Raw genomic sequence first — 56907 nt, forward strand, 5'->3', positions numbered from 1 at the left:
GGATCTAATTCAAAGCTTAAATGAAAGAGCCGTGTACTTGTGGCACGGCTTTTTCATTTAAGAAATATTGTCCATCGCTTGTTATTGCAGTAAAAATGCTTATACTCGTGCGTAACGATGCTGAAGCACCGCCTTAGCTGTTTCTTATCGTTCATTTCTGTTCCTCATAGCAGACGGTTTGTTTCCTATATCCAAACAATTTGTTTCCCTAAACTAAACGTTTTGTTTTCCTTATCCGAACTATTCGTTTTTCTTGTGGAAAACACTTTGTTTTGAATGAATCAAACAAAGTGTTTTGTAGCATAGAACATTTTGTTCGCTGCTGTGAACTAATGAGTTAGGTGTGGTTTAATGCTTTAGATTGATTACTCCTTAATCTTACTTGTAAGGATGGTTGACGGAGTTAATACTTAGTTATAATATCAGTTGACTCTTTCAAGAGTGTGACAGATAAAGGAGCCATCACGCATCTATCACGGGTATCCATCACGGGATATATATCTATGTATCAAATTGATAGAGCACATTCCGTGACAGCATGACGGATAAATTATGTTTTTAAACTTTATGATGGAGCCCCCTGAGCTATAACAATCAATGGTACAACTGCAAGTTTCAGCTGTAAGTGTGATGTGCCTATCTCCTTATGGGATGCAAAGGGAAACTGTGCGAAGGGGAAATCGGAAGAGGCAAGACGCTTGAACAGGGAGCTGGAGAATATCAAGGTTCGGATAGGAAAACACTATCAGTATATTTGCGACCACGATACATTTGTCACGGCAAAGAAAGTATATGACCGTTATACCGGTCTTGGAGAGGAGATTCATTCCCTGGTGGAACTTAACCGTTACATTGACGCCCTGCGTGTGAAATTCTATCAGATTTACCAAGACTTGGAACTGGAGGGAAAGATTATCTCCGCACGTGCCATAGTGAACCGCTATCAGGGAAAGGACGAAACTTTCAAGACATTGTATAATGTATTCAAGGAACATAACGACAATTGCCGGAAACTAATCGGGACGGATTATGCCGATATTACCGTAAGACGTTACGATAACTGCCTTAAATACCTCATGGAACTGGTTAAACGGGATTACAAGGTAGATGATATGCTACTGCGTGAGGTAAGCGGAGAACTGGTGCGTAAATTCGATTTATACCTAAAGACGGAGAAACATTGCGCACAGAACACCGTTATCCGGTACATGAAATGTTTTAAGAAAGTGATAAACCTTGCCATTGCCAACGAGTGGCTGACAAAGAACCCGTTTGCCGGAATCAAGTTTCACGAGGTGGAGGTAAACAAACAGTTCCTAAGCCAAGCCGAGATAAACCGGATATGGCAGAAAGAGTTCAGGATTGAACGGCTGGAACTGGTACGGGATGTCTTTATCTTCTGCGTATATACCGGGCTGGCATTCATAGACGTGTATAACTTGCGCCCCGAACACGTTTTAGAGGACAACAACGGCAACCTGTGGATAGTGAAACCCCGTGAAAAGACAAACAATATCTGCAACATCCCGCTTTTGAGCATTCCCAAACAGATACTTGAAAAGTATAAGGATAATCCTTACTGCATGGATAAAGGAACTTTGTTGCCCGTTCCCTGCAATCAGAAGATGAACAGCTACCTGAAAGAGATTGCCGACCTGTGCGGTATTAAAAAGAACCTGACCACGCACACAGCCCGGCACAGTTTCGCTTCGGTTATCGCACTGGCTAACAACGTGTCACTGCCGAACGTGGCTAAAATGCTGGGGCATTCATCCACCCGAATGACACAGCACTACGCAAAGGTATTAGACCAAACGATATTAAGGGACATGCAAGCCGTTGAGAAACAATTAAAAAATTTGTAGGTTCTCATCAAAAAAAATATCTTTGCAAAAGATTGATAAGCATTATGATAAATAGAGATGACTTTATAGCAACAGTTCAAGCCGCAACATCAGAACAAGATTATTTGCAAATTACGAGAAAGTATATTTTGCATGGAATTCCTTATGTTTTTGAGAGACGGGAAAATGATTATTTCGATTTTCGGGCTAATATAGCTAAACAATTTGATATTGGCTTTCATGAGGTATTTATTGTAGGTTCTGCAAAATTAGGATTTAGCTACCATAAAAATAGTGTATTTTCCCTAAATTCTGACATAGATGTTGTTATAGTAAATGAACGTTTATTTGAGCTTTTTTATTCTAAAATCTGTAATTATCAATACGATATAGAGAAAGGATTAATAAATCTCAGTTCAAACCAGTACGCACAGTATACAACATTTCTTAAATATATGATAAAAGGCTGGATGCGTCCTGACAAATTACCTGTATCTATTCAAAATGAAACAATAAAAGACGATTGGTTTAATTATTTTCGTTCTATATCAAATGGAAAAAGTTCAGTGGGGAACTATTCTGTATCAGGAGGTTTATTCAAGAACTATTTTTATTTGGAAAAGTATTATACGGAATCATTGTATAAAATAACAAGTTAAAAATATAATTATGTCGAAGCAATTACCGTCAAGTCCCAGTAGTAAAAAAATATCAGACCTTGTAGGTATGATACGAAGAGGTGAACTTATTTTACAACCTGAGTTCCAAAGAAAATTAGTATGGAATCCTTCTCACAAAGAAGCTTTTATTGATACGATTCTATCAGGGTATCCATTTCCTGAAATTTATATTGCACAATCAGGTATAGACGTTGAAACACTACAAAGCCAGCAAGTTGTAGTTGATGGACAACAAAGACTAACAACTATAATGCAATATATAAATGAAAACAACCCTGATTTTGGGAAGAAAGTGCCTAAATATAAAGACTTAGAACAAAAAGCTAAAGAAGACTTCTTAAATTACAATGTTGTTATTAGAGACTTGCAAGATGTAGAACCTAATACTATAAAAGAAGTTTTTAGAAGGATTAATCAAACAAAGTTCAATTTAGAACAAATAGAAATTCAAAATGCTATTTATGATGGTGAATTTATTACTACTGCTAAAGAAATTCTAGATGATTTTCCAATCAATCAACTACCCGTTTTCAATGACATTGAAATATCAAGGATGGGTGATTTAAATTTCATACTTCTAGCAATGGCTACATATGAAGAGGGGGGATATTTTGTTGGGAATAAAAATACAGAAGATTACATTGTAAGGTTTAATGATAATTATGAAAATAAAGAACATATAAAAGGAGTATTCTCGTCTATTATTAATCATATATGTGAATTAGAACTTCCCAATGATTCTATTTGGTTTAGAAAATCTAATTTCCTTACTCTTTTAATGGAATTAATATGGAAAGAAGATATAACACCAAATCTTAAAGAAAAACTTGTTCTATTTGAAAGTAATATAATCCAAAATAAAGGGGATAAAAGCAATGACTTTGGAATTTATTATTCATATATGTATACTGGAACAAATAGCCGAAATGCGCGCGTAGAAAGAGGACGGATTTTTAGAGAACAAGTTTTCTAATAAAATAAAGCCAGCAATTGCATTTTTGTAAAACTGTATTGCTGGCTTTATTTTAAAATATAGGCAAGATTTCATTTCTGATAGAACCTTTCCAACAAATCCATGATGTCACTTTCCCGGTAGATGATTTTTCCCGGAAGCTGCACGTAGCCCAGCAGCCCCGTGTCCCTGTAATCCTGCAACGTCCGTTTGCTGATGCAAAGCCGCCTGCACACTTCATCGCCCGTCAGGTAGTGTTCACCGTTCAATACCGGGCGATAGTTCATTACCACGTACTCCACGTTTTCCAGCACCCTGTCAAGTGAAGAAAACAGCACCAGCGTAGTTTCGGAATCTTTCGTTATCAAATCCATACGCCTACTTTTTAGAATTGTCCCTTACTTGGTCGAGCAGAAAGACTTCCACGTCCGCAGCCTTGTAGTAAATCTTGCCGTTAATCTGCGAATAAGGCAGTCTCCCCGTGTCACGGTAGGTCTGCATCGTCCGGGCTGAAACGTTCAGCAAACGGCAGGTTTCGCAGTTATCCAGCCATTTGTCATGCTTCCTGCACAAAGGCACGCAGAGCGTATCCACACGCCCCACAAAATTTTCAAACCTCTGTTTCCATAGTTCAAAAGTTTTCTTTTCAATCGTCACTATTTCCATAACCGATATATTTATTCTTGTCAATACTCCGTTTTTCTTCACTGGTGCAAATATATAAGACTGAATAGCAGATTGTTTATCTCTGTCCGAAAATGACCTTGCCTGTCCGAAAATGGCTACCGCCAACCCAAGAACGGCATGAAAGAAACGAACCGATAACAAGAACTCCGGTTTTTCTCCACTCCCTAAATAAGTAAGGTAATGAACACAAAGCCGTTTTCTATTTGCCGACATTAATTTGGTGCAGAGCGCAGCAAAACAATTCTAAACGGCTGACGCTTTGATTTTTACCGATTTTTCTTATTTTATTTGTGGTGCTAATTCAAAAAACAAGCACCTATGAATAATCCTTTCGAAGAAATTTTCAAACGGCTGGAGAACATCGAAAAGATGATTGCCCCGGTCACGGGCGCACAACCCGAAGAACGGCAGGACGAAAAAGAGCCTGTGTTAGTCAAAATATCCGTTGCCAGCGGCATAACCGGGTATTCGGTCAATTACCTGTATCATTTAGCCAGCAAGGGGATGATACCGTGTGTCAAGCGTGGGCGTACCCTGCGTTTCGACATGGAGGAACTCAAAAAGTGGATGCAGCAGCAGTATGTCCCGGCTTCTAACAGACTTCCCGATGAAAAAGAAAAGAGGTGATGAAACACGGCATATCGAGGGCTGGCAGTCAAAGAACGAGCGTATCGAAAGCCTGTTGAACGTCCTGTATGATTTCCGGTTCAACACCGTAAAGAGCCGGACGGAATACCGGACTGCGGGTTCTTCGGACTTGTACCAGCCCGTTACAAAATTCGCCCTGAACACTTTCAGGCGCAGGCTGGACGCAACGGCTGACATAGCCACCTCGACCGACAACATACGCATGATACTGGAAAGCGACTTCGCAAGAAAGGCTCACCCCATACAGGAGTATTTCAACGCCCTGCCCCTTTTTCATTCATTTTATGTGTGTAATTCTGTTGTTTTTCGTTCATTTTATGTGTATATTTGCTGTGTATTTCATTCATTAAATGTGAATAAATAGTTTAACCATGGATAGATATGCTATAAATGAACTGGTTAAGTGGAAAGATGCCCGTAGACGCAAGCCACTTATAATAGAAGGAGCAAGGCAGGTTGGAAAGACTTGGCTCGTCAAGGACTTTGCCTGTAAGCACTATGATAATATTGCGTATATAAATTTTGAGGAGCAAATATATTTACGCAACCTATTTGAAACGGACTTTGACGTGACAAGGATAATTTCTGCCATAGGAGCCGCCGCCCATCAGAACTGCATACCTGGCAAGACGTTGATTTTTCTTGATGAAATTCAAGAGGCTCCGAATGGCGTTACTGCATTGAAGTATTTTTATGAAAATGCCTCTGATTATCATATCATTGCTGCCGGCTCTCTCTTGGGGTTGGAACTGCACAGGCAGGCCTCTTTTCCTGTGGGAAAGGTACAGTTCATGACACTTCACCCCATGAGTTTTCTTGAGTTTCTTGATGCAGTCGGGGAACGGGCATTGGCTGGATTTATCGCAAAGCGTGATTGGGAGAACATCAAGCTTTTCGGACCTAAACTGAAAGACCTGCTCAAACATTATTATTATGTCGGGGGTATGCCGGAAGCTGTTCTGGCATTCAGCGAGACACGTGACTGGCTTGAAGTCAGGGATATTCAGAATGAAATACTTGAAAGCTATGACAGGGATTTTTCAAAGCATGCCCCAGAAGAAATTGTCCCGCGTATAAGACAGCTATGGAATTCTTTGCCAGCTCAACTCAGTAAGGAGAACCGTAAGTTTCTGTACGGAGTTGTCAGGGAAGGTGCCCGGGCACGGGAATACGAGATCGCCCTTCAGTGGCTTTTCGACGGTGGCCTGATTCATCGTGTCAATAATGTGTCCGCACCCCGCCTGCCATTAAAGAGCTACGAGGACAAATCTTCTTTTAAGATTTTTGCCGTAGATATAGGTTTGCTGGGAGCCATGTGCAATCTGGACTCGGATACTATAGTCAGAGGTAACAATATTTTCACAGAATTCAAAGGAGCGTTGACGGAGCAATATGTCTTGCAGCAGCTTAAATTGAAACATGAACCATTCTACTGGTCTAAACCGAATGCTCGTCAGGAAATAGACTTTTTAATACAGACTAATGGTGGTATAGTTCCGATTGAAGTAAAGGCGGAAGAAAATCTCAAGGCTAAAAGCCTTAAACAGTTTGTTTTGGACAATCATCCCGATACGGCATATCGGACTTCCATGTCCGATTACAGACAAGAAGAATGGATGACTAATATGCCATTATATTGTGTTCCTGTTATATAGTCGAATATCTTTTAGAAAAGAACATTTAATTACCTTTATGTAATATGGAGAGTCATAATATATTAGAATATGGCGAATTCATAAGTTCTGTACGACAGAACCGGGATTCTAAATTCGGTTTCTTACTTGGAGCTGGAACCTCATTGTCTTCAGGCGTACAATCTGCCTCAGATTGCATCTGGGATTGGAAAAGAGAAATATACTGCCGATATAATGAAAGCCACCGTATAAATTTCCCGGATGCGCGTTCCAAATTTGCGAAAACACAAATCCAAAAATGGTTGGATGCGCAAGGAGGTTATCCTGCATTGGGAGCAGAAGATGAGTATGTCTTTTATGCAGAAAAAGCCCATCCAATCGCTTCAGACAGGGTGCGTTATTTTAATAGTTTAATTCACGACAAAGTACCCTATGTAGGTTATCGGTTATTATGTCTATTAAATAAGTATTCGATAGTAGAATCTGTCTGGACAACTAATTTTGATGGTATGACAGAGAGAGCGGCTCATCAAATGAATATTACCCCTAAAGTCATAACATTGGATAATCAACAAGATATCTATAGAACCATATCTAATACAGAGTTAATGTGTATCTCGTTACATGGAGACTACAAATACTCAACATTAAAAAATACTTCTACTGAACTTGATAACCAGTCTGAAGTTTTCTGTCAGGTTATGACTTATTATTTCACAACAAGGCATTTGGTTGTATTAGGTTATAGTGGTCGGGATAATTCATTGATGTCCGCCTTGAAAAATACATTTACCACTTCCGGGGCCGGCAGATTATATTGGTGTGGAATAGAGGAGTTTCCTTCTCCTAAAGTTTTGTCTTTGATACAAGATATTAGAAATTCTGGTCGCGAAGCTTTTTATATTCAGGTAGAGAGCTTTGATAAAACGATGATATCATTATCGTTAGCGTTGTCTGATGGTAATAGAGAGATGTATGATGTCGTGATGTCTGAAATGGCGAAATACCGGGAGAGCGTTAAACTTGAACCATTTAAAGTGAAAGGACATTGTGCCCGTTATCTGCTCCGTGACAATCTATATCCAATAAAACTACCGGATTCCTTATTGAAAGTAGATCTTAAATCTGGAGCCAATATCGTTGATATCCGAAAAGTTGTCAAAAATAAGCCTATTTTCATCGCCGAGCAAAAAGGAACCCTCTATGCCATAGCTTCATATTCAGACTTGGAATCTGAATTGAAAGAATACTTTACAGGTGACATTGTAAGAACCCCTATTTCATTGAAGGACATAAGTGCCAATGGTGCTTTCAAATCAATATTTTTAAAGGCTATTTTATATGGATTGAGCAAATTGACATGTCTCAATTGTTCTTTCGGGAAAAGGTTAATATGGGGTGACAAAGTCTTTAAGAATGTGAATGGGATGCCGGTTTTGTATGCTTTGTCTATTGGATTAAATTTTATCGAAGGTAAAGAGTATGCAGCCCTGTCTCTGCGTCCTGAACTTTTCTTTACCGATAAGAATATGCCTAAAGAACAACGACAGGAGATTTCTCGCCAGTATTTTTCTAAACTATGGAATAAAAAATATGACGAAACACTTAAGGAGTGGGAAAGTATCATATTTAAGAACAATCATTTGAGGTTCTGCATTCCTAAAGGTAACGAAAGATTTCAATTCCAAATAAGCAATAACAGTTCACTGTCCCTTCTATTGGGAAAAGATCAAGATCTTGCAATTGTCATCCCACAGCAGCTTAGTAGCAGGATACTTTTTAGAGGTGGAATTATACCGGAACCTCTGCTCTGTTTTCCATCTATTAATGCAGAAAGGGATAATTTTGATTGGAATCAAATGCGTGGATTGGTTAGGAACAAGCCTACAGATTATTGGAAAGATGAAAAGTTCTCTATCGGGGTATCATTAAGTGTGATAGCTCCTATAGAAAAGTCAAATAGGTTTGCCGGTTTTATTTCTAATCTATCGAGAAACTTGTCACCAGTAAAAAAAGACCACGATTATCTTGTAGACTATCCCGGATTTAATAGCGCATACCATACCCAATTATTTATTCCTTCTCCGGGAACGGATAAATGGCAGTATTCAAAATTAGATTATACTTCTGCATATGAGATTGCTGCCGACATAACACAAAAGATTAATAGACTGGCTATTAATGGACAGTCAGTCATACTTATTTTTATACCAAAGGAATGGGAAAAATTCAAGACATTGAATCATAAAGGCGAAAAGATAGATCTTCATAATTATATTAAAGCTTATTGTGCTTCACGTGGCATTACGACTCAATTAATTGAAGAAAAGACTCTTACTGATATAATGCTATGTGAGAAAATATGGTGGTTGTCTTTAGCTATATATGTTAAATCTTTACGGACTCCATGGACATTGGCATCTTTAGATGAGAACACTGCTTATGCAGGTATTGGATACAGCATATTATCTAAAGTGGATGATGAGCGACATGTAGTAATGGGATGTAGTCATATTTATAATCGTTTTGGGGAAGGTCTAAAATACAAATTGCAAAAAGTCAATAATCCTATTTTTGACAGAAAGAATAACCCTTACATGTCTTATGAAGAAGCTTATAAATTCGGCACGATGATTCAAAATTTATTCCTTGAATCCATGGACAAACTTCCAGGTAGGGTTGTAATTCATAAAAGAACACACTTTAGAAATGACGAAATTAATGGAATAAAGGATTCATTGAAAGCCGCTGGTATAGAAACTGTGGAATTATTAACCATCGAATTTGAAAGCGAACGGAAAGAGTTACCGTATGATATAAACCGCTATGGAATGGGCATTCATAATTACCCTATCAAACGTGGAGCATATATCGTAATATCTGATAATACTTTTTTGCTGTGGACCCATGGAATTGTGCCATCTATAAGAAGTGAGAGTCTGTCGTACTATCCCGGTGGAATTGGAATACCTGCTCCGCTAAAAATAACCCGATATTCAGGCAGTAGTACAGTGCAAACAATTGCTACTGAAATATTGGGATTTACTAAGATGAATTGGAATTCATTTAATTTATATACTAAATTGCCGGCAACTATCGATACATCCAATACATTGGCACAAGTGAGCCACTTGTTGCGTCATAAATCTGAACAGACATTTGATTATCGGCTGTTCATTTAAAATAATGAAATCAATGAAAAGAACATATTGAAAACGGATAGGAAGAAACGTGCGCCAGCCATGACTGTTTCTTGGAGGTGAGGGAGTTTGCCGTCTGGAAAAAAGAAATGCCGACGGGGCTTTGGTATAAAGCCGCCTTTCCCCCGGCATCTTTCCGTTATATCTTGATGTTATCTTTCTGACTGTTCCCGTCGGATCGGTCGTTTCCGCTGTACCCATTATTTTGCCCGGGCTTCCGACGAGGCGCAAGGTTCACGTGGCAAATACGCTCGGCAACGCCGAGGAAGATTTGTCACGTGACGGCAAGGCCGCCTGACCTTGCACACTCTCGGGGCTCGGGCTATCTTGAATTACAGCGGAACACGGCCGGGACGGGCTGTCATTTTTTAGCCGGGCTGTTATCACCCATCGCATTCCACCGTTCCATCAGTCGATCCATGTCTTCAGAGATTTTATCATCGGTCACTTTTGCATAGCCTTGCGTGGTCCTGATGTTCGTGCGCCCCATCATCTTGCTGATGCTCTCGATCGGCACACCTGCCGAAAGCGTCAAGGTTCCGAACGAATGCCTGCTCGCGTGGTAGCTGAGATTCTCTTTCACACCTGCCAATATCCCTATCTCGTGGATGCAGTACCAAAGCCTGTTCCGGTTGGGAAGAGGGAATACCGGTCTGCCGTCATCGGTTGTATTGTACAGCGACAAAATTTGTTCGGCTACGGGGTGTAACGGTATAAAGGACTCGACATCGGTTTTCTTCCTGTTGATACGGATGAAGCGTCTTCCGCCCGCGGTTGTTCCGATATGCGAGGGGTAAAGCCGTTTTACATCGACATAGGACAGCCCCGTGAAGGCTGAAAAGATGAACGCCCTACGGGTAAGCTCCTGCAACCTCTCCGGCATGGGCTGTTCCATGATCCGTTGAAGTTCCGCTCTGCTGATATGCTTCAGCTTATAGTCGGGCTTCTTTTCGTATGGGACGTCGGCAAGCGGGTTGAAGCGGATAACCTCCCTGTCCACGGCAATATAGACAAGCCTGTTCAGCCATGTAAGACAGTGGTTGATATGTCCCGCCCCGCAATCTTTGGATTTCAGGTAGAGCTTATAGCCCCAGCCGAAGTCTTCGGTAATATCCTCAAAGGCGATGTCCCGCATACCCAGCGACAGCAGGTACTCGTGCAGGTATGACTGTGAGGATTTGGACTGGCGGTAAGAGGAAGTGGAATTTATCACTTCGGAACGGATTCTCAACTTTTCCCGTTCCTCTTCCCCGGCTTTCAGCAATGTGACCGGAACGGTTGCCACGCAGGTAATCTCGTTCTTCAGCATTTCTGCCGTGACCATGCCAGCATCCTTCAACAGCTTGTCATATGAGGTCTCTATTCTGGAGCGGAGTGCTTCAAGGAGGTTATTCGTCCTTGCATCCCTGACCTCTCCGGTCTTGGCTTTCCAGTCTTTGGGATTGCAGTAGCAACCCGTGGCAAACACGCTGTTCTTGCCGTCAATGGTGATACGGCACATAATAGCGGTAGTTCCGTCCGTTTTAACCTTACTACGGTTAATATAGTATAGAATTGAAAATGTACTTCGCATGATTGAATCGTTTTTAAGGGTTAGAGAACAAGTTTCAGATCCTTTGTCGCCTCGATGTATTTGTCCATGTCCTCGAAAAGTTTCTTAGGGGTTACACGGGCGTACACCTGGGTGGTCCTTATATCCGCGTGACCCAGCATCTTGCTGACAGTCTCGATAGGTACGCCGTTTTCGAGGGTCATGAGGGTCGAGAACGAGTGCCGCCCCATGTGGTAGGACAAACGTCCCTTGATATCGGCTTTTATTTTGATGCTCGTCAGGCACCATTTCAGGGTTTGGTACGGAATTACGGGAAACAATGTGGCCCGTGTTTCGTCACGGTATTTCTCGATAAGGGCTACCGCTTCGGGCAGCAGTTTCACCCGGCTCAGTTGGCCGTTCTTCCCCCTACGGTATTTCAGCCATAGCGCACCGTTATCGTCCCTTGAGAGATTATCGGGCGTAATAGCTACGACATCCACGTACGAGGTTCCGGCATAACAGGCGAAAAGGAACATGTCCCTGACAATGGAGTGTTCCGGGCGGCATCCGGTAAGCTCTATATCCCGTATCTTCTCGAAATCCTCCTTGCTTAACGCTCTTGGAGCTGTTTCCTTCTGCTTGGGTAATTTGTAGTGTTCAAAATAATATTTGTCTGAATATCCCTCCTTGAAGGCTATGCGGCAGATCTTCTTCAGGATAGCCAGGTAATGGCGCACTGTCTGGACGCCCAGACCTTTCTCTATCACGACAAACTCCTGAAATTCCCGGATGAACTGCTCGTTGAGCTGGCAGAAAGCCAAGTCGGATACCTTGAACCTGCCGCTGACGAAATCTGCGAGACGGTTGCGGGTGTAAAGGTAGTTGGGCAAGGTGCGGTGAGACACATCGATGCCCACACGTGCCCTGATTTCCTCGATATGCTTGTCGAAGAGTTTGAACAGTGTCATCCGCGTGTCCTTGCTACCTTGAAAGGCTTCCTTGACTGCCGTCGCATCGAAATCGGTCTTTCGTTCCAAAAGGGAGTCGAACGCAGAGTTTACAGCCAACAGCAGCTTGTCGATTTTTGCGTTGACTTCCACTGCCTCCTTGCTCTTGCCGTTCAGACGGCTTTCACGGGGATTCCACAGGCCGGGAGTGCAGGAGAGTTTGCAGCTGAACTGCGCCATCGTTCGGTTAACGGTGATGCGTCCCATTATCGGGGCTTTGCCCGACTTGTCCAGTCCGCTCTTTTTGAGGTAGAGCAACACCTTGAATTTTTCTACTTTCATAACGCTCATAATTTTAATGGCAAATTTACCTGTTTTATAAGCGTTCTTCGATATGCAAAACTGTGACAATCAGTGTAATATATCGCTGTTTTAAATTATTTGATCTGCTCTTCGTTACCTTATCCCTGCCGGTAACAGCCCTGCTAACGATTTGGTAACTGAATATCCTCTACAAGCCTCGCTTTTTTGCTTTTTTCTCAGGTGGAAGAATATAGAAAAATAGCTAATTACCAACAAATTGCGTTGTGATTTCTTTTCGTTGCCATTACTCGTATTACTTATTTCTTTCCATGTCGCCCGGCACAGTTTCGCTTCGGTTATTGCGCTGGCTAACAACGTGTCACTGCCGAACGTGGCTAAAATGCTGGGGCATTCATCCACCCGAATGACGCAGCATTACGCAAAGGTGTTAGACCAAACGATATTAAGGGATATGCAAGCCGTTGAGAAGCGATTAAAAAATAATAAATCATAATTATTGCAAATAAAAAGGCTTTATATGTATAAAAAATGTACTAACAATCAAATTGCCATATTTAATATAACAACTTGATAATAAATCATTTATATTAGTCATATACTTCTCCCTATAATTATTCATAATTATAGGGAGAAGTATATGACGGAAAAATTCATTTTCAAATATAAATTATTATCTTTGCAGCGATATAATAAAGGCTTGAGCATATGACTATCACACTTGAAGGATTCCATGGTACTGATAATGCTCTTGTTGATAGTATATTAAGTAATGGATTAAGACCATCATTAGGTGACAAAGAATGGCTAGGAGATGGGGGATATTTTTTTGTACAAGGGATAAATCTTGAGCCCGAAAAACAAGCAGAACAATGGGCTGTTATTAGTGCTTGGGATAATAGAGCAAAAAAGAACAAATTCCTATCATATGCTGTTCTACGTGGAGTAATAGAAGTTAAAGAAGAAAATTTTTTAGACCTTACGACGGCTGATGGTATAGAAATATTAAATTATATACAAAAAAAATGTACTTCTAAATTAGCTGAAATAGGGCAAAAATTACAATACATTGATGGCTATTTAATAAACTTTGCAAGAGGTGAAAAGCTTTTTGATATAGAAGTTTCAAAAGGAAATTTTTATATCAAAATTAGAAAGGAAGATAGAGTTTTTAAATTATCCCGCAGGACTCCTAATTGCACCATTTGCTCAGTATATAATCCTCAAAAAAATATTGTCAACATAGAAATAACTAAGAATGGGAGGATTTAATTATGAAATTAGATAATAATCTAAAAGAAAGAATAGATAAATATTTTGCCGAAATATCAGCAGAAGAATTATATTATATCCTTACCGATAAATATAATCTTACAAACGGTGATGAAATTCTTATAAATAAAGGAGAATTTCAAAATATAAATGATACTCTCTCTAAAGCTTATAGAGAGTTTATATCTTATGCCGCAGAATATAAGATAGCACAAACATTTGAATCCATAAATGTGAAATTTGTGAAAGGCTCCAACGCTATAAAAGATTCTAAAATAGTTTATAATAAAGAGTGTACAATTCCTTTTGCTGCATAAAGATATGAATATACAATTAAAAGAATGGAAAGTAAAGAATTTATCATTTAAAATAAATGATATTCAAATAGAAAAAAAGACAAAGAAGAACTCATTTAATTTGTCAATGGGACATTTCTTTTCTGAAGAAAACTCAAAAGAATTTGGAATAGGTTTTCGCATTAATATCAAAGATGAAGAATTTAACATTTTGATGGAAATGGTATTTTTATTTGAGTTAGACGAAGATATTGATGAAAAATTTAAATATTCTGATTTCCTAACAATTAATGCCCCTGCTATTGCATTTCCTTATGTGCGTTCTTATATTTCTAATTTAACATTGCAATCAGGATTTTCTCCAATTATACTACCTTCTGTTAACTTTGTAAAACTTGCAAAAAAAAATAAGTAACAAATAAAGGCTACTATTTCAGTAGCCTTTTATTTATATAATAATCTTCCAATAAACTTTCAATCTCGCTTTCCCGATAGATGATTTTTCCCGGAAGCTGCACGTACCCCAGCAGCCCCGTGTCCCTGTAATCCTGCAATGTCCGTTTGCTGATGCAAAGCCGCTCGCACACTTCATCGCCCGTCAGGTAGTGTTCACCGTTCAATACAGGGCGATAGTTCATTACCACATACTCCACGTTTTCCAGCATCCTATCAAGGGAAGAAAACAGTACCAGCGTGGTTTCGGAATCTTTCGTTATCAAATCCATACGCCTACTTTTTAGAATTGTTCCTTACTTGGTTGAGCAGAAATATTTCCACGTCCGAAGCCTTGTAGTAAATCTTATTGTTAATCTGCGAATAAGGCAGTTTCCCCGTATCACGGTAGATCTGCATCGTCCGGGCTGAAACATTCAGTAAACGGCAGGTTTCGCAGTTATCCAGCCACTTGTCACGCTTCCTGCGTAAAGGCACGCAGAGCGCATCCACACGCCCCACAAAATTTTCAAACCTCTGTTTCCATAGTTCAAAAGTTTTCTTTTCAATCGTCACTATTTCCATAACCGATATATTTATTCTTGTCAATACTCCGTTTTTCTTCACTGGTGCAAATATATAAGGCTGAATGACAGGTTGTTTCTTCCTGTCCTCAAATGACCTTGCGTATCCGAAAATGTCCACCGCCACCCCAACAACAACACGAAAGAAACGAACCGATAACCAAAAACCTGTTTTTTCTCCACTCCCTAAATAAGTAAGGTAATGAACACAAAGCCGTTTTCTATTTGCCGACATTAATTTGGTGCAGAGCGCAGCAAAACAATTCTAAACGGCTGACGCTTTGATTTTTACCGATTTTTCTTATTTTATTTGTGGTGCTAATTCAAAAAACAAGCACCTATGAATAATCCTTTCTAAACCAAATCGGCAGTATCGGAAAAGGGCAGTCCGAGAACCCAAAACAAGACCTTGAAGATATAAAGGGGCTTATCGTGACCTCGCACCGATATTTCAAGGAGCGGTTAAAGGTGTTGTTCCCGGCTGATGATACACCAACCGGAGAAATAACGCCCGTTTCATGGTACGGCAAACTGACATACCGGGTAACTCCCTATTTGAAGCCCAAGTTCTTTCTTCTTTCAGCAGGGATAATCATTTGTCTTGTGTCGCTTGCATTGAATGTGCGGTTTATACAAAGAATGCAGCGGTTACAGGACAATGATATAAAATACCGCTATATCCTGATGAAAGGAAAGGCAGACGGCAGCAGCCTTGATTTGCTGGAAACGAAGTTCAGCAGGGAACGGGACAACGCTTTCATACGAAGCCTGACCGATTCGGTGAAAGGCTTTGAATACCGCAGCAGGAAGCAGGCGGAAGCGTTGGAACGGGCAAGGATGTTGAACGAACAAGCCGAGCAGCTAAAGGAGGAAGCCGACAAGCTGGGCAAGCCATAAACCAAAAACAATGCCGGAGCAGAACCGCCCCGGCTTTTTAATTCACTTCTTTTTCTTCGTGCAGTGTTCTTTCTCGAACTGGCGCAGCGTGGTGACGCTGAACCGCTCCTTGATGAACTCCCGGACATCGGAAGCCTTGTAGTACACTTTTCCGCTGATTGTGAAGTACGGCAGCGCACCGATAGCCCGGTAGCGTTGCAGGGTCTTGATACTCACCTTGAAGAGCAGGCACAAGTCCTGATTATCCAGCAGGTTGTCATCTTCGGGCAGTACCCTGTCGGCATTGCGCAGTACCCGTACATCCTTGCAGAGTTCTTCCAGTTTGGCGTACAGCTTCTGCATCCATACGCTGAAATCGTCATTGTCTATATACATGATTGCTTCATTTTTCTGATTATACATTATGGTCTGTCAATCGATTGATGAAGCAAAGTTCAGAAAACAGGTGCAAAGAAATTACGGGGGAACTAATGGAATCCCCTATAAATCATAAGTTACTGATTATCTATATCCTTTCTTGTCATGTTCCTTTTTGATAAGTTCTACCAATCCATTAAGAAACCCGGTCAGTTTGCCCGGCTTTCGTTTTATCACGTCCTCATGTTTTTGGTAACAGTCGCCTATCCTGATATTGAAAAGCCATTCAAAGGCTTTGGATAAGTCCACCAAGTAGGCGGGTTTGCCGTTCTGATATACGATGTCTTTGGAGAGGAACAGACCGCTTACCATTTCCATGATGTTGATAAGGGTTGTCTTATCAGCAAGAAAGAGAGGGGAAAGGGCTTGTTTATCGGTGTGTTGTCGCAACTGTTCCGGGTACTTGATGCGCCATTCGATAAGACGTATTTCGGTGTTTAACAGCCCTATCGCTTCATCAATTAGATGCAGATAGGGCATTTTTTTCTTGCTCAAACCATACACGGTACGATTTGAGACGGTGCAAACCAAAGGAGAAATAACGAAGCAATACGCTATAATCCTGTTCGTTGATACTGAAATCGGCTACATGCGTAGCCAATTCTTCGATAGCTTCTGTAAGTTCAGATGCAGAAACTTTGCGCTGCGAGCATTCCGATAATAATCGGAAAAATCTCTGTCCTAATAACTGTTTTACCATAATTACAATATAAGTTTAATGTTATTTATAGGTCATCCACCATTTATTAAATAATCACTTGTTTGTTTTTATTAATGTAACTTCACCGATTATGGGTGTCAGTAAGTTAAATCTATCATCTTGAATTATTGTTAATTCATTTTGCAACGGTTCATCCCAACGATGCCTTGCCAACGCATATTTTGAATGATGCACGGTGATGATATTCTTTGCTTTCAAATCCTTAGCTACTTGTGCCAACTGTACGGGCATTGTGTGAATGTATTTCCAATCTTCATTGTATTGTCCGTTTTCAAGTATAGCTAAGTCGATGTTGGGATATTGTTTGCCGATTTCCTTGAAATGCCTGTCATATCCACCGTCGCCACCGATATATACTTTCAGTGAGGGAGTATCTATCAGAAAGGAAGCCCAAAGTGTTTGATTGGCTTTCAGGCTTCTGCCGGAGAAGTGCCGAGTAGGTAAACAATGCACCGTAAAGCCATTGCTTGGTGTTACATTTTCCTTCCAGTCCAGTTCCACGAGTTGCTTTTTGTCATACCCCCAGCACTCAAAATGTTCTCCTACACCCAAAGGACAGATAACTTTACCTACACGTTCTTTCAATGCTACAATAGTCCGATACTCCAAATGGTCGTAATGGTCGTGGGATACAATCAGATAGTCAATTTCGGGCATATCTTCCGGCTTATAGATATCAGTACCCTTAAAAGGTTTATATAACCAAGATACGGGTGAAGCAGCGTAAAATACCGGGTCTACCAATATCCGTTTACCTGAGATTTGGAGCAGATAAGAAGAATGCCCGAACCATATCATCAAATCTTTGTCTTTGGGAAGATTCTGTAAATCGGTTTTTATGGTAGCAACAGGAGTGTCGGGATGAATATTCATTTTGTTACCTAAGAGAAAACCGAATAGTGTCTGCCAACGATTTCCTTTTCCGGTCATTAATTCGGTGGGGGACTGATTGCGAAATTCTCCATTCCGATAATTGGGTGACTGTTTGATACGTTCCAATCTTTCACCTTGCGGCAAACGTCCGAAACTCGGTTGATGCAGGAATAATATTGTTCCTATAACCAAAGCGGCAATAATTGAAGTGATAATTATAATCATTTTCTTATGGTTCATTGTAAAAATCAAACACCTTTGGTTAGACTTATATTCTGATTTGTAAACTGTTCGGGGGCTTTTACTATCTTCATGACAAAGTGTGCGATGCTTTTTCGTGATATATCACGTCCTAATTCGGGTTCTCCTTTGTATGTAATCTGATATGAAATTTCATCATCATAAGTAAATCTACCCGGACGTAATATCGTATAGTCCAGTCCTGAATTTTCCACGATGTCCGCCAGCTTACGATGTTGCCGAAACATTGGTTTCATCACTGTAAGCATTATAGAATTCAAGAATCCCGGAGCATCTTTCTTTCTGCAAAGGGTCGCTTTCCATGATGCGCCGTAAATGCCCATTGAACTGATTGCGATAATTTTTTTTACATCCGTCTCTTTCATGGCTTTTATGATATTCTTCACCATTGCATCTAAATTTCCCGACAACCCGAAATAGACAATATCTTGTCCTTTCAGTGCATCCTTCACATTTTTGTAATTCATTACATCACCCTCTATGATACGATGCTTTTCTTTTTGTTCCTTACTTAATTTCAAGCTATTGCGGACAAATAAAGTAAGCCTTACATCGTTTAACGTTTCCAATGCTTTAATGATGTAATTCCCAATACTACCAGTAACTCCAAATAAAATAACATGTTTCATATTTCTGATTTTCAATTTAATGGTAAGCTTCTTCCCTTATTATAGGCATCAAGCATTATGGACGAACCCTTTACATCACCTTTTTGCTCCATTCCGTAAGCGTGGATGATACCCCCGTTTACAGCTTTTTCAAAACAACCGATATAATTGAGATAGCAGGTTTCTATCGTTTCATAATATTTATGTTCAGGCGCACCACCGGACGTAATCAGATAAAAGGTTTTGCCTGTCATCCTTTTTTCAATGGAAAAGCTTCTATCAAGTAGCGTCTTTAATAACCCGGTAAAACTATAAAAATAAACTGGAGAAGCTAATACAATATAATCGGCATCTAACATCTTTTGTAGAATTGAAGTAGCATCATCTTTGCGGATGCAATTACTCCCGTTGCTTTGGCATTTTCTACACCCAATGCAACACTTTATTTCCTTGTCGTGCAAATATACTTTTTCGGTTTGCAAACCGACACTTTCCGCACCGTTCATAAACTCATTACTAAGCAAATCGGTGTTTCCGTTTTTTCTTGCACTTCCCTCTAATATTAAAACTTTCTTCGGCATATTACAGGCTGTTTTTATAGATTGTTATAACGTCATTTTTAGTCAAAGGAACATAGGCATAAAGAAGTCCTTCTGTTTCTACGGCGTGATTTGCCATTTCTTCAAAGTGTTCGCAGCCAATTCCTAATTCGGATAATGTCATAGGTATTCCGATACTCTTGAAAAAGCGTTCTGTGGCAATAATTCCTTGATTTGCCATTTCGTACTTATCATCGGAACAAGCAATATCCCATATATTTTGTGCAAAACGAGCAAAGCGTTCTACTGTCGCATCGCTTAACACATGGCGCATCCAACGTGGAGTAAGTATGGCAAGCCCGACCCCATGTATAATATCGTAATAAGCACTCAGTTCATGTTCCATACCATGAACACCGAACGGACAGAGCTTATTTCCATTACAGAGTGTGGCGTTATCAGCTATTGCGCTGCCCCAAAGCAATTGTGCCCGTGCTTCGTAGTTCTCCGGTTCTGCCATAGCTGTTGGAGTGTATTTGATAATAGTTTTTATGACACTTTCCACCAATAAATCTCCCATGAATGTACTTTGCGGTACAAAATATTGTTCAAACAAGTGTGAGAGAATATCTGCTGCACCTGCCGCTGTTTGTGCAGCCGGAACGGAAAATGTATAGGTAGGGTCTATTATGGCTACTTTCGGCATGATGTTAGGTGAGAAGAAAGAGCGTTTCTCGTTAGTGGCAAGGTTGGAAATGACAGCTCCTGCATCTGTTTCACTTCCTGTTGCCGCTATGGTGGGAATGGCACAAATAGGCAGTGCTTCAGAGACAGGCATGCGATTTATAATCATTTGCCAAGCATCTATTTCCGTACAAGAAGCGGCTGCAATGACTTTTGAACAATCAATGACGCTGCCACCGCCAACAGCCAAAATAATGTCAATGCTTTGTTGCTTGCATATTCTTACCCCCTCATAAACATTTTCTATTCGGGGATTAGGGGCAATGCCGCCTAATTCATGAATTTCATATTGGGCAAGCAGGGATTTGATTGTTTCATATATTCCTGTCCGTTTGATACTGCCACCCCCATAAACTAATAATATTCTTTTCCCGTAGCTGCTTACAATATTAGGCAAGTTTTCTATTTGGTCTTTACCAAATAATACGTTTGTACTGATACAAAATTGAAAATTCTCCATTGATTTATCCGTTTTTAATTACGCTGCAAAGTTAAAACGGAAGCCGCAGGCGTTGGTTTCGTCTGCGGCTCAAATCAGTTTATTGAAAAGCTCAATCTGCAAGTTGTTGTGGAGAACTCCCATATTGTTTCTTGAAAGCTGTCGAAAAGTGAGAAAGGCTTTTGAAACCAAGTTTTAAATAGATGTCAGATGCTTTCTGCCCCTCTTTTATTTCTTGATAAGCCACTTCCAAACGCTTTTGCATAATCCACTTTTGCGGAGGAAGGGAACTTATTTTTTGAAAGTCACGTTTGAATGCCGCCAAACTTCTTCCTGTAAAAAGCGCAATATCACTGATAGATAGTTCATACATATAGTTATCATTCATAAACTCCCAAATATCTATTTTCCATGGTTCTATAAAGTCAAACAGGGTGGTACAAAGATTTTCGTCAATGTTCAGTAGGTCTATTAGTCCCTCTTGTTGTTTCAGTTTCATCAGTTCTTCCGTAGGCTTGACAGAAGATTCGAGAAAAGGAATTAATGAATAAAATAGGCTTTTAATAGCCATTGTATCAGGCAGTTTCAACCAGTTGGGAATATTTTCTTTGCTTTTGTCTAAAGGCAATTTTTTTTCATACTCTTGATAGAATTTGCGCAGAAACTTCCTGTCAAACACCAAGAAAATTGCTTTGAATTGTTCATCTTCTGCTGATTGCCTTGCTATATTTACTTTATGGTTTTTAGGAAGAAATACACATTCACCGGGAGATACAACCTCTTTATTTGTTCCACTTTCTATCAACAACTCTCCTGAATAAACATAAACCAGCATATGGTCTTTTACCATATGCTGACAAGTCTGCCTACTATTAAAATGAAAACAGAGGAATACATTTGAATAATTCAATCTTAATGTACCTTTTTCAGTTTGTACCATAATCTATACTTATAATACTACAAAAATAGATGTTCTTTGATTTTGTACAAAACAGAATGATGATTTTTGTCACGTGTGTGTTTGGATAATGAATTAAAAAGAAACTTTTGAGAATCTCGTTTAGTTTGTTTTTTCTATATATCCAAAACGAACTAAGATAATGTGCACAGTTTCGCATCAGTTATCGCACTGGCTAACAACGTGTCACTGCCGAACGTGGCTAAAATGCTGGGGCATTCATCCACCCGAATGACGCAGCATTACGCAAAGGTGTTAGACCAAACGATACTAAGGGATATGCAAGCCGTTGAAAAACAACTATCTGTATAACAAAAGATTACTTAATACATACTTATAAAACTAATATCCCCTAAAATTATGAGGAAAATTTTCCTCATAATTTTAGGGGATATCGAGCTATTTCTTTATATTTGCAGAAAATTTCCTGCAAATATGGACAATATAGACATAGAACTTAGTAAAGTAATTGATGCAGCTGTTCAATCTTCAATCGATATAGGTCAGGTTGCATCCTTAAAGGATTTGTATAAAGAAAAGAAAAATTCACTAAACTTATCAGATAGACAGATTCAGAAAATTTTAGGAATGGATTCTAAAACCATAAATCCTATATTAAATGGAACTGCTAAACAAATCAATTTCATAAATGTAGTAAAATTGGCTCATTTTTTAGGTCTGTCTGTTAATGACCTAATAAAAGTTTACGTACCAGAATTAGCTCCTAAACAAATAGGAGAAATCCAACGAGCAAGAGAAGCAGGATATATCGTTGAAAATTTTGATGTATCTATCCTTGTTAAGATGAAGTTTTTTAATTCCAATGCTTCATCTAAAGATATGAGTGATAAAATCAAACGTTTTTTTGACATTGATAATATTTACAGTTACTCGGAAAATTCTTTGCTTCCCGTTTTTAGTCGCTCTAAAAGAAACTCGAATGATTTAATGCGTAATTTTTGGATACAATCTGCGTTTATCCAATTTAAATCTATTGCAAATCCCAATCCATACATAAGAAAAGAACTAGTTGAACTAATACCCAAAATCAGACCATACACAAGAGATATAAAAAATGGTCTAATTAGAGTTCTGAAAGCACTATTTCGTATTGGGGTCACAGTTATATATCAACCAAGCTTAGAAAAAATACAAGTTAGAGGAGCTACCATGATAATAAATGATAAACCATGTATTGTACTTTCTAATTTACAAAATAATTATCCTACATTATGGTTTACTCTTTTACATGAACTACATCATGTACTTTTTGATTTTGATGAAATCAAGAAACAGACGTATCATATTAGCAATAATGAGGGAGACATATTTTTAATGAATGAAGAACAAGCAGATAATTTTGCTTGTGAATATTTATTAAATGAATCCCGATTAAAATTTGCATCAGGGTATATTACATCACATTATAATATTGAAAAACTAGCTAAAGAATGGGGAGTACACTCCTCTATTATATATGCAATGTATTGTTATAAAACCAACGAATGGGCATTTTATAATAAATATATACCTAAAATGAATGAAGCCTTAGATCTTATAAATACTCACCCATTTGAAAAAGAAACGTTAATGGAATCAGTACAACAAATCAAAGAATTTTTATACAATTAATTATGGAAGAAAAAAAGAAAAAAAAATCTCAGGAGGAATTAGAAGAACTCCAAAGAAAGCAAGAACAAGATTTAGAGCGTGCAGCAATTTTAATGAAAGCTGATGAAATCAAAGAAGAAACATTTGATTTTGATGTAAACGGTCAAATCGAACTCAAAAATGAGTTGGCAGATATGGTTTTAGAACAAATCGATGACCCTGAAGCTAAATATAATTTATATTATAATGTTGTCAATCGTCTATTAAGAAAATATCTTCCAAAAGGCGATACATATAAAGATGCAAGAGATTTGATTTATGAAGAAAAGAACACATTTTTAACTCGTGGACACAGAAAAGATGCACAAGGTATAAGAGGAGCAGACGGAAGAATGTCCTATATTTCAGATATAAATGAGCTTGTTAACATTATCACTGAATGGATTTCGAACAAAGGAACAATGTTTAATTTATATACTCAAATTAGGGATTTGAATATTTCTAAAGGATATGGCGCTCCACAGTCAAAATAAAATGAATAGAACTATATATATACTCATAATCTCTATTTTAGCCTTTCTTTGTTTACACAGTTGCGCTGTGGATATTGACCCTAAAATAGCTAATACAGCCTTTGGGCTTACAGCTATAAAATACGAATATATAATAATGATTTTAAGCTTATGCAGTGGCATCTTCTGCATTATTGAAGGAACAGATTTTACGTCAAAATTAATAAATGCTTCTCCTGGAGTTTTACTAATGGTAATAGGAGCCTTGATTATTATTTTTAAAAGATTGAAAATAAGAAGTAAGCAAATAGAAAAGCCAGTAACACAGTTTTCAAGAAAACGTGATTGCTGGCTTTTCTATCAAACAATAAATCAATAAATGCATGCAGAAAACAAGATTGAAATATTTCAAGAAAGCAATATTCCAATCAAACAAGATTTCATGTTTTCAAGATTTCATTTCTGATAGAACCTTTCCAACAAATCCATGATGTCACTTTCCCGGTAGATGATTTTTCCCGGAAGCTGCACGTACCCCAGCAGCCCCATGTCCCTGTAATCCTGCAACGTCCGTTTGCTGATACAAAGCCGTTTGCATACTTCCTCGCCCGTCAGGTAGTGTTCACCGTTCAATACCGGGCGATAGTTCATTACCACGTACTCCACGTTTTCCAATACCCTGTCGAGGGAAGAAAACAGCACCAGCGTGATTTCGGAATTTTTCGTTATCAAATCCATAAGCCTACTTTTTAGAATTGTCCCTTACTTGGTCGAGCAGAAAGGCTTCCACGTCCGAAGCCTTGTAGTAAATCTTGCCGTTTATCTGCGAGTAAGGCAGTTTCCCCATGTCACGGTAGGTCTGCGTCGTCCGGGCTGAAACATTCAGCAAACGGCAGGTCTCGCAGTTATCCAGCCACTTGTCACGCTTCCTGCGTAAAGGCACGCAGAGCGCATCCACACGCCCCACAAAATTTTCAAACCTCTGTTTCCATAGTTCAAAAGTTTTCTTTTCAATCGTCACTATTTCCATAACCGATATATTTATTCTTGTCAATACTCCGTTTTTCTTCACTGGTGCAAATATATAAATAACTACCTTTGTAGCACAATTACAGATATTTATGTTGAATACTGAAAACATACAAGCGCTCATTGATAGCGGAGAAGGCTATAATGTAGAGTTCAAAGTTCGTGTTCCCTCTAAAGTTCGTGAACTGACAGAGGAAATTTGCGCTTTCGCCAATGCTGACGGAGGACACCACTATACCAACAATATTTGCAGGCTATGGCATGGCTGGAAAGTAAACTGCAAGTAGCTTATAAAATTGAGGGAGCAGGCCCAAGAGAAGAAATTTGGGAAATTCCTCTTACTGTATTTAAAGAAGCCATTATTAACGTTCTCGCATCGTGATTATTACGAACAGGGAGCAACCATTACAATAGAAATAAAGAAGCCAATCTTCCTGAGCCTGAATTTCATACGGACGGGATGTTTACTGTTATATTCAAAAGAGGTATCAGTATCAAGAATGATACTGTAAATGATACTGTAAACTCAAAAGAACAAGAAGTACTAAATATCATCAAGCAATATCCGGGACTTAATTCGTCGAAGATTGCAGGATTAATAGGCAAAAGTGTTCCGACTGCTAAACGTTACTTAAATTCTTTGGTAAAATTAGGATTAATAGAGTTTAGGGGGGCACAGAAAACAGGTGGGTATTATTTAGTATAAAAAACACTGATCCAATTTTACTTTCATTTCTTTGCAAGGTCTTTATTACAGAACGTCCATTAAAATGAGCTCACGAAAGGTACGTGAAATATGAAAGTATAACGAAATAATAGAAATACTATGTGTACAACAAGAAACTGGAAAGCCGGAATACTGGCAATCGCAATGATATTGGTTTGTGGAGCCGCAAATGCACAACATTGGCATCGGCATTATCGCCCCAATCGGGTTGTTACCGTTGTAGTTCAACCAGATGTAGTATCTCATGTCGGTAACCGTTTCAATCAAAAGGAACGATTGGCGATGGCTATAGCTTATTTGGAAACGCATGAGCACCTTACCGTCAGGCAATATGCAAAAATGACGCAACTTAGCATGGCATCAGCGGAAGCGGAACTTGACGCTTTTGCTATAGATAAGAAAAAGCCGATACGACTTGTAATCAGAGGAAAAAAGAAAGTGTATATCAAAAGGCAATAGAATATGAAGAAAAAGAGAAACTGGAAATTATTGATATTGGGAGCGACTGTTCTGCTTTTGATGCAATCATGTGTGGTTGTGCGCAAAGCCCGCCATCACCATCATCACAGACATAGTATGCTTTATTACCAACAGAATATAGGTACAGCTTCATTTAACGCATCTGCTGCTTATACTACAATAGAACCTGCGAAAAATTGTGAAAGTAATGGATGACAAGGAGTTGGTGAGGTTGACAGCCAAAGACCCGGAAACCGGTTTCCGCTGCCTGATGAAAAAATACAAGGAGGCCGTCTACTGGCATATCCGCAGGTTGGTTGTAGCGCATGAGGATGCACAGGACGCAACGCAGGAAACCTTTGTAAGAGTTTTCCGTTATATTGCCAAAGAGAAGATTATTAAGTTTATGAATGCTAACAATTAAGTGTATGAAAGAATATTTTGATTTTGACCGCATAGGAAAGCGACTGCCCTATACCGCTCCTGACGGATTCCTCGATGATTTGGAAAATAGCGTAATGCAGCGCATCAAACAGGAGGTGCGTCCCTTAAAACCCAAACGAAACCTGCATCTGTGGTATTCAGTGGCGGGAGGTTTGGTAGCTGCCGGCCTCGCACTGCTGATTGTATTTGCCCCCTTCCACACACAGACGAAGAAATCGTTCGAAGATGTGGAGGAAGCATTTGCGAAGAAATGGCGATGGATAACAAAACGACCCGGCAGTTTGTGGAAACTTTCTGCCAGTTCCAGAAAGAAATCTGGGCATTAGGTCCCCGACCGAAAAGAGAGAAAGCCCATCTTTCGGATAAAGAGGCTGAACAAGCCATGAACGAAAGATTTGCCCATAGTCAGAAGATACTCGACCTGCGTAAGAAGTATTATTTGAAGTACAGCAAATTTCTGACGCCCACACAAATTGAAAAAGTATATGTATTGGAAAGAAGAATGATGAACCGGCTGTTTCAACGTTCTCAAAATAAAGAGAACCGTAGATAAAAGATGAAAATTATGAAATTAAAAGCTTTTGGCATATTTTGTTTGTCGTTCCTCATGACGACAGCCATCTCTTCTTGTGACAGTGATGAGATTACAGACCAACCGGAAGAAGTATCCGGCAGTGGAAATCCGACTTTGACCGTTCTTGCCGAACAAGTGGCTTGAAACTGAATTTCTCGCTGTCCGGAATCACTAAAATAGAGTTGGAAAGTGTAGACGGCTATGCCTTGGCCGGAACAACCGGCATCCAATGGGGAGATTCAGGGGAAGCATTGACCGGGGAAGTTGAAAATGCCAACTCCATCCTGGTGTTCAATGCCCCGGATGAAAACGGATTGACCCCAGGAAAAGACTACTTCATTTTTACCTTGCTTTGCGACCTTTATGGAGGTTATCGCCTATCCATCTATCGGGAAGGCCTCGTGGCACATTATTTCGGTGTGCATCAAACGGTGGAAATGGGCTCATTCGTCACGCCCGCTGACCTGATAGAGGAAGAATTGGAGTTCGATGATCCGGATGCGCCGCTCGTAGAAGAAGAACGACCGGAACTGGATGCCACGACTACGGCACTTCTTCGTCAATATCAGCAAAGCCCTCACCTTGGATGTGGTGGAAAATGCAGGAGATTGTGGACGAGATGGTAGAAAACCGTGACATCCGTCTCGAACAGCAATTCCTGCGTCTCATCGATCCCCGAAATGACGACAATCTCAAGTATTTCATGCCGATCAGTTCCGACGGATGGTCAGTCAACAATTTACAAACGACAACCTTCACACCACTATGTTACTATACTGGTAACTTACAGAGAGTCTGCCATTGCGTGGGATGAAGATATTTCTCAGTGTTTCATACAATGCTAAAGTATCTTGTCCCCGATGGACGTATAGGGGATTGCTTTCTCATCCCTTAATGTCTGCAGTGCCCGTTTTGAGATATGCAGGGTTTCTCTTGCATATTCAAGATTTTCTTGATAACTTGCCATTGTATTTCTTCTAAATCTGCCGAATACATAATTATTTAAGTCTGCAAACTAAAAATAATCACTTTCGCGGAAAGAGGAAACAAATACTTAAGCAGGCTCTAAGGCTTGTAAAGAGAATTGGTTATGAAAGAGATTTTGAAAGATTTTTCACGCATATACAGATTACAGGATGAATTTCTGATGGAAAAAACCGATTTCCTTATTGTGAGACAAAAGAAAGGAGAAAGGCTGGAAATGGAAATAAAGAACGGAATAATGGCCATTATTCTGACGGGAGAGATAAGTATGATGTGCAATCACCTATGGATGCGAGAAAGCATAAAAGAGGGCGAGATGTTTCTGCTGCTTGAAAAGTCGTTCGTGTCGATTGAGGTTCTTGAGGACACTGTGGCATTTCTTATGCGTTCGGACTCTCTGAGCAAACAGGGAGAGGCTCTTATGCTCAACAAACTGTTGAAACTTACTCCGCTGATAGACTACAATCTGAACTCTCTTCCTGCTTGTCCGCAGATTATGGAGATAATCACCCAGATAAGCAGTTACCTCAAATCAGGAATCATGAACGATTCGCTGGCGTTCATCAAGCGTATGGAGCTGTTCTTTGTGTTGCTTTCAAGTTATTCCGGAATGGAGCTTGCATCGCTGTTATACCCTTTGGTTTCGAGGTTCCCCAAATTCAGGCATTTCATACTCTGCAACTACCGGAATGTGAAAAGTGTAAAAGAACTCATACAGATGTCCGACATAAGCAAGAGTTTGTTTTACGAAAAGTTTAAGGAAGAGTTTCATATGCCCGTAAAGGAATGGATGCTGCAGAAGAGGGTGGATATGATTCTTCTCAAAGCGGCAAAGCCAGGCATAACGGTGAAACAGCTGATAATCGAGTGTGACTGCTGTTCGTTCCAACAATTCAACTCCTTCTGCAAAAAACACATCGGTATGTCTCCGCGCGATTTGATAAAGGAGAAGCAGGGCATTATAAGCCTTGAGGCGGCACTGCTCAGAAACAAAGGCAGGAAATAGGATTAATAGTTTAAAAAACATTAATGGTGTGGGGGTAAAACAGAGGTGCTAACTTTTTTGGAAACTTTGACTACTAACATCGTTGTTTTGTAACATAACTTTGTGCTCAAAAAATAAAGAATTATAAAATATATAACAAAGGTAAAACAACAGATTGATATAAAGTTCTGGTAGTCATGTTTTTGTATAGAAGATGGTTGACGGTTATTGCTGGATTGCTGTTTTTCTTTTTCAATACAGTGTCCGCACAGAAGGCAGCATTGAAGAGTAATTTGCTGTATGATGCGACGGGTAGCATAAACTTGGGTCTGGAGCTGGCGGTGGCGGGGCAATGGACCATGGATGTGTCGGGCAGCTACAATGCCTGGGACTTTCCCAATGACAAAAAATGGAGGCATATATTGGTTCAGCCGGAAGCGAGATACTGGCTGTGCGACAGGTTCAATGGGCATTTCTTTGGTATTCATGCCCAATGGATGAAATTCAATATAGGAAATGTGGATATGCCTTTCGGATTGTGGGAGGGCGCAAGGAGCAACCGTTTTCAGGGTGACCTGTGGGGAGGCGGACTGGCTTACGGCTACAGCTGGCTTCTGTCCAGACATTGGAATCTTGAGGCAGAGGTTGGCGTGGGTTACAACAGGGTGATTTACGACAGGTATCCTTGTGCTTCGTGCGGAAGCAGGATTGCCTCGGATGCGAGAAATTATTTCGGTCCCACAAAACTGGCTTTAAGCTTTGTGTATCTATTCTGATATACATTATATATATTACACTTTCAAGGTAATACAAAGAAATCAATAAACATATATATTTTTTTTGAGTGATAATGAGGAGTATTGCGAAAACAATATTGTTCACATTTGTTGTTGCGTCTGCATCTGTGGATGTGGCAGTGGCAAATGTTTCGGTTCAAGCAGAAAATATACGTGCACGGGAGTTGCAGGTAAGTAAAAACGGCGATGACGTGGAGGTGAGTTTCCGTTTGTCGTTGCAGGGGCTGGACGTGAAGTCCAACCGCTCGTTTCTTCTTACGCCAGTGCTTGTAAAAGGTGACAGCCTGTGCAGTCTGCCTCCGGTTATGGTGGCTGGACGACGACGCGAGCTGGTAAACAGGCGAAACCGCTACAAGGGCATTATGCTGAAGTATGGCAAAGACGACAAGGTGGAAACGGATTATTCTGCCAAAGTGGAATACAGGGAATGGATGAGTGGGGCAAGCCTTATGATTGCAAGCGATTATTGCGGATGCAGAGGGACTCTTCTCGAACAGGAAAGGGTGCCCGTAAGAAAGGCTGTGCTTTACCGCCCGCAACCGGTGCTTGTTTTTGCGGTTCCTGCCGCAGAGCCTGTCAAGGTGAGGGAAGAATCGGGCAAGGCTTATCTGGATTTTCCGGTCAATGAAACAGTGATTTATCCCGATTATCGCAACAATGGGGAGGAACTGGAAAAAATCAGGGCTACCATCGACTTGGTGAAAAACGATACTAACACACACATCACACATATATCCATACATGGCTATGCTTCGCCCGAAGGGAATTTTGCCAATAACGGCAGACTTGCCGGGGGGCGTGCCGGAGCTTTGAAGCAATACGTGCTTTCGCAGTATGGTTTTGCTGAGGATATTATAGATGTGTCGTCCACTCCCGAAGACTGGCAGGGATTGAGACGATGGGTGGAGGCTTCGCAGATGGAATTCCGCAATGAGGTGCTGAAAGTTATAGACCTGGATATGGAGGAGGATGCCAAGAATTACCGTTTGCAGCTTTTAAACGAAAGAAAAACTTACAACTTTCTGCTTGATGAAGTATATCCGTCGTTGCGCCGTTCAGACTATGTGGTGCGCTATACGGTGCGTGCGTTCAATGCTGAGGAAGCACGCAAGCTGCTAAAGGTTCGTCCGCAGCTGCTTAGTCTGGAGGAAATGTATGCCGTTTCGGCTACTTACGCTCCGGGTAGCGAGGAGTTCAACGAGGTGTTCGACATTGCTGTGCGTCTTTTCCCTCACGATGAGACTGCCAACCTCAATGCGGCTCTTGTGGCTATCGGAGAGAAGAACTACATCCGTGCCGGAAGGTATCTCGAAAAGGCGGGAAACAGTGCCGAGGCGATACATGCCCGTGGGGTGCTTTGCCTTATGACCGGACGATATGACGAGGCGGAGACTTTGCTGAAACAGGCTGCACACGCCGGTATAGAGGGAGCCGTGAAGAACCTTGAACAGTTGGAAATGGTTCGGGAGAACTAGAGAACTGATGATTTCGGGATAGAATTAATTGTATGACAAACATAACTTATTATTAATTTTAGCACTATGCAAATTAAAAAAATTATGATTGCAGGTTTGGCTTTGACTATGATGACTTCCTGCCGGAATGAATTTGACGAAAATGGAGCAAGCGGAAGCGAAGGTGATGCTTACATGTCACTTTCCATCGAAATGCCTAATGTGGGAAGAGGGCGTGCCATTGACGAAAATGGAACTACAAGTGAAGGAACAGAGGGTGAGCAGAAAATTACTTCACTGAAACTGTTTGTGTTTGATGCAACGAGCGGCAAACTTGATAACAGTAGCAAAACCGACTTTGATGCGAGCGAACTGAAGCCGGGCAAACCCAGTGTAGGCACAGACAAGACTACTACCTACACCATCCCTTCTTTCAAAATTCCGGGCGGTGAAAAGAAAGTGCTTGTTATCGTGAATCCGTTGGATGGTAAATTCACGGATCAAACTAATATGAGTGAAGCAATGACATTGAGCGAAACTGAAATAAGCACTATTTCAACCGACGGTAAATTCATGATGACCAATGTAAACAGAGCTTCAGATACTGACGGTATGGTAACTGTCAATGTGGACGGAACTGAAACAAACCCTACAAGCGTGACTGTTTCTGTGGAGCGTGTGGTGGCTAAGATTGAGGACATGACAGAGAATTACTCTATCAAGGTGAAAGATAATCAAAGCAACGATGTAGTGGAGTTCCAGAAGGTAGCCCTTATCAACGGTAACACCAAGTTCTATCCTATCATGAAAGTGAAAGAAAATACCGGAACTAGTAATAACGACTATGTAGAAGACCCTAACTTCATGGGGCAGAGCGAAATTACCGTAGATGATTTTTATTCAAAGGAGTTCAATGCGGATACTTTCAATGATAACGCTAGTGATTATGTAAAAACTCTTAGCTCGGAGACATCGGCAGCAAATGCATTGTTCTACACGCTCGAAAACACCATGACCAAGGATGAGCAGATGAATGCCTATACCACTGGTCTGTACTATCAGGCTCAATACAAGCTGGGAGGACAGGCTGGAAACGTATATCGGTTTGAAGAAAAATTATATAATTACAACGACCTTTCAAACGCCGCAGCCGGTCTTGGTTTGAGCCTTGACGGCTTGAGCGATCAATCTTCTATTGGCGATTTTGCCAATATCGGTGTTACTAAATACGAAAATGGTGTATGCTACTACAAGTACTGGATTCGCCATATAGACAATAATAATTCATCAGAGATGGGTGCCATGGAGTTTGCCATAGTACGCAACAACCACTATCAGATGACTATCAACAGCGTGAAAGGTATCGGCGAAAACCTTCCTACCAACCCCGATTCAACCGACCCGGACGAAGAGACAGACAGCTTCCTCGATGTGAAGGTGAAGGTTCTTCCTTGGGTAGTTCGCCAGAACAACATTGATTTTTAATCACTGCATACAAATATAAAAGCAATTTCAGCATAAGTATATGGTAAAAAGTTTTTTTTCACTACTTGTTTTCTTCTGTCTGTTGTCCTCATGCTCGGACAACAGACCGGAAGAGTTGCGTGAGGATAACGGAGGTGAGCTTGGCAAGGCTTGGCTCACCCTTACCATATCGCTACCTTTCGAAGCGGTTGCACGAAGCTCGACAGACAGTCAGGGAGAAGCAGGCGAAGGTACGGAAGCAGCCACTCCGGATGAAAGCCAGGTGGAAGATGCATACGTGATTTTGGGCAAGATGGTGGAAGGTATCAACCGCCCTCTTAAGATTTCGCACTTGTTTCATGTGAAGGATTTCATGCAGATAGGAAACAACTCATCCCTGTGGCAGTCGACCATAGAATGTGAGCCGGGATATTACCGTGTGGCGGTGATTGCAAATCCCGGAAAAAGAATTGCAACCGAAGAGGTGTCAGGAGAGTTCAATAATCTTCCGGTAGACTGGAACCAACTGGGTATGCACTATGTGGATTTCGGTGGCGGAGAGGGTTTTGACGACCTCAAGAAGATATGGACAGACGGATATTTCCTTATGTCGACGGCCTACAACGGCAATCCTAAAGCCTACGATGTGAACATGACTGCCGGCGAGCAGTCGTATCTCACGATGGAAGTGCAGCGCGCATGTGCCCGCTTCGACTATAAAAAAGGAAAAGAAACTTATGCCTTCAGCATGGCGGTGGACGCTCTCGCTCCCGAAGCCGGACAACAGGACAACAACATAAGCGTCACTCTCACCGATGCCGCCCTGATGAACGTGAGCAAGGCGTTCAACCTTTTCAAGCTGATTTCGCCCGATGAAAAGCCGGGTACTCCGGTGGACTTCTACAGCTTTGAGACCAACGGCAATTATGTGTACGACGGCGACTGGGCGTTCAAGCGTATGTGCGTTATCGACCCGGAACTTTCCGACCGATTGTTCTTCTATTCTTCCGAGCATCTGGCGGACAGACTCGATTATACATCACTTGCAGATTATGGCACTGACAGTTACAAGCGTCTGTTCTATTGCCCCGAGAATACGCTTCCCGGAACAAAAGCACAGATCAATGCCATATCCACGGCTGTGGTGTTCAAAGGTTACTTCAAGGTGGAGGGGGTTACGGCAGAGAGCCTGTATTATTACAATCGTGCCATTTATACCTCGCCGGACAAGCTGAAAGAGGCTCTTGCCGATAGCGGTATCGACCTGACGGACTCTTCCGACGAGAACCTGGCCGCACTGGGCGTGGTGCGCTACATAAAGAATAAGGAAGATGACAGTTACCCCGTGTGGTACACTTACTGGAACCGCCACAACGACAACAACAATCCCAACGTAATGGGGATAATGGAGTTTGCCGTGGTGCGCAACAACATATATCGCCTTGTGGTGAACAGCATCTCTTCGCTCGGACTGCCGCGACCGCCCTACGAAACAGCAAACCCCTGGAAACCAGACGGCAAAACGCCCGACGAGGTGCCGTCGCTCATCGACGTGACGGTGGAGGTGAACGAATGGAAGGAGAGAATACTTGATTACGAGATATAATGATAAATCTGAATATGATAAAGAAGATACTATCTGTATGCAGCGCGATGGCAACCATGGCGGCAGCCGTAACGGCTTTCTGCGCTGTGTCATGCAGCACCATTACCGAAGAGCTTCCTCCGTGCGAGCATTACATAGGGTTCGGCTACGACTATAATATGATGTACACCGATGCTTTCGGGACGGAGGTGAAGAAACTGGATGTGTATGTGTTCGATGAGGACGACCGTTTCGTGACACGTTACAGCGACGAGGCTGCCCGCTCCTTTGGTGACGGCTACCGCATCCGCTGCGACCTTCCTGCCGGAAAATACCGGATTGTGACATGGGCGGGACGATACACACGGTCGTATGAATTTGCCGAGGAGGTGAATTCGCCCCAAGAACTTACCGTGAGGATGAAGCGCAACGCCGACGGAACACAGGATGAAGAGCTGGATGCCTTGTGGCATGGAAAAGCGGAGATGCTCATTGAGGAGAACACATATGGTATCACTGAGGTTAGCCTCGCAAAAGTGACAAACAAGTTCAGAATCGTGGTGCAGGGGGCAGACGGCGTGCGGCTGAAGGACAAAAACATCAGTTGCGCCATTACCGCCGACAACGGATTTGCCGCGCACGACAATTCTCTCCTGCCCGACGAAACGGTGGTGTATCGTCCGTATTTCAGCTCATGGCAGGATTTGGGCGAAGGCGGAACCGTATCGGAGGCTGTGGCGATGGAGCTCAACACCATGCGTCTGATGGAGGATGACAGCATGACACTGAACATCTTCTGTAATGAAGGAGAGCAGATAGCCGAAATAAATCTCATAAAGTATCTGCTGCTTACCAAGATGGAGGGCTATGACATGACGGCTCAGGAGTATTTCGACCGTCAGGACGAGTATGTGATGATATTCTTCCTGCAAGAGGACTCTACGGGAAAATATTTCGTGGCGGAAATAAAGATAAACGACTGGATTATACGTCCGCAACCGGGCGATTTATAAAAAATATACGGATTGAGATATGCTAAGGACTGCTGTTTTATTTTTCACCGCTGCCTGTGCGCTGGGACTTGCTTCGTGCGGCAAGGATAGCGGAATATGGCAGGAAGATTGGCGGGAGGATTCGGGAATACTGAAGGTCTCGGTTTCTTCGATTGCCGAAACGAATGCTTCTACGGATGAGGAAAAGCTCATACGCAAGCTGTACATCTATGCCTACGATGATGTTCACGCCAACCCCGATTTCTTTTGCGACACGTTGGTGAACAACGGCAATGGCGCACAGGGAACTTTACGGGTGGAGATGGCGATAAACGGTACGGGTAAGAAGCGCTTCTATATGGTGGCAAATCCGCCGCACTATGTGCAGAAGCTGCTCACCACTACCTGCCCCGAAGGTACGCTGAGCAACTTGGGAATGACCATAGTCCGACCGATGGAAAGCATGGGAGAGCTTCCTCAGACTGAAGACGGAAGCGTCACCGGAAATTCGGGTTTCCCCATGGCAAACTATATGGAGGCTTACGTCAGTGAGGGTGAAAAGGACAAGGAACTGGTGCTTCATCCCGAAGAGAATCAGGCGGGCGGACGCATCATGAGCATACCGCTGTTCCGCTCGCTGGCAAAAATCAGTGTGCTGGTATGGAGGGAAAACTGCGAAGACGACGAGGTGGTGGCTGTAAAGAGAATGAGTCTGTTCAACTATACGCTTAACGGCTTTTTAGGTCCCAAGTGGGACATAAGCGACGACTGCCCCGTTTGGGTGGGCGGAGATGCAAGCAGCCCGATAGCAAGTTGGAATCCTTCACTGACGCTGAATCTTGAAGAGATGGTAGAACGAGAGACCCGTGTGGGTACGGAGGCGGTAGAGGTTCTTGAAAAGCCGGCAGTCATAACTCCCGAACACAACAGCAAGGATAATCCGCAACTTATATCCGACTTCTATCTCTGCCAGAACTCTTATGGTGAGGCGATGCAGGGAGAAACACAGCAGGGAATGCCCGATACCGTAGGAAACCGTATCACGAAACTGGTGGTGGAGTTGGAGGACGGCCGTATCAGCGAGATTCCTCTGCCCTACCTCTTGCGAAACGACCATTTGAAGATACGCATTTCGGTGACCGACCAGAGGATTGAAGCGGATTTTCACAAATGGCAGCTGGAAGAGGTGTCTCCCGAATGGGACGACGGGGTATGGCGTCCGGAAAACATTTTCTAAACAACAGATGAACATGAAAACTATATATCATATATTCAATGTGTGTATGTCCTTTCTTCTTTTGGCTTCTTGCCAAAAGGATGGGATAACAACCGGCTCCGGCATAGATGATGCCGGAGGAGAGAGCGTCAGTCTGGTGTTTTCTTTTGCCGGTGCGGGCGAGACTTCGCGTGCCGCAACTCCCGCCGACGAAGAAATAATGCTGGAGGAGGGAAAGGTGAACAATCTGCTATATGCGGTGTTCCAAAGCAAGAAGCTTCGTGTAATGGAATACAAGGACTTGAGCGGACTGGATTACTCTACGGGAGAAAACAACCAGTATGAGACCGACCATCTGGACAAGGCGCATTTCGACGCGAACACGGAGATATTCGTGGTGGCAAATGTTACGGAGGAGATAAAGAAGGACCTTACGGACACGCTGAACCTTGCCGGAGAAGCCTTGTATATGTGCTGGCGCAAATATGAATACAACCTCGACCTCAATGCCGAATCCGGCAAAGCCGAGTCAAGACGGATAGAGAATCCGCTGATGGCGGGTTATCTTCCGCTGAGCAGAAACTTCGACGCTTCCATCATAGTGCATGTGGAGCACATATACTGTCGCATCTGGTTCGAGTTCGAGTGGAAAGATGTGCCTGAAGCGGAACGTGTGGTGATAGACAGTATCATGATAGACGGGCTGGTGGACAATACGTGGCTGTTCAATACGGAAACGCAGTCGCTCGACAACAATCCTGACAATCCCGTAAAGTCTAAGGAAAAGGTGGAGAACTACAAGACCCAGAATCCTTTTCTCGGTGACCTTACGCTCAAGGAATATCCCTACCACGATGCCGGTGAGGACGGAACAAAGACTATCCTGATGAGAATGGAGAAAAGAAACTACAAGACAGTGTGCCGTTATCCGCTGGAAAACGGAGAAATGTCGAAAACACAGAGACCCGTACGCTACTATGTGTATAGCTACCAGTGGGCGGGAATCACTATTGACGACGACCCGCTGGTGACGCTGTATTATCACTTCAAGAAAAAAGACAACTCATCAACCGACGGTTCTTTGGCCGAGGTTCACAAGCGGGCCAAAGCACGGCTGTACGATGAGACTCACTATCCGGGCAAACGTCATCACGGATTGCTGAGAAACTATACTTACAAACTGGATTGCAAGGTGAGTACGCTTACAAACTCGCTCGACCTGCATATCATGTCCGTGCCATGGCTGAAGCATGACATAGACGATATTCCCGTATTTGAATAGAACATACACTTCGATGAAGAAATTAATCTCAATGATACCTGTAAGAATACTGCCTGCACTGGCACTGTTATGTATGTTCGCGGCTTCATGCCATGACGATTTTATGCCGCAGACAGAAGGGGGAGGAAGCCCTTTGGAAGTGGTGGAGGGTATAGAGGGAGAACTCACCTTGTCCATCGCACCCGACACTTACAGCAGTGTGGAAGTAAATGCTCGTGCCTCATCCGACGAGGCTTCCGACCAGCACATTCACTCGCTGTATCTGTTTGTGATAGACCGCAAGAACCCTGACGGAAGTGTTCCTCCCGAGCAATGTCCCGTCATAGCCAGAAAGTTTTTCTCGGATGTGATGCACAATTTGTCCGATATTACGGAGGGGGGACAAAAATATAAGGTAACGGAAATCACCATACCTGCCGTGAGCTGCCAGACGGCACAGCTTTATGCCATTGCCAATCTGGGCTACTCCAACATGCAGGGAGTGGAAAACGAGGCAGACATGATAGAGATGTGCGATACGGTAACGTCACTCTACTATCTGCGCGACGTGGTGGCTCGTCTGAAAGTGAACGACAAACAGGAGGTGAACGTGGAGCGTATGCAGGGACACCACCTTATGAGCGGATTTTTCCGTACTGCGGACTTGTACAACTTTATGGACGAGCCTACCGAGTTTCCTTTCGTCACCATGAAGGCAGAAGCCAATGACAAGCTTACCCTGTATGATGCAAAGACAAGTGAACCTTACCGCCTGATGGGGCATGAAAACGAGAAAGGAAAAGCGGCGGGACTTTTCGTAAACCGTCTGGACACCAAGGTGACCGTAAAGATACAGTCGGCGGGAACACTGGCTTCTACCGATGGGGCGTATTTCCGTCTTACCTCGTGGCAGGTCTTCAATCTGCCGAGACAGCAGTATCCGCTGTGGAGCTTCAAGGCAAGGGAGTGGCATGTGCCGGATAAGATGCTTGGCAACAGCAAGGAGTTCAAACGAGACCTGACCGAATCAGACGGGGGAGGATGGGAGTTTACCTACTATCAGTTCGAGAACTATCAGGCAAAATCCCGACCGGCAGGCCAAAGAAAAGGTGCTGCGGTGCTGGATGCGGAGGCCATTGCCGCACAATATAACAAGGAATATGGACTGAAAAACGGAGAGGCTGTGACGGCACAGGAGGTTACGGACTCGTTCGCAGTAAAATATCCCAATAAGTTCTCCTCCTTTGCATACGGTATGCGAGAGCTGAAAGGCAAGAGTTATGCGCATGGGGATGACAAGGATGAGCCATACGACCCGGAACATCCCGGACAGGACAACGACACCCTGACCGTGATTAACGGTGACTTTGCCAATGCGCCCGACGATGCCACTTACGTGAAGATTAAAGGATATTACTACAATCCGCAAGAGCCGGAGAAACGCATCAAGGATGACCCTCATAGCATGATATACGATAAGTCTCACCCGATAGACCAATATCCCTACTGGGGTGAGGGACAGGTACCTGTGGCAACACCGGAGGAAGCACATAAGACAACCCGTGCGGCATGGGTTATATATTATGTCCACTTGGGATATGTGGGAGGAGGAAATCTCAACCTTACCGACGCCCCTTGTCCAAAGGGTGACGAACTGAAGGATTTCGACAAGTTCAAGAACAAACTGAATGACTACAACGTGATACGAAACCATCACTACACCTACACGCTGAAAGTGGCAGGGGCGGAAAACATCAAGTTGGAGGCTACGCGCGAGGACGGAGGAAACATATACGAACAGGAAAACCAGCCCGGTGCGGAAGGGCAGGTGGTAGACTCAAGACATTTATATGACCTCGACTCTCATTTTACCGCTGTAAACTATACGGTGGATTTCACCGCCATGCCTTTCGACCTCGACAAAGGTTTTGGATTTGCCATTTCCACTCCTTTTCAGGAAAAGAGAGTGGCGCTGAAGAGAGGACCGGACGGAGAATACGGATTGTTCGACAAGGACGGAAACGAAATGACTTCCATACGAGGATGGGACATGGACTGGATTCACTTTGCATGGCACGGAGACTTGAACAATCCTTCGCAATCGATGATAGACCCTGTGACGGGAAACGGTGTGGAATACTCGGACACATACGGAGGATACGAAAATCAGCAGACATACAGAACAGACAAAATAACCCTTACGCAAGATAAGGATGCCACTCACAAGCACTATCTGCTCAACTGCTATGAGTTTGCCAAACTGGTGTGGAGGTCTTTTGCCGACTGGAAAGCAAGCGGACAGCCGAAAGAGAATAGCAGCATGACGTTCACCATTTTCGTGGATGAATATTACTACGACTTCAATCCGGTTACGAACGCACAGCTCAACTGGAAGGATTTCTGCAACAAGGACAGACGCAAGCTCTTTTTCTTTATGGATGTGGACGAGATTAGTGCCGACCAACAGAGCTGGTACACCAATTCGCATTTGGTAGTCATGCAGTCGTCCATACAGACACACTATGCCACCGACAACTACGGAGGGCAGGTGATAGCAAACGTGGCATACGGGATAGAGCGTGTGGACGAGTTCCGTGCGCAATACAAGAGCGACAAGCCGAACAACTACACCAACGACCAGTACTTCGAGGCTGACAAGACATCGATGGTGAACGGTCTGTACAACACGATGCTGTGGTACAACAAATATAAAGACAGTCCGAATCGTGTTATAGACTGGGAAACGGCGGCAGACTATTTCACCGCAAAATGTTACGACCAGTACCCCACATACGAAGTCATAGAAAACGACAACGGTATAGACGGCAACAGGAAGAACCGCAGAGGGCAGTGGGCTGTATATACCCGCAACAGAGACCTCAACCGCAACGGGAAACTGGACCCGGAAGAGATACGCTGGTTCGTGCCCGCCATTGACCAATATACCTATTGCTTTCTCGGAGGCCGTCCGGTGTTCGACTCTCCATTGTTCGAAAAGCATATTGCCGTGGAATACAAAGGCACTGAAAGTTGGCTGAAAGGAGTGGACATCGTACACTTTATGAGCAGCACCGGCACTGCCGGCAAAGCAAACACTTTCTGGGCGGAAGAGGGCTGTACCAAAGGAAAATACGGAGGCGGAAACGCACAGCAATATTACGGTATACGTATGGCGAGAATGCTCAGTATGCATGGAGCGGAAAGTTCGGGAGCCGCATTTACAGGCGACAAGATGACGGAGAACACCCTTCTTCAAGACGACCTGTTTGTAATATCGCATACCCGGAACGGCGAGCCTGTACCCAGAGAGCAGCGCGTGGATGGCAAGACCTATTATGTGCGACTGGACAAGATGAACATGGATGCCTTCAGAGAGCCTTTGAGCATTGGTGAACTTACGGCTCACACCCATGAGGAGAAGCAGAACTGGCTGTACCGCGAATTCCGCATTGCCAAAAACAAGGTGGGATATAACTCGTACACCAACCCGAGCAATTATGACAGAAACCCTAAAATAGACGGGATTCCGCGTACATGGTATCAGATGAGCGGACAATGGTCGCCCGACAAGTTCAAGCCGAACTCCGATCTTTATTACAGAGGTGCGGAGGAAAGTCTTGCCTACCTGTACAGAGAGGATAACGACGGTTCCGACCTCCATCACTGGCGTATCCCCAACTTGAGGGAAGCAGCCATACTCACTATGGCATTCCCTAACTCATGGTTCTTCGGCAGTGATACTAACCATGGCAGCAGAGCGATAGTGGCGGGAACCACCTGCGGCAATCTTGGTTCCGGTTCTACCGACTATCCGGTATGGATACTCCGCGAAAACACTATCTACCGTATGCCCGGAACCGATTCGGGCGCCGACGGCGGAACCTTGTTTTATGTGCGCGGTGTGCAGGATGTAAAATAATTTCCTGTATCTCAATGAAGGTGTGTCAAAATGCATGCATTCTTCATTGTAATTGTGAAAAAATCGTGTCTTTTTATAAATTTCAGCAGGGTTTTCCACATCAATTTATGCGTGCTGTAATACAGGCCGTTGTCACATTCGTCAATCATCACAATGTTATAATCTTCATTGGCGATGGAGGAGATAATTGTACCTATCATTATCCACAAACATAGAGGAGTCTTGTGTGTGATGAATAATAGCCTGTGGGGAATTCGGGAAAAAGGTGCCGTTGACAAGCCACGTTTTTTGAAGTTTGCTCAAAAATGCGCCTACTGCTGGTGATTAAACAAGCATTATGAACATCTTTCAGATTACCGTGCACCGGAATTTACTTCCAATACTTCAGAGTTTCATGTAACGCTTTGGAATTTGAATTTTGAGGATGAAGTTATTGGGGAAATTGCATCTATTGGTAGTCCTTTGATCGGATATAATATGTAGTTCTCATTTGCTCGTTAATAATCTCTCTTCTCCACGAACCCTATCGGCATATCCACATGTGCGCAGCCCAGCATATCCAGCCGGATGGCCACCTTGCTTTTCCCGTTAAGGGTGACTAACTCGCCTTCCAGGCCTGCCAGCGGGCCTTTTATCACTTTTACCGCATCTCCCTGTGCCAACGGGGTGCTGCATATCTCCACCACTTCCGGACTGTAGTCCAGCATGAACCGGAAGCGTTCCATCTGTTCTTCGGGAATGATGGCGGGGGTGCTTTCACCACGCAATACCATATAGCGGCTGACCGCCTGCAGGGTAAGGGGCAAAGGACGTTCCTGGGGGCTGACGTGCACAAATATCATCATCGGAATGACCAGACGCTCTACCTTCTTGCGGCGGTCGCTCCATTGATGGATCTCGTTTTGCACAGGCAGGTAGCACTCTATGCCCATGGCGGTGAGCCGTTGGGCAGTCTTCTTTTCGAGGCAAGACTGTACATAGGCTACCAGCCATTGGCGGGGAGAAGGCGATTTACTGTTTATATTCGTGGTATTCGGCATATTCCTAAGATTTTAAAAATGTGTCCGGCAACAACGCTTTGTTGCCGGTACACATTGCAAACAAACAAAATAAGACCGGATACAAAGGACAGCGATGCACTTTGTATGGGGTTCCGGACTTATGGGGAAATATCATAGGGTCATTGCTTTCCGGCTTCACTTCCGTAACCATATCCATAGCCGTATTTCTTGCCATAGCCGTAGTATCTTCCGTATTTGCCGTAGCCATAATAATAGCCGTACTTTTTCTTCTTCATGTCGAGCCCGTTGATGACTGTGCACAAATTGGGGAGACGCTTGCGTTCCTGCAGTTCGTTGATGAGTTGGTAGTCATTCTTGTGAGTGTAGTCGGCACGGCATACGTAGATGCTGGCGTCCGCTACGCGGGCGATGATTTGGGTGTCGGTCACCATGCCGATGGGGGCGGTGTCCATGACAATGTAGTCATATTCTTTACGAAGCGTACGGATGGCGTCTTCCAGTGCCTGGCGTGCCAGCAACTCTGTAGGGTTGGGCGGAATGACGCCACCGAACAGGAGGCTGAGATTCGGGGTGACGTTGGAAGGCTGTATCAAGGTGTGCAGGTCGGTGCTTTGGGGGGAGGCAAGGTATTGGGTGATGCCCTTTTCCTTGTGCGAAATTTGGAATACCTTGTTCAGTCCCGGTTTGCGGATGTCCAGTCCGATCAGTATGACTTTCTTGCCCAGCAAGGCAAGGCTGACGGCGAGGTTGGAGGCGATGAACGTTTTTCCTTCGCCGCTCATGGTAGAGGTGACAAGGATGACTTTCTTCTCGGGATCTCCCATCATGAAGAGCAGGCTGGTACGTAGGCTGCGGAAAGTTTCCGCCATGATGTCGTTGTCGTTTTCGCGTACGGCAATGGCGTGGGCGTGGCTTTCCGGCTGTTCGGTCAGCGGCACGTCGCCGATGATGGGGACACTGGTCAGCCGTTCTACATCGGAGCGTCCTTCGATACGGAAGCTGAGGAGATTCAATATGTAGATGACGGCTACGGGGATGCCGAAGCCGAGAATCAGAGCGATCATGTAGATTGTCCTGCTTTTGGGAGATACGGGAAATCCGTCGGCAAGGGCGTCGTCAATGATTTTGGCATTGTTGGCGGTAGCGGCGAGGGTGATGTTGTTTTCCTCGCGTTTCTGTAACAGCATCAGGTACAGTCCCGCCTTGATTTCCTGCTGGCGCTGGATGCTGACAAACTGACGTTCCTGTGCGGGGGCGTTGCTGACGCGTCCGGCAAACTTGTCCGCCTGCCGGTCGAGGTCGGCTTTGGTGATGAGCAGGCCTTTGTGTACGCTGGCAATGGCGGTATTCAGGTTGGTGCGCATGTCTTGTATGTTACTGTCCAGCTTCCGGATGACGGGATTGCTTTCCGATGAAGAACGGAGCAGGCGGTTGCGTTCCAGGATCAGCATGTTGTACTGGTTGATTAATCCGGTGAGGGCAGCGTCGTTGAGGCCGACATTGGCGGGCAAGACGGACGTGTTGTCCGCTTTCTTCAGGTAGTCGGTCAGATATTCTACCAGGTTGAGTTGGGTGCCGTTCTCTACGCAGCGCTTTTCATATTCGGATTTTTCGCTGACGGCAAGCTGGGCGTCGCTGCTGAGGTCGGTCAGTCCGGCGCTGCGCTTGAAGCTTTCCAGTTCCTGCTCTGTGGTACCCAATTCTTGGTTGATGACGGCAATGCGCTCGTCTATGAAACGCGCGGTGTTTTGGGCTACTTCGTTCTTGTCGTTGTTGGCGTCGCGGTTGTACATCTCTATCAGTTTGTTGATAAAGTCCTCGCCGCGCTTCCGGTTGGTGTTCTTCAGAGAGACGGCGGCTACGGAGGTGGTCTTGCTGGTAGGCTCTATGGAGAGTGCGCTGACGTAGCCTTTGGCCACTCCGAGGGGTTTTACGATAGTGACATTGATTGTTTCGTTTTCTTTGGAGGCCTGTTCCGGGTTGGGCAGGAAGGTCAAAGTTCCGGCCTCACTGGGAAAGACGGCGGGCAGCCGGTCGAAATGCTTGCTGAAATCCTTGTCGTTGATGTTGGCGTTGACGTCCAATTTACCGTCGGGAAGCAGGTTGATTGTGAGCAGGATAGGGGCGCTCAGATGTTCGGCGTCTTCGGGCGAGAATTGGACAAGTACAGGAGAGTTACCGTATAACTCGACATGGTGAAAACTGCCTTTGGCTGAATAGTTGATATAGAGTCCCAACTCTTTGACTACTTTCTTTACCAGAGACTTGCTGCGGAGTATTTCAATCTCGTTGTCGATGTTCTTGTTGGTGTTGATGATTCCCATGCCTTCGAAAACACTGAGGTCGCTGCCGGCACTGCCGCCTTTCTTGTCATCCTTGATGATGATGGAGGCGCTGATGTTATATATCGGAGTGGTATATTGCAGGTAGAGCCAGGCGCAGGCGAGGCATACGATGACGGAAGCGACAAACCAGGGCCAGCGTATGATGTATTTGAAAAGGACGGCCTGGTAATCCGTCTTTTCTTCTTTTTCTTCGAATAAGTCGTCGTAGATGTCTTCTTTCATAATCAGGGTTGTTTCTTATTTGGTGATGGCGATGATAAGGCTTGCCAAAGACACTAAAGAGCCTACTACAGAGAACCAGATGGTGGTGCTGGTGCTGATGTTGGAGGTTTTGGCCTTGGTCTTGTTGGGAGTGACATACACAATGTCGTTCTGTTGCAGGTAGTAGTAGGGAGATTGCAATATATCCGTGTCGTTTAGGTTGAGCGTGATGATTTCCCTTTTGCCGGCATTGTCTTCACGGATAAGCTTGACATTGTCGCGGATGCCGTAGATGGTCATGTCTCCTGCCATGGCAAGGGCTTCGAACAGGTTGACTTTCTCGTTGGAGATGGTGAAGGTGCCGGGGCTCGCCACTTCTCCGATGACTGAAATCTTGTAGTTGACCATCCGGACGGTAACGATGGGTGCCCTGTGGAACTGGGGGGCGAGTTTGTCTTTGACCAACTGTTCGGCTTCACCTTTGGTCAGTCCTCCCAAATGTATGGTTCCTAAAACCGGGAAATCGATGTTGCCCTGGTTGTCAACCAGGTATTGTTGTAGTGCAGGTTGTGAAGTCAATGATTTGTTGCCGGTATTGCTGACAGGGGTAGATACGGTCAGGTTGAACGGTTCTGCCAATTCCGGCTCTTCCGGGCAACTGACTACGATGGTCAACAGGTCCTTGGGCATGATACGGGCATCATAGAGGGACGTTGTTTCATGGTGTTCTGTGGAGATGACCGGGTTGTCCTGCAAGTAGGGTACCTTCTTGTAGGACTGGCAGCTTGCAAGCATGGCTGTCGCCAGCAGGATAATGATACTTCTCTTTTTCATTTATGTGTATTTTTACAGTTTTGCATGGGATATGGAATTCGTATGTACAGGGGGCTAATATGCCTCTTTCTCTCCTTGTATGGCGTTCTTTACCGTCTTGTAGATGATATACATGTCGAGCAGGAAGGTCCAGTGCTCCAGATACCAGACGTCGCGCTGTACACGGCCCTCCATTTGCCAGAGCTCTTTGGTCTCGCCCCGGAAGCCGGTAACCTGCGCCCATCCCGTGACTCCCGGTTTTACGAGGTGCCTTACCATGTATTGGTCTATCAGCTTGGAGTATTCCTCGGTATGCTTCAGCATGTGGGGGCGTGGACCTACCACGGACATCTGCCCCAAGAAAACGTTGATGAACTGGGGCAGTTCGTCGATGCTGGTCTTGCGGAGGAAGTTGCCCAACCGTGTCTTACGGGGATCGTGTGCGGTTGCCTGTATTTTGTCGCTGTCTTTGTTGACACGCATGGAACGGAACTTGTAGCACCAGAACTCCCTGCCGTTTTCTCCACTCCGCTTTTGCTTGAAGAAGATGGGGCCGGGGGAGGTAACCTTGATGGCGGTGCCTATTATCAGATAGACAAAGGGAAACAGGGTGCAAAGGAAGAGTCCCGAGAAGATAAGGTCGAATAACCTTTTTATCAGGCGGTTCTCTACCTGTGCCAGCGGTTCTTCGCGGATGCAGAGCACGGGTACATTGCCGAACATCTTGAAGTGCATGCGGCGATGCAGGTAGTTGCGGATATTGGGTACGCTGAAAAAGCGTATCATGTGGTTTTCGCAAAAGTTAATGATGGGGATGATTTCGTGGTCGCGCGCTGACGGGAGGCAGCAATAGACCTGCTCTGTAGGGTGCGTCTGCAGGTACGGAACGACTTCCGCGGGTTTTCCTAAATAAGAAACGTTGTCAGAAAAAAGTTCGGTTGGAAGGTCGGCGAAATAACCTATGACGCGAAATCCGGTGGTAGGGTCTCCTGCCATTTCCCGGTAGAGTTCGGCCATATTGTTGTTGCTGCCGACCAATATGACCGAGCGGGAATTGCCGCCATGCTTGCGGTATTCCTTTAGTATATGTCTGAATGTGAGTCGATAGGTTGCGAGGGTGATAAAGAAAATGCAATAAAAACAAACGAAGAAACGGACGGAGACGGCTCCTATATCCGCTAGGGTGATTAAGCTGATGAATACGAGGGCGTGCAGGCTGGTATTGCGCATCGCACGGCGTACGATGCGTTCGGGGCGCACGATGCGTTCGTGAAGGATGACACCACCGGAATAATTGCATAGCAGGTAAACCAAATTCAGCAATACCAAAAGCTGGGGCAATGAATGGATAAATCCATTGCCCAGTGTTTGGTCACTGAATACATGATATAGCGAGATGAAAATAAGATTTAACAGGCACAAGTCACCGGCTATGATGACAGACTTAATGATCTTGTTGAAACGAAGAACTTGTTTCATGCTGAAATGGTATTTTCAGTCAACTCCTTGTCCTTTTCTGAAAAAAGAAACGAGAAGGCGGCTGTGTTCACTTTGTTTGTTTAATCATTCTCTTACTTACAAGGTAATGGAAAAAAATCATTCCCTTACTTACAAGGTAAGAGAATGATAACAAACTGTCATAAGTTATCTCAATGCATATTCAAGACGTATTTATACAGATAATAGAGGTGATTGTAACAAAAGAAAAAAATACTTCGTTTCTTAAAAGTACAGCTATGTCAACATGCGTTTTCACTCTTTTAAAATGTAAGTATAAATAACTACATAAATATATTGTACAATATACACATAGCCATTTTCCAATATGGTATATGCTTTGAAAATTAATCGTAATTATTGTGAAGTAGTTATATTTTTTTATACCTTTGCTGCCGGGAAAATAGATTCTCTTACCTTGTAAGTAAGAGAATGATAATTCGTAGTGGAAGTAAGTTTTATTTTGTGTAAATACTTTACAATTATTTTTTTCTTCTTTTTTTGTTTTTATCAGAATGAATCGTTGCAATTACTTTCCTGTTGGCTTTACTCATTGCATTGTTATTAAAGGAGGCGAGATAAACATGGGTAACTTTTTCCGAAGTGTGGCCTAAACTTTCGCTGATGAGGGAAATTGCCACTCCTTCTTCTTTGGCCGTCGTGGCCCAACTGTGCCGGGCGACATATGACGTCAGTGGGGTATTCATGCCGATCATTTTGGACAGGCGGTGTAAATGTTCGTTGTAAAGCCGTAAAGCGCTTTTATACTGCTTGTATCCTTTTTCTCCCGAGAAAGACAGGATGGGCAGCAGGTAGGGGGAGTCTTCGGCTCTCTTTTGGTATTTGCGCAATATTTGCCCGGCATAGGGTTCGATATAGACAGAAAGTTGTTGGCGCGTCTTTTGGCGATAGTAATGGATGGTGTTGTACTTGACATCGGTCTTGCGCAGATGGGCGAGATCGACGAAAGGTATTCCCCGGAGATAAAAGCTCAGCAGGAAAATATCACGGCTGAAACACAATGCAGGCCGGTTGTCTAGATCGAGTTGCGCCAGTTTGCGGATAATGGCGGGAGGGACGGCACGCTTGACGGTAGGTTCGTAACCGGTGAATACAAACTCGAACAGTTCTTCCACCGATACCTTGAAGGGAATGCCTTGCTCGGCTGCCTGGTAGGATATGGAACGGAGCATGCGCATATAGGCGGATATGGTGTTATGGCGGCGGCCCTCGGTCAACAGGTATTCTTCATACTTCTTGATGAATCCGGGGGTGAGGGCGTCGAAGGTAAGTTCGTCATTTTGGGCGAAACGGATAAAACTGTTGATGGTGCTGGTGTAAATGCCGGCGGTACTGTAGCGTCCGGTCTGTTTGGCCTCTGTTATCAGAGAATATGCGTAAGTATATATAGTCTTCATAATCTGATTTTTAATGAATTAGTATTGCATAACAAGCCTGCCGGTGAAATGTTTTCACCGGAATGACGATCTATTGGGATTATGAAGCTTCGGGCAGACAGGGATGCTACAGTATGCCCGAACGCACCCGGCTCAATGTTTCCGGGGTCATCAGTAAATAGGACGCGATGTGTGACAGAGGTGCCCGCTTGATAACTTCCGGTTGATGCTCCATAAGTTGATTGTAGCGTTCGCGTGCCGTTTCAAACCTCCAGGAATCTGCTTTGATTTGTGAAACGATGAGTGAATATTCCAGTATTTTGCGATAAAACATGTTTATTTCCCATGATATTTCAGTAAGAGTCAGCAGCTTGTTGTAGGGCAACAGATAAACGACGCTGGGTTCCAGCGCCTCGATCATGAGGTGGGTGGGCTCTTGTTTCAGGGTGCTTTCAATACAGATGACGATGCAGCCTTCGTATGAAAAATGTTCGGTTACATCTTTGCCGTTTTTATAATAGAATTGGCGTAACATTCCCTTACCGACAAAGACAATATGATGACTGACTTGTCCCTCGTTGAGGAGCAAGTCTCCTTTTTCCACTTCTTTGCGAATGAGTATTTCCTCTATCAGCTTTCTGCCTTCAAGAGCCATACCCGGATAGCGTGAATTGACGACAGCATTTACGGTTTCTTTCAATAATGCATCCATAATGCCAAATTTGTTCGTTTTGCTTGGCAAAGGTACTAAAAAAAGTGTATTTTTGCCATTTTGTTGAAGGAATAATGAAATGAATCTACCAGATACTTATATACAGGGTTTAGTGGATGGCTTGGCACATAGCCATTTGAGTTTTGCCTTGTACCGCTTGCCGTGGACTGACGAATGTCGTTTTGTCCTGCAGGCGTCGGGTGAGGTGGAACGGCCTGAAAATATCGAAAGCCTGAACGGGAAAAAAGGATTTGTGATGGCTCCTTTCCGGCAGTCCGGCGAGCATCCTTTGGTGCTGGTCCGTCCGGAGGTGACTGCCTGCGGTTGGGATGAAATAGGCAAGGCGCTCTCTTTACCGGAATGTACGGATGCCATACGGGCGCACCGTTATATGCAAAGGCGACCTTTGCCCGGGTTACCGGAAGAAACCGGTAAAAGGAAATATGCGGAAGCTTTTGAGCGTTTTATCACTCCGTTGCGGGAGAAACGCTTTCAGAAACTGGTTCTGTCGCGTGCGGATACGCAGGCTGTCAGCGACGGGTTCTCACCGTTGGATGCATTTGTCCGCGCCTGTAACAGCTATCCGCGTATGATGATTTATTTATGCCATACTCCCGTGTCCGGTACCTGGATGGGGAGCACTCCGGAAATATTGCTGAGCGGCTATGGCAGTGAATGGCACACGGTGGCGTTGGCGGGCACCATGCCGATGAAGGAGGAGGTAATGCCGACGGAATGGGACAGCAAGAACAGGGAGGAACAGGGTTGTGTGGCCGATTATATCCGCCGGATTGTCGGGAGATTCGGAGACGGGATGACAGAGCAAGGTCCATATACAGCCCGTGCCGGTCAATTGGTGCATCTCAAGACGGATTTCTCTTTCCTGCTGAAGGATACCGGCGGACTGGGGAACCTGTTGCAGGAACTGCATCCCACTCCCGCCGTATGCGGATTGCCGAAGGAAGAGGCTTTCCGGTTCATACAGGATAACGAAGGCTACGACCGCAGCTATTACTCCGGTTTCATAGGCTGGCTGGATCCCGAAGGGCATACGGACCTTTACGTCAATCTGCGCTGCATGGAGATAGGCTCCGGCAGAGCAACCCTATATGCCGGAGGAGGAATCCTGCCCCGTTCGGAAGTGGGGCCGGAATGGGAAGAGACGGGAGAGAAGATGAAGACGATGAGAAGAATAATTCAAAATTCATAATTCAAAATTAATTATCTCCAATGTATTATTCGAATAAGAAAAATGTACTTCAGCTGGTCGCACTGCTCAAAGCGCATGGTGTGAGGAAAGTGGTGCTTTGTCCGGGTAGCCGCAATGCGGCTATCGTGCATACATTGGCCAATGTGGAGGATTTTATCTGCTATCCGGTGACGGATGAACGGAGTGCCGGATTCTTTGCCATTGGCTTGTCCTTGCAGGGCGGTGGACCTGTGGCGGTTTGCTGTACTTCAGGTTCGGCGCTGCTGAACCTGCATCCCGCCGTGGCGGAGGCTTTCTACCAGCAAGTTCCGCTGATTGTTATTTCCGCCGATCGTCCGGCTGCCTGGATAGGGCAGATGGACGGGCAGACATTGCCACAGCCGGGGGTGTTCGGTTCGTTGGTCAAGTTGTCGGTCAACCTGCCGGAGGTACAGACGGAGGAAGAGGAGTGGTTCTGCAACCGGCTGATAAACGAGGCGATACTGGAGACGACGCATCATGGAAAAGGACCTGTGCATATCAATGTGCCGATATCCGAACCTATCTACCGTTTCACGGCCAAGGCATTGCCCGAGGTGCGCGTCATTACCCGCTATCAGGGTCTGAGTGTTTATGACCGCGACTACAATGGGTTGATAGAGCGTCTGAACAAGTATAACAAGCGCATGGTGGTGGTGGGACAGATGAATCTGATTTATCTGTTCGAGAAGAAATATACGAAACCGCTATACAAGCATTTTACATGGTTGACGGAACATCTGGGTAACCGGACGGTTCCGGGCATTCCCATCAAGAATTTCGATGCTGCGGTGTATGCCATGACTCCCGAACGGCAGGACGAGCTGGCGCCCGAAATACTGATTACGTATGGCGGGCATATCGTGTCCAAGCAGTTGAAGAAATATCTGCGTAACCACCCGCCCCGTGAACACTGGCACATTGCCGCCGACGGGAAAATAGCCGATTTGTACGGTTGCCTGACTACGGTCATCGAGATGGATCCCTTTGAATTCCTGGAAAAGATAGCTTTCCTGCTGGACAACAGGCCCATCAGCTATCCGCTGATGTGGGAAAATTACTGCAAGACCATTCCGGAGCCGGAACTTCCTTATTCGGAGATGGCTGTCATCGGGAAACTGATCCGGACGTTGCCGCAACCGTCTGCCTTGCATCTGGCCAATAGCTCGACCGTGCGGTATGCACAGTTGTTTGCGGTTTCACCGGATGTGGAGGTCTGTTGCAACCGCGGGGTGAACGGGATAGAAGGGTCGCTCTCTACAGCCATCGGCTATGCAGCCGCCTCGGATAAACTGAACTTTATCGTCATAGGTGACTTGAGCTTCTTCTATGACATGAATGCGCTCTGGAACCGGAATTACAGTGCCAATATCCGCATCCTGTTACTGAACAACGAGGGCGGTGAGATATTCCATACCTTGCCGGGCATGGATGGGGCAAGCCGTTCACGCGAGTTTATCACTGCCGAACACCGGACTACCGCCAAAGGATGGGCGGAAGAACGAGGCTTCATCTATAGGAAGGTGACGGAGGAAGGGGAGCTGGAAGAGGCGATGAAGGATTTTACTGCCTCCGGGGCTGCCCCGAAGCCTATGATACTGGAGGTATTTACGGACAAGGAAAAGGATACTGCCCTGCTGAGGGAGTATTATCATAGCCTCACATAAGTGATACAACAAATTAATTAAATTAAAAATGAAAACAAGAGAATGGACAACCCTCAAGGAGTATCAGGATATACTGTTTGACTTTTATAACGGGATTGCGAAAATCACGATTAACCGTCCGCGTTACCGTAATGCCTTTACGCCGACCACCACATCGGAAATCAGTGATGCGCTGTATTACTGCCGCGAGTGCCAGGACATCAATGTCGTGGTGTTGACGGGCGCCGGTGACAAGGCTTTCTGTAGCGGAGGCGACATGCACGTGAAAGGGCATGGAGGTTACATTGGGACGGACGGTGTGCCCCGTCTGAATGTGCTGGATGTGCAGAAGCAGATCCGTTCGTTGCCGAAGCCCGTCATCGCTATGGTGAACGGATATGCCATAGGCGGCGGCCATGTGCTTCATGTGGTGTGCGACTTGACCATCGCTTCGGAGAATGCCATTTTCGGGCAGACCGGTCCTAAGGTGGGAAGTTTTGATGCCGGATTCGGCTCTTCTTACCTGGCACGTATTGTAGGACAGAAGAAAGCACGTGAAATCTGGTTCCTCTGCCGCCAGTATTCGGCACAGGAAGCATTGGAGATGGGGCTGGTCAATACGGTGGTGCCTTTGGAGCGTCTGGAGGACGAGACCGTGGAATGGGCTGAAAAGATGATGGAACACAGTCCGCTGGCCCTTCGTATGATTAAGGCCGGACTGAATGCCGAACTGGACGGCCAGGCGGGGATACAGGAACTTGCCGGAGACGCCACCATGCTTTATTATATGACGGAGGAAGCGCAGGAAGGCGGAAAGGCATTCCTGGAGAAGCGCAAGCCGAGATTCAAGGATTATCCTAAATTTCCATAAGCCCATGGGGTTTGTCTTTAGATATGATGGCTTATCAGACTAGAATTATAAAGAAGCGGTTGCACTTCAAGCAACCTGCCGGTACGTCACGGGGGATATATACCGTAAGGAATGTGTGGTATGTGCTTCTTGCCGATACCGGAACCCATGCCTATGGGGTGGGAGAGTGTGCACCGTTACCGGCTTTGAGTTGTGATGATGTGCCCGGTTATGACGAAATCCTGGCGAATGCCTGCAAGAGGCTGGAGGAAACGGGGGAGATAGACCGGGAGGCGTTGCTTCCTTACCCTTCCATTCTGTTCGGGCTGGAAACCGCGTTGCAGCATCTTCGGGCACGGAGCCTGCGGCTGTGGGATACTCCGTTCGGCGCAGGAAAGGCGGGAATCCCTATCAATGGCTTGATCTGGATGGGCAGCTTTGACGAGATGTACCGGCGGATCGAGGAAAAGATGCGGAACGGTTTCCGGTGCATCAAACTCAAGATAGGCGCCATTGATTTTGAGAAAGAACTGGAGTTGCTGGCGCATATCCGCCAACATTTCACTCCCGAGGAGATTGTGTTGCGCGTGGACGCCAACGGGGCCTTTTCTCCGGCGGAGGCTCCCGGTAAATTGCAGCGTCTCTCCGGATTTCACCTGCATTCCATAGAACAGCCCATCCGTGCGGGACAGTGGGAGGAGATGGCGGAACTTTGTGCATCGTCTCCCTTGCCTGTTGGCCTGGATGAGGAACTGATAGGTGTCAACAGACGGGAGCAGAAGATAGAGCTTCTGGAGAAGATACGTCCCCGGTATATTATACTGAAACCTTCCCTGCACGGAGGCATCAGCGGCTCGAAAGAGTGGATAGAGTTGGCTGAAGAAAGGGGAATCGGTTTCTGGATTACTTCGGCCTTGGAATCGAATGTTGGCTTGAACGCGATTGCACAGTGGTGTGCGACTTTGCAGCCTTCCTCTCCCCAGGGATTGGGAACGGGGCTGCTGTTTACGGACAATATCGACTTCCCGTTGTCCATTCAAGGGGATTGCCTTTGGTTTGATCCCGAAGGACAGGAGCCGGATATCTTAAACTGGCTGGAACGATGAGGGCTTACTGTACGGATATAGCCCGGCAAACGATTCTGATAGATGGCGTCCGTTATTCCGGATGGGAAATCAGGGAACGGGCAGGAGGGATGCCTGCCGCTGCTCCGGACTTTAGGCAGGAGCTTTTTTCGTTTCTTGCCGGATGGTTTGACGGGGAGGACACCTTGCTTGTCCATACTTCCGGATCTACGGGCACGCCCAAGGAGATGCGGGTGGAGAAGGGGCGTATGATGGCAAGCGCCTGCCTTACTTGTTCTTTCCTGGGATTGCGGGAGGGGGACACTGCCTTACTTTGCATGCCCTTGAAGTATATTGCAGGGAAGATGGTGGTGGTACGCAGCCTGGTGGCGGGGCTCGACCTGTTGCCGGTCACTCCTTCGGGACATCCGCTGAAAGATCTGGCGGAGGCTCCTGTATTTGCCGCCATGATACCGATGCAGGTCTATAACTCCCTGCAAGTGCCCGGAGAAAAGGCGGTATTGCGGCAAATAAAGTCTCTTATCATTGGCGGGGGAGCCATTGACGACCGGCTGGCGGAGGAGTTGCAGGAACTGCCCAACGTTGTCTGGTCCACTTACGGCATGACGGAGACTTTGTCCCACATTGCCTTGCGGAGGCTGAACGGGTCCGGAGCTTCCGGCTGGTACACCCCGTTTGAAGGGGTGGATATCCGTTTAAGCGAGGATGGGACTCTTGTCATACATGCTCCCCGTGTATGTGAAAAGGAACTGGTGACGAACGATATTGTCGAGATGAATGGCTGCGGGCAGTTCCGCATCTTGGGACGGAAAGACAATACGGTGAACAGCGGCGGAGTGAAGATACAGATAGAACAGGTGGAGGATGCCTTGAAGGGACATATAGCCCAACCGTTCTTGGTCACTTCGGTCCCCGATGAGAAATTCGGGGAGATTATCGTATTGCTGATAGAGGGGCGGATACCGGAAAACCTTGATGAGATATATGAACGTGCCTTGCCGGCGTACTGGCGTCCCAAGCGTATTGTCCGGGTTTCCCGGATACCGTTGACCGGAACCGGGAAGCCGGACAGAGCCACCGCAAAAAATATTGCAAAAAAAAATCTCTTTTTATGATTTGAGTGTTAACGTGTTACCTCTGTCTTACGAAAAACTCTGAAAAAAATATCATGGAAAGATTTGCACAGTCCAAAAGTTTGCCATACATTTGCACCGCATTTGAGAGGAAATGCTGGTTATCAAAAAGGAAGTTTGGGTGAGTGGCTGAAACCACCAGTTTGCTAAACTGACGTACGGGTTACCGTACCGGGGGTTCGAATCCCCCAGCTTCCGCGAATTGCACTCTTAGCTCAGTTGGTAGAGCAACTGACTCTTAATCAGTGGGTCCAGGGTTCGAATCCCTGAGGGTGTACTAAGAAATGCGATGGTGGGTTCATCTAACGGTTAGGATACATGCCTCTCACGCATGACATACGGGTTCGATTCCCGTACCCACTACCAATGGAAAAACAAAAAGCGGCTGACTGATAAAAAGGTTGGCCGCTTTTTTGTTTCCCTCTCCGGACAGCTTTCCCGCATGTTCAAGAACTTTCCGTCCTTCTGCTTTGTTGTAAGTCCATGAGTATAAATCTATAAAAACATTAGCTTATGGATAAAATAATTGATTTGTTGGGACAGGAGGCGGAGTACTACCTGGACCATACGTGTAAGACCATAGATAAAAAGAACATCCACATTCCCGGACCGGATATGGTGGACCGGATATGGGTGGATTCAGACAGGAATGTACGTACCTTGAACAGTCTGCAGGCGCTCTACGGACATGGCCGGCTGGCGAATACGGGGTATGTGTCTATTTTACCGGTTGACCAGGGGATAGAACATTCCGCAGGTGCTTCATTTGCGCCCAATCCGGCGTATTTCGATCCGGAGAATATTGTAAAGCTGGCAATCGAAGGCGGTTGTAACGCGGTAGCGTCTACCTTTGGGGTGTTGGGGGCGGTAGCCCGTAAGTATGCGCATAAGATACCGTTTGTCGTGAAACTGAATCACAATGAATTGTTGACTTATCCCAATACATACGACCAGATTATGTTCGGTACAATCAAGGAGGCTTGGAATATGGGAGCTGTAGCCGTAGGTGCAACCATCTATTTCGGTTCCGAACAGAGCCGCCGCCAGATTGTGGAAGTGGCCCGGGCGTTTGAATATGCGCATGAACTGGGGATGGCAACTATCCTGTGGTGTTATCTGAGGAACAATGACTTCAAAAACAGTGGGGTGGATTACCATACGGCGGCCGACCTTACCGGACAGGCAAACCATATAGGGGTCACCATCAAGGCGGATATCGTGAAACAGAAACTTCCTACCAATAACGGCGGTTTCACGGCCATTCATTTCGGGAAAACCGACGAGAGGGTATATTCCGAACTGACCACCACGCATCCGATTGACCTTTGCCGCTATCAGGTGGCCAACGGCTATATGGGACGTGTGGGGCTTATCAACTCCGGCGGTGAATCGCACGGAGCATCCGACTTGAAAGATGCCGTTGTCACGGCTGTAGTCAACAAGCGTGCCGGCGGAATGGGGCTGATCAGTGGCAGAA

General features: G+C 44.5%; 57 protein-coding genes, 3 tRNA genes and 6 pseudogenes (1 of these 66 only partly in view). 43 read left to right on the top strand and 23 right to left on the bottom strand.

The window, feature by feature from the left end; all coding sequences use genetic code 11:
- Nucleotides 1-632 precede the first annotated feature (632 nt).
- The 3 genes from HMPREF9446_RS13340 to HMPREF9446_RS13350 are packed head-to-tail and all read left to right on the top strand — an operon-like array spanning nucleotide 633 to nucleotide 3497.
- Nucleotides 633-1865, top strand: a complete 1233-nt coding sequence (locus HMPREF9446_RS13340; RefSeq protein WP_009126220.1) for a site-specific integrase — start codon at nucleotides 633-635, stop codon at nucleotides 1863-1865.
- 44 nt (nucleotides 1866-1909) lie between these two features.
- A complete protein-coding gene (locus HMPREF9446_RS13345; protein ID WP_009126221.1) occupies nucleotides 1910-2503 on the top strand; it encodes a hypothetical protein in 594 nt (197 codons plus the stop codon).
- A 10-nt stretch (nucleotides 2504-2513) separates the two neighbouring features.
- A complete protein-coding gene (locus HMPREF9446_RS13350; RefSeq protein ID WP_009126222.1) occupies nucleotides 2514-3497 on the top strand; it encodes a DUF262 domain-containing protein in 984 nt (327 codons plus the stop codon).
- Between the two features lie 71 nt (nucleotides 3498-3568).
- On the opposite strand, the gene HMPREF9446_RS13355 is transcribed toward HMPREF9446_RS13350, so the two are convergent.
- The gene (locus HMPREF9446_RS13355; protein WP_009126223.1) at nucleotides 3569-3850 is read right to left on the bottom strand and encodes a helix-turn-helix domain-containing protein; all 282 of its coding nucleotides are present in this window, start codon (nucleotides 3848-3850) and stop codon (nucleotides 3569-3571) included.
- Nucleotides 3851-3854: 4 nt separating this feature from the next.
- The gene (locus tag HMPREF9446_RS13360) at nucleotides 3855-4142 is read right to left on the bottom strand and encodes a helix-turn-helix domain-containing protein (RefSeq protein WP_039969595.1); all 288 of its coding nucleotides are present in this window, start codon (nucleotides 4140-4142) and stop codon (nucleotides 3855-3857) included.
- A 339-nt stretch (nucleotides 4143-4481) separates the two neighbouring features.
- Here HMPREF9446_RS13360 and HMPREF9446_RS13365 point away from each other — a divergent pair, with 339 nt between their 5' ends.
- The 4 genes and pseudogenes from HMPREF9446_RS13365 (at nucleotide 4482) to HMPREF9446_RS13380 (ending at nucleotide 9627) form a co-directional block, all read left to right on the top strand.
- Nucleotides 4482-4790, top strand: a complete 309-nt coding sequence (locus tag HMPREF9446_RS13365; protein WP_009126225.1) for a helix-turn-helix domain-containing protein — start codon at nucleotides 4482-4484, stop codon at nucleotides 4788-4790.
- Nucleotides 4771-5088: pseudogene (locus HMPREF9446_RS13370) on the top strand (VapE domain-containing protein); the annotation flags it as partial. The gene HMPREF9446_RS13365 and the pseudogene HMPREF9446_RS13370, both read left to right, overlap by 20 nt.
- A 94-nt stretch (nucleotides 5089-5182) precedes the next feature.
- A complete protein-coding gene (locus tag HMPREF9446_RS13375; RefSeq protein ID WP_009126227.1) occupies nucleotides 5183-6466 on the top strand; it encodes an ATP-binding protein in 1284 nt (427 codons plus the stop codon).
- A 44-nt stretch (nucleotides 6467-6510) separates the two neighbouring features.
- Nucleotides 6511-9627 (top strand): SIR2 family protein, encoded by a 3117-nt coding sequence (locus HMPREF9446_RS13380; protein WP_009126228.1) that lies wholly within the window; start codon nucleotides 6511-6513, stop codon nucleotides 9625-9627.
- Between the two features lie 379 nt (nucleotides 9628-10006).
- Here HMPREF9446_RS13380 and HMPREF9446_RS13385 read toward each other — a convergent pair whose 3' ends face one another.
- A complete protein-coding gene (locus HMPREF9446_RS13385) occupies nucleotides 10007-11218 on the bottom strand; it encodes a site-specific integrase (RefSeq protein ID WP_009126229.1) in 1212 nt (403 codons plus the stop codon).
- A 20-nt stretch (nucleotides 11219-11238) separates the two neighbouring features.
- Nucleotides 11239-12468, bottom strand: coding sequence for a site-specific integrase (locus HMPREF9446_RS13390; RefSeq protein WP_039969639.1), 1230 nt, complete (start codon nucleotides 12466-12468; stop codon nucleotides 11239-11241).
- A gap of 280 nt (nucleotides 12469-12748) precedes the next feature.
- On the opposite strand from HMPREF9446_RS13390, the pseudogene HMPREF9446_RS18440 reads away from it, so the two are divergent.
- The 4 genes and pseudogenes from HMPREF9446_RS18440 to HMPREF9446_RS13405 form a co-directional block, all read left to right on the top strand.
- A pseudogene (locus tag HMPREF9446_RS18440) lies at nucleotides 12749-12943 on the top strand (tyrosine-type recombinase/integrase); the annotation flags it as partial.
- 212 nt (nucleotides 12944-13155) lie between these two features.
- Nucleotides 13156-13719, top strand: coding sequence for a hypothetical protein (locus tag HMPREF9446_RS13395; protein ID WP_009126233.1), 564 nt, complete (start codon nucleotides 13156-13158; stop codon nucleotides 13717-13719).
- A 2-nt stretch (nucleotides 13720-13721) separates the two neighbouring features.
- Nucleotides 13722-14036, top strand: a complete 315-nt coding sequence (locus HMPREF9446_RS13400) for a hypothetical protein (protein WP_009126234.1) — start codon at nucleotides 13722-13724, stop codon at nucleotides 14034-14036.
- A gap of 4 nt (nucleotides 14037-14040) precedes the next feature.
- Nucleotides 14041-14430 (top strand): protein-export chaperone SecB, encoded by a 390-nt coding sequence (locus HMPREF9446_RS13405; RefSeq protein ID WP_009126235.1) that lies wholly within the window; start codon nucleotides 14041-14043, stop codon nucleotides 14428-14430.
- A 13-nt stretch (nucleotides 14431-14443) separates the two neighbouring features.
- Here HMPREF9446_RS13405 and HMPREF9446_RS13410 read toward each other — a convergent pair whose 3' ends face one another.
- Both HMPREF9446_RS13410 and HMPREF9446_RS13415 read right to left on the bottom strand, forming a co-directional pair.
- Nucleotides 14444-14740, bottom strand: coding sequence for a helix-turn-helix domain-containing protein (locus HMPREF9446_RS13410; protein WP_009126236.1), 297 nt, complete (start codon nucleotides 14738-14740; stop codon nucleotides 14444-14446).
- Nucleotides 14741-14744: 4 nt separating this feature from the next.
- Nucleotides 14745-15032 (bottom strand): helix-turn-helix domain-containing protein, encoded by a 288-nt coding sequence (locus HMPREF9446_RS13415; protein ID WP_039969599.1) that lies wholly within the window; start codon nucleotides 15030-15032, stop codon nucleotides 14745-14747.
- A 353-nt stretch (nucleotides 15033-15385) separates the two neighbouring features.
- Here HMPREF9446_RS13415 and HMPREF9446_RS13420 point away from each other — a divergent pair.
- A pseudogene (locus HMPREF9446_RS13420) lies at nucleotides 15386-15928 on the top strand (hypothetical protein); the annotation flags it as partial.
- Between the two features lie 42 nt (nucleotides 15929-15970).
- Here HMPREF9446_RS13420 and HMPREF9446_RS13425 read toward each other — a convergent pair.
- The 8 genes from HMPREF9446_RS13425 to HMPREF9446_RS13455 all read right to left on the bottom strand — a co-directional run bounded on the left by HMPREF9446_RS13425 (nucleotide 15971) and on the right by HMPREF9446_RS13455 (nucleotide 21470).
- On the bottom strand, nucleotides 15971-16303 hold the full coding sequence (locus HMPREF9446_RS13425; RefSeq protein WP_005645903.1) for a helix-turn-helix domain-containing protein: 333 nt from the start codon (nucleotides 16301-16303) through the stop codon (nucleotides 15971-15973).
- 126 nt (nucleotides 16304-16429) lie between these two features.
- Nucleotides 16430-16849, bottom strand: coding sequence for an RteC domain-containing protein (locus HMPREF9446_RS13430; protein WP_039969604.1), 420 nt, complete (start codon nucleotides 16847-16849; stop codon nucleotides 16430-16432).
- A complete protein-coding gene (locus HMPREF9446_RS19200; RefSeq protein ID WP_009126241.1) occupies nucleotides 16803-17045 on the bottom strand; it encodes a hypothetical protein in 243 nt (80 codons plus the stop codon). Before HMPREF9446_RS19200 ends, HMPREF9446_RS13430 begins: the two co-directional genes overlap by 47 nt.
- A 54-nt stretch (nucleotides 17046-17099) precedes the next feature.
- Nucleotides 17100-18164 (bottom strand): MBL fold metallo-hydrolase, encoded by a 1065-nt coding sequence (locus HMPREF9446_RS13435; protein WP_039969642.1) that lies wholly within the window; start codon nucleotides 18162-18164, stop codon nucleotides 17100-17102.
- A gap of 23 nt (nucleotides 18165-18187) precedes the next feature.
- Entirely contained in the window at nucleotides 18188-18829 is a 642-nt protein-coding gene (locus tag HMPREF9446_RS13440) for an NAD(P)-binding oxidoreductase (RefSeq protein WP_009126243.1), read from the bottom strand.
- A gap of 11 nt (nucleotides 18830-18840) precedes the next feature.
- On the bottom strand, nucleotides 18841-19389 hold the full coding sequence (locus HMPREF9446_RS13445; protein WP_009126244.1) for a flavodoxin family protein: 549 nt from the start codon (nucleotides 19387-19389) through the stop codon (nucleotides 18841-18843).
- Nucleotide 19390: 1 nt separating this feature from the next.
- Entirely contained in the window at nucleotides 19391-20551 is a 1161-nt protein-coding gene (locus HMPREF9446_RS13450) for an iron-containing alcohol dehydrogenase (protein WP_009126245.1), read from the bottom strand.
- A 91-nt stretch (nucleotides 20552-20642) separates the two neighbouring features.
- Entirely contained in the window at nucleotides 20643-21470 is an 828-nt protein-coding gene (locus tag HMPREF9446_RS13455) for a helix-turn-helix domain-containing protein (protein WP_039969607.1), read from the bottom strand.
- A gap of 165 nt (nucleotides 21471-21635) precedes the next feature.
- On the opposite strand from HMPREF9446_RS13455, the pseudogene HMPREF9446_RS19205 reads away from it, so the two are divergent.
- The 4 genes and pseudogenes from HMPREF9446_RS19205 to HMPREF9446_RS13470 form a co-directional block, all read left to right on the top strand.
- A pseudogene (locus HMPREF9446_RS19205) lies at nucleotides 21636-21800 on the top strand (site-specific integrase); the annotation flags it as partial.
- A 123-nt stretch (nucleotides 21801-21923) separates the two neighbouring features.
- Nucleotides 21924-23120 carry an ImmA/IrrE family metallo-endopeptidase gene (locus tag HMPREF9446_RS13460; protein WP_039969644.1) on the top strand — a complete coding sequence of 399 codons (1197 nt, stop codon included), beginning with the start codon at nucleotides 21924-21926 and terminating at the stop codon, nucleotides 23118-23120.
- A gap of 2 nt (nucleotides 23121-23122) precedes the next feature.
- Entirely contained in the window at nucleotides 23123-23632 is a 510-nt protein-coding gene (locus tag HMPREF9446_RS13465) for a hypothetical protein (RefSeq protein ID WP_009126250.1), read from the top strand.
- Between the two features lies 1 nt (nucleotide 23633).
- A complete protein-coding gene (locus HMPREF9446_RS13470) occupies nucleotides 23634-23990 on the top strand; it encodes a hypothetical protein (RefSeq protein WP_245532284.1) in 357 nt (118 codons plus the stop codon).
- A gap of 77 nt (nucleotides 23991-24067) precedes the next feature.
- On the opposite strand, the gene HMPREF9446_RS13475 is transcribed toward HMPREF9446_RS13470, so the two are convergent.
- Both HMPREF9446_RS13475 and HMPREF9446_RS13480 read right to left on the bottom strand, forming a co-directional pair.
- Nucleotides 24068-24349: a helix-turn-helix domain-containing protein gene (locus HMPREF9446_RS13475; RefSeq protein WP_009126252.1), complete on the bottom strand. Its 282-nt coding sequence runs from the start codon at nucleotides 24347-24349 to the stop codon at nucleotides 24068-24070.
- A gap of 4 nt (nucleotides 24350-24353) precedes the next feature.
- Nucleotides 24354-24641 (bottom strand): helix-turn-helix domain-containing protein, encoded by a 288-nt coding sequence (locus HMPREF9446_RS13480; RefSeq protein ID WP_039969610.1) that lies wholly within the window; start codon nucleotides 24639-24641, stop codon nucleotides 24354-24356.
- Between the two features lie 91 nt (nucleotides 24642-24732).
- Here HMPREF9446_RS13480 and HMPREF9446_RS19480 point away from each other — a divergent pair, with 91 nt between their 5' ends.
- The 9 genes and pseudogenes from HMPREF9446_RS19480 to HMPREF9446_RS13515 all read left to right on the top strand — a co-directional run bounded on the left by HMPREF9446_RS19480 (nucleotide 24733) and on the right by HMPREF9446_RS13515 (nucleotide 27470).
- Entirely contained in the window at nucleotides 24733-24927 is a 195-nt protein-coding gene (locus HMPREF9446_RS19480; RefSeq protein ID WP_009126253.1) for an AlbA family DNA-binding domain-containing protein, read from the top strand.
- Nucleotides 24870-25346 (top strand): annotated as a pseudogene (locus HMPREF9446_RS13485) (winged helix-turn-helix transcriptional regulator); the annotation flags it as partial. The gene HMPREF9446_RS19480 and the pseudogene HMPREF9446_RS13485, both read left to right, overlap by 58 nt.
- A 120-nt stretch (nucleotides 25347-25466) precedes the next feature.
- Nucleotides 25467-25826, top strand: a complete 360-nt coding sequence (locus HMPREF9446_RS13490; RefSeq protein ID WP_009126257.1) for a hypothetical protein — start codon at nucleotides 25467-25469, stop codon at nucleotides 25824-25826.
- Between the two features lie 3 nt (nucleotides 25827-25829).
- Nucleotides 25830-26042 (top strand): hypothetical protein, encoded by a 213-nt coding sequence (locus HMPREF9446_RS13495; protein ID WP_009126258.1) that lies wholly within the window; start codon nucleotides 25830-25832, stop codon nucleotides 26040-26042.
- Complete coding sequence (locus HMPREF9446_RS13500; RefSeq protein ID WP_009126259.1) at nucleotides 26035-26250, top strand: RNA polymerase sigma factor; 216 nt, start codon at nucleotides 26035-26037, stop codon at nucleotides 26248-26250. Before HMPREF9446_RS13495 ends, HMPREF9446_RS13500 begins: the two co-directional genes overlap by 8 nt.
- Before the next feature lie 4 nt (nucleotides 26251-26254).
- Nucleotides 26255-26596, top strand: a complete 342-nt coding sequence (locus HMPREF9446_RS17950; RefSeq protein ID WP_245532285.1) for a hypothetical protein — start codon at nucleotides 26255-26257, stop codon at nucleotides 26594-26596.
- 56 nt (nucleotides 26597-26652) lie between these two features.
- Nucleotides 26653-26823: a hypothetical protein gene (locus HMPREF9446_RS19210; protein WP_009126261.1), complete on the top strand. Its 171-nt coding sequence runs from the start codon at nucleotides 26653-26655 to the stop codon at nucleotides 26821-26823.
- Nucleotides 26824-26835: 12 nt separating this feature from the next.
- A complete protein-coding gene (locus tag HMPREF9446_RS19215; protein ID WP_245532286.1) occupies nucleotides 26836-26988 on the top strand; it encodes a hypothetical protein in 153 nt (50 codons plus the stop codon).
- The gene (locus HMPREF9446_RS13515; RefSeq protein ID WP_009126263.1) at nucleotides 26985-27470 is read left to right on the top strand and encodes a hypothetical protein; all 486 of its coding nucleotides are present in this window, start codon (nucleotides 26985-26987) and stop codon (nucleotides 27468-27470) included. The genes HMPREF9446_RS19215 and HMPREF9446_RS13515 overlap by 4 nt, the downstream gene beginning before the upstream one ends.
- 218 nt (nucleotides 27471-27688) lie before the next feature.
- Here HMPREF9446_RS13515 and HMPREF9446_RS19485 read toward each other — a convergent pair.
- Nucleotides 27689-27769, bottom strand: a pseudogene (locus HMPREF9446_RS19485) (helix-turn-helix domain-containing protein); the annotation flags it as partial.
- A gap of 165 nt (nucleotides 27770-27934) precedes the next feature.
- Between HMPREF9446_RS19485 and HMPREF9446_RS13520 the strand changes: the two are divergent.
- From HMPREF9446_RS13520 to HMPREF9446_RS13560, 9 genes are all read left to right on the top strand, one after another.
- Nucleotides 27935-28834 (top strand): helix-turn-helix domain-containing protein, encoded by a 900-nt coding sequence (locus HMPREF9446_RS13520; protein WP_009126266.1) that lies wholly within the window; start codon nucleotides 27935-27937, stop codon nucleotides 28832-28834.
- 176 nt (nucleotides 28835-29010) lie between these two features.
- Complete coding sequence (locus tag HMPREF9446_RS13525) at nucleotides 29011-29589, top strand: DUF3575 domain-containing protein (RefSeq protein ID WP_009126267.1); 579 nt, start codon at nucleotides 29011-29013, stop codon at nucleotides 29587-29589.
- 98 nt (nucleotides 29590-29687) lie between these two features.
- Nucleotides 29688-31085 carry a DUF3868 domain-containing protein gene (locus tag HMPREF9446_RS13530; RefSeq protein WP_157243332.1) on the top strand — a complete coding sequence of 466 codons (1398 nt, stop codon included), beginning with the start codon at nucleotides 29688-29690 and terminating at the stop codon, nucleotides 31083-31085.
- Between the two features lie 84 nt (nucleotides 31086-31169).
- Complete coding sequence (locus tag HMPREF9446_RS13535; RefSeq protein ID WP_039969614.1) at nucleotides 31170-32549, top strand: Mfa1 family fimbria major subunit; 1380 nt, start codon at nucleotides 31170-31172, stop codon at nucleotides 32547-32549.
- Nucleotides 32550-32589: 40 nt separating this feature from the next.
- Nucleotides 32590-34134, top strand: coding sequence for an Mfa1 family fimbria major subunit (locus HMPREF9446_RS13540; RefSeq protein ID WP_009126270.1), 1545 nt, complete (start codon nucleotides 32590-32592; stop codon nucleotides 34132-34134).
- A gap of 14 nt (nucleotides 34135-34148) precedes the next feature.
- Nucleotides 34149-35126, top strand: a complete 978-nt coding sequence (locus tag HMPREF9446_RS17955; protein ID WP_157243333.1) for a FimB/Mfa2 family fimbrial subunit — start codon at nucleotides 34149-34151, stop codon at nucleotides 35124-35126.
- A gap of 19 nt (nucleotides 35127-35145) precedes the next feature.
- The gene (locus HMPREF9446_RS13550) at nucleotides 35146-36342 is read left to right on the top strand and encodes a hypothetical protein (protein WP_009126272.1); all 1197 of its coding nucleotides are present in this window, start codon (nucleotides 35146-35148) and stop codon (nucleotides 36340-36342) included.
- Between the two features lie 13 nt (nucleotides 36343-36355).
- Nucleotides 36356-37603 carry a fimbrial protein gene (locus tag HMPREF9446_RS13555; protein WP_157243334.1) on the top strand — a complete coding sequence of 416 codons (1248 nt, stop codon included), beginning with the start codon at nucleotides 36356-36358 and terminating at the stop codon, nucleotides 37601-37603.
- Between the two features lie 13 nt (nucleotides 37604-37616).
- Nucleotides 37617-41501, top strand: a complete 3885-nt coding sequence (locus HMPREF9446_RS13560; protein WP_009126274.1) for a hypothetical protein — start codon at nucleotides 37617-37619, stop codon at nucleotides 41499-41501.
- Between the two features lie 497 nt (nucleotides 41502-41998).
- On the opposite strand, the gene HMPREF9446_RS13570 is transcribed toward HMPREF9446_RS13560, so the two are convergent.
- From HMPREF9446_RS13570 to HMPREF9446_RS13595, 6 genes are all read right to left on the bottom strand, one after another.
- Nucleotides 41999-42541, bottom strand: coding sequence for a UpxY family transcription antiterminator (locus HMPREF9446_RS13570; RefSeq protein ID WP_009126277.1), 543 nt, complete (start codon nucleotides 42539-42541; stop codon nucleotides 41999-42001).
- Between the two features lie 140 nt (nucleotides 42542-42681).
- Complete coding sequence (locus tag HMPREF9446_RS13575; RefSeq protein ID WP_009126279.1) at nucleotides 42682-45090, bottom strand: GumC family protein; 2409 nt, start codon at nucleotides 45088-45090, stop codon at nucleotides 42682-42684.
- A gap of 15 nt (nucleotides 45091-45105) precedes the next feature.
- The gene (locus HMPREF9446_RS13580; protein WP_009126280.1) at nucleotides 45106-45903 is read right to left on the bottom strand and encodes a polysaccharide biosynthesis/export family protein; all 798 of its coding nucleotides are present in this window, start codon (nucleotides 45901-45903) and stop codon (nucleotides 45106-45108) included.
- 54 nt (nucleotides 45904-45957) lie between these two features.
- Nucleotides 45958-47361 carry an undecaprenyl-phosphate glucose phosphotransferase gene (locus HMPREF9446_RS13585; protein ID WP_009126282.1) on the bottom strand — a complete coding sequence of 468 codons (1404 nt, stop codon included), beginning with the start codon at nucleotides 47359-47361 and terminating at the stop codon, nucleotides 45958-45960.
- Nucleotides 47362-47861: 500 nt separating this feature from the next.
- On the bottom strand, nucleotides 47862-48797 hold the full coding sequence (locus HMPREF9446_RS13590; protein ID WP_039969620.1) for a tyrosine-type recombinase/integrase: 936 nt from the start codon (nucleotides 48795-48797) through the stop codon (nucleotides 47862-47864).
- A 106-nt stretch (nucleotides 48798-48903) separates the two neighbouring features.
- Entirely contained in the window at nucleotides 48904-49488 is a 585-nt protein-coding gene (locus HMPREF9446_RS13595; RefSeq protein WP_009126285.1) for a Crp/Fnr family transcriptional regulator, read from the bottom strand.
- Nucleotides 49489-49567: 79 nt separating this feature from the next.
- Between HMPREF9446_RS13595 and HMPREF9446_RS13600 the strand changes: the two genes are divergently transcribed.
- The 9 genes from HMPREF9446_RS13600 to HMPREF9446_RS13640 form a co-directional block, all read left to right on the top strand.
- A complete protein-coding gene (locus HMPREF9446_RS13600; protein ID WP_009126286.1) occupies nucleotides 49568-50698 on the top strand; it encodes an isochorismate synthase in 1131 nt (376 codons plus the stop codon).
- Nucleotides 50699-50718: 20 nt separating this feature from the next.
- Nucleotides 50719-52383 carry a 2-succinyl-5-enolpyruvyl-6-hydroxy-3-cyclohexene-1-carboxylic-acid synthase gene (gene menD / locus HMPREF9446_RS13605; protein WP_009126287.1) on the top strand — a complete coding sequence of 555 codons (1665 nt, stop codon included), beginning with the start codon at nucleotides 50719-50721 and terminating at the stop codon, nucleotides 52381-52383.
- Nucleotides 52384-52411: 28 nt separating this feature from the next.
- Nucleotides 52412-53233: a 1,4-dihydroxy-2-naphthoyl-CoA synthase gene (gene menB, locus HMPREF9446_RS13610; protein ID WP_009126288.1), complete on the top strand. Its 822-nt coding sequence runs from the start codon at nucleotides 52412-52414 to the stop codon at nucleotides 53231-53233.
- A 23-nt stretch (nucleotides 53234-53256) separates the two neighbouring features.
- Nucleotides 53257-54318, top strand: a complete 1062-nt coding sequence (locus HMPREF9446_RS13615) for an o-succinylbenzoate synthase (RefSeq protein ID WP_009126289.1) — start codon at nucleotides 53257-53259, stop codon at nucleotides 54316-54318.
- Complete coding sequence (locus HMPREF9446_RS13620; RefSeq protein ID WP_009126290.1) at nucleotides 54315-55412, top strand: AMP-binding protein; 1098 nt, start codon at nucleotides 54315-54317, stop codon at nucleotides 55410-55412. The genes HMPREF9446_RS13615 and HMPREF9446_RS13620 overlap by 4 nt, the downstream gene beginning before the upstream one ends.
- Nucleotides 55413-55541: 129 nt before the next feature.
- A tRNA-Ser gene (locus HMPREF9446_RS13625) sits at nucleotides 55542-55628 on the top strand.
- Nucleotides 55629-55634: 6 nt separating this feature from the next.
- Nucleotides 55635-55707: transfer RNA gene (locus HMPREF9446_RS13630), tRNA-Lys, on the top strand.
- A 14-nt stretch (nucleotides 55708-55721) separates the two neighbouring features.
- A tRNA-Glu gene (locus tag HMPREF9446_RS13635) sits at nucleotides 55722-55796 on the top strand.
- Nucleotides 55797-55943: 147 nt separating this feature from the next.
- Nucleotides 55944-56907, top strand: the 5' portion of a protein-coding gene (locus HMPREF9446_RS13640) for a class I fructose-bisphosphate aldolase (protein ID WP_009126291.1). 89 nt of this gene lie beyond the right edge of the window; 964 of the gene's 1053 nt are visible here — the first part of the coding sequence; its start codon is at nucleotides 55944-55946; its stop codon lies beyond the right edge, outside the window.

The organism is Bacteroides fluxus YIT 12057 (assembly GCF_000195635.1).
GTDB lineage: Bacteria > Bacteroidota > Bacteroidia > Bacteroidales > Bacteroidaceae > Bacteroides > Bacteroides fluxus.

Coding starts and splice junctions, on each gene's coding strand:
- HMPREF9446_RS13345 (WP_009126221.1), top strand. CDS start 1,910: ATGATAAATAGAGATGACTTTATAGCAACAGTTCAAGCCGCAACATCA.
- HMPREF9446_RS13350 (WP_009126222.1), top strand. CDS start 2,514: ATGTCGAAGCAATTACCGTCAAGTCCCAGTAGTAAAAAAATATCAGAC.
- HMPREF9446_RS13355 (WP_009126223.1), bottom strand. CDS start 3,850: ATGGATTTGATAACGAAAGATTCCGAAACTACGCTGGTGCTGTTTTCT.
- HMPREF9446_RS13360 (WP_039969595.1), bottom strand. CDS start 4,142: ATGGAAATAGTGACGATTGAAAAGAAAACTTTTGAACTATGGAAACAG.
- HMPREF9446_RS13365 (WP_009126225.1), top strand. CDS start 4,482: ATGAATAATCCTTTCGAAGAAATTTTCAAACGGCTGGAGAACATCGAA.
- HMPREF9446_RS13375 (WP_009126227.1), top strand. CDS start 5,183: ATGGATAGATATGCTATAAATGAACTGGTTAAGTGGAAAGATGCCCGT.
- HMPREF9446_RS13380 (WP_009126228.1), top strand. CDS start 6,511: ATGGAGAGTCATAATATATTAGAATATGGCGAATTCATAAGTTCTGTA.
- HMPREF9446_RS13385 (WP_009126229.1), bottom strand. CDS start 11,218: ATGCGAAGTACATTTTCAATTCTATACTATATTAACCGTAGTAAGGTT.
- HMPREF9446_RS13390 (WP_039969639.1), bottom strand. CDS start 12,468: ATGAAAGTAGAAAAATTCAAGGTGTTGCTCTACCTCAAAAAGAGCGGA.
- HMPREF9446_RS13395 (WP_009126233.1), top strand. CDS start 13,156: ATGACTATCACACTTGAAGGATTCCATGGTACTGATAATGCTCTTGTT.
- HMPREF9446_RS13400 (WP_009126234.1), top strand. CDS start 13,722: ATGAAATTAGATAATAATCTAAAAGAAAGAATAGATAAATATTTTGCC.
- HMPREF9446_RS13405 (WP_009126235.1), top strand. CDS start 14,041: ATGAATATACAATTAAAAGAATGGAAAGTAAAGAATTTATCATTTAAA.
- HMPREF9446_RS13410 (WP_009126236.1), bottom strand. CDS start 14,740: ATGGATTTGATAACGAAAGATTCCGAAACCACGCTGGTACTGTTTTCT.
- HMPREF9446_RS13415 (WP_039969599.1), bottom strand. CDS start 15,032: ATGGAAATAGTGACGATTGAAAAGAAAACTTTTGAACTATGGAAACAG.
- HMPREF9446_RS13425 (WP_005645903.1), bottom strand. CDS start 16,303: ATGTATATAGACAATGACGATTTCAGCGTATGGATGCAGAAGCTGTAC.
- HMPREF9446_RS19200 (WP_009126241.1), bottom strand. CDS start 17,045: ATGGTAAAACAGTTATTAGGACAGAGATTTTTCCGATTATTATCGGAA.
- HMPREF9446_RS13435 (WP_039969642.1), bottom strand. CDS start 18,164: ATGATTATAATTATCACTTCAATTATTGCCGCTTTGGTTATAGGAACA.
- HMPREF9446_RS13440 (WP_009126243.1), bottom strand. CDS start 18,829: ATGAAACATGTTATTTTATTTGGAGTTACTGGTAGTATTGGGAATTAC.
- HMPREF9446_RS13445 (WP_009126244.1), bottom strand. CDS start 19,389: ATGCCGAAGAAAGTTTTAATATTAGAGGGAAGTGCAAGAAAAAACGGA.
- HMPREF9446_RS13450 (WP_009126245.1), bottom strand. CDS start 20,551: ATGGAGAATTTTCAATTTTGTATCAGTACAAACGTATTATTTGGTAAA.
- HMPREF9446_RS13455 (WP_039969607.1), bottom strand. CDS start 21,470: ATGGTACAAACTGAAAAAGGTACATTAAGATTGAATTATTCAAATGTA.
- HMPREF9446_RS13460 (WP_039969644.1), top strand. CDS start 21,924: ATGGACAATATAGACATAGAACTTAGTAAAGTAATTGATGCAGCTGTT.
- HMPREF9446_RS13465 (WP_009126250.1), top strand. CDS start 23,123: ATGGAAGAAAAAAAGAAAAAAAAATCTCAGGAGGAATTAGAAGAACTC.
- HMPREF9446_RS13470 (WP_245532284.1), top strand. CDS start 23,634: ATGAATAGAACTATATATATACTCATAATCTCTATTTTAGCCTTTCTT.
- HMPREF9446_RS13475 (WP_009126252.1), bottom strand. CDS start 24,349: ATGGATTTGATAACGAAAAATTCCGAAATCACGCTGGTGCTGTTTTCT.
- HMPREF9446_RS13480 (WP_039969610.1), bottom strand. CDS start 24,641: ATGGAAATAGTGACGATTGAAAAGAAAACTTTTGAACTATGGAAACAG.
- HMPREF9446_RS19480 (WP_009126253.1), top strand. CDS start 24,733: ATGTTGAATACTGAAAACATACAAGCGCTCATTGATAGCGGAGAAGGC.
- HMPREF9446_RS13490 (WP_009126257.1), top strand. CDS start 25,467: ATGTGTACAACAAGAAACTGGAAAGCCGGAATACTGGCAATCGCAATG.
- HMPREF9446_RS13495 (WP_009126258.1), top strand. CDS start 25,830: ATGAAGAAAAAGAGAAACTGGAAATTATTGATATTGGGAGCGACTGTT.
- HMPREF9446_RS13500 (WP_009126259.1), top strand. CDS start 26,035: ATGGATGACAAGGAGTTGGTGAGGTTGACAGCCAAAGACCCGGAAACC.
- HMPREF9446_RS17950 (WP_245532285.1), top strand. CDS start 26,255: ATGAAAGAATATTTTGATTTTGACCGCATAGGAAAGCGACTGCCCTAT.
- HMPREF9446_RS19210 (WP_009126261.1), top strand. CDS start 26,653: ATGAACGAAAGATTTGCCCATAGTCAGAAGATACTCGACCTGCGTAAG.
- HMPREF9446_RS19215 (WP_245532286.1), top strand. CDS start 26,836: ATGAAATTAAAAGCTTTTGGCATATTTTGTTTGTCGTTCCTCATGACG.
- HMPREF9446_RS13520 (WP_009126266.1), top strand. CDS start 27,935: ATGAAAGAGATTTTGAAAGATTTTTCACGCATATACAGATTACAGGAT.
- HMPREF9446_RS13525 (WP_009126267.1), top strand. CDS start 29,011: ATGTTTTTGTATAGAAGATGGTTGACGGTTATTGCTGGATTGCTGTTT.
- HMPREF9446_RS13535 (WP_039969614.1), top strand. CDS start 31,170: ATGATTGCAGGTTTGGCTTTGACTATGATGACTTCCTGCCGGAATGAA.
- HMPREF9446_RS13540 (WP_009126270.1), top strand. CDS start 32,590: ATGGTAAAAAGTTTTTTTTCACTACTTGTTTTCTTCTGTCTGTTGTCC.
- HMPREF9446_RS17955 (WP_157243333.1), top strand. CDS start 34,149: ATGATAAAGAAGATACTATCTGTATGCAGCGCGATGGCAACCATGGCG.
- HMPREF9446_RS13550 (WP_009126272.1), top strand. CDS start 35,146: ATGCTAAGGACTGCTGTTTTATTTTTCACCGCTGCCTGTGCGCTGGGA.
- HMPREF9446_RS13555 (WP_157243334.1), top strand. CDS start 36,356: ATGAAAACTATATATCATATATTCAATGTGTGTATGTCCTTTCTTCTT.
- HMPREF9446_RS13560 (WP_009126274.1), top strand. CDS start 37,617: ATGAAGAAATTAATCTCAATGATACCTGTAAGAATACTGCCTGCACTG.
- HMPREF9446_RS13570 (WP_009126277.1), bottom strand. CDS start 42,541: ATGCCGAATACCACGAATATAAACAGTAAATCGCCTTCTCCCCGCCAA.
- HMPREF9446_RS13575 (WP_009126279.1), bottom strand. CDS start 45,090: ATGAAAGAAGACATCTACGACGACTTATTCGAAGAAAAAGAAGAAAAG.
- HMPREF9446_RS13580 (WP_009126280.1), bottom strand. CDS start 45,903: ATGAAAAAGAGAAGTATCATTATCCTGCTGGCGACAGCCATGCTTGCA.
- HMPREF9446_RS13585 (WP_009126282.1), bottom strand. CDS start 47,361: ATGAAACAAGTTCTTCGTTTCAACAAGATCATTAAGTCTGTCATCATA.
- HMPREF9446_RS13590 (WP_039969620.1), bottom strand. CDS start 48,797: ATGAAGACTATATATACTTACGCATATTCTCTGATAACAGAGGCCAAA.
- HMPREF9446_RS13595 (WP_009126285.1), bottom strand. CDS start 49,488: ATGGATGCATTATTGAAAGAAACCGTAAATGCTGTCGTCAATTCACGC.
- HMPREF9446_RS13600 (WP_009126286.1), top strand. CDS start 49,568: ATGAATCTACCAGATACTTATATACAGGGTTTAGTGGATGGCTTGGCA.
- menD (WP_009126287.1), top strand. CDS start 50,719: ATGTATTATTCGAATAAGAAAAATGTACTTCAGCTGGTCGCACTGCTC.
- menB (WP_009126288.1), top strand. CDS start 52,412: ATGAAAACAAGAGAATGGACAACCCTCAAGGAGTATCAGGATATACTG.
- HMPREF9446_RS13615 (WP_009126289.1), top strand. CDS start 53,257: ATGATGGCTTATCAGACTAGAATTATAAAGAAGCGGTTGCACTTCAAG.
- HMPREF9446_RS13620 (WP_009126290.1), top strand. CDS start 54,315: ATGAGGGCTTACTGTACGGATATAGCCCGGCAAACGATTCTGATAGAT.